We start from the raw sequence: 57,671 nt of genomic DNA on the forward strand, positions 1-57,671 counted from the left end.
GAACGATTGAAAAGGGTAACGCAGTAATTGATCAGTCGGCGATTACTGGAGAATATATGCCTGTTAAAAAGGAAACTGGACAGGAGGTTTTTGCTGGAACGCTTTTAAAAAGTGGAAATATCACTGTGAGAGCTGAAAAAGTTGGAGATGATAGAACTGCTTCAAGAATTATAAAATTGGTGGAAGATGCTTCCTTTAACAAAGCAGACATCCAATCTTACGCCGATGCATTTTCAGCACAGTTGATTCCGTTAAATTTCCTTCTTGCTGGAATAGTTTACGCTTCGACTAGAAATTTACAAAAGGCGTTGAGTATGCTTGTAATTGATTATTCGTGTGGAATAAGATTGTCGACAGCAACAGCATTTTCTGCTTCAATTAATACAGCTGCTAAAAATGGAATTTTGATTAAGGGAAGTAATTACTTGGAAGAACTTTCAAAGGCTGATACAGTAATATTTGATAAAACTGGAACAATTACAGAAGGAAAACCTAAAGTTCATACAGTAAAAACTTTTGCTAAAAACATGAGAGATGATAGAATGATTGCATTAGCAGCAGCGGCTGAAGAAACTTCTACACATCCTTTGGCAAGTGCAATTTTAAATGAAGTCAGAAATAGAGGGTTAAAAATACCACGACATAAAGAAGATATAATTAAAGTGGCAAGAGGAATTGAAACTTATGTAAATAAGGACATTATTCGTGTGGGAAGCAGAAGATACATGGAAGAAAATAATATTTCGGTAGAGATGTCATTTGACGTGGTAAAAGGAATGCAAAATAACGGAGAAATTGTTATTTATGTGGCTAAAAATGAGAATTTAATCGGTGTAATCGGAGTTTCTGATCCGCCAAGGGAAAATATCAAAAAAGCTATGAACCGTTTGAGAAATCAAGGAATAGATGACATTGTACTACTTACAGGAGATTTGAGACAACAGGCTGAAACTATTGCAAATAGTATGTCGATGGACAGATATGAATCAGAATTGTTGCCAGAAGATAAGGCAAAGGATATTTTAAAATTCCGTTCAATTGGATCCAAAGTTATTATGATTGGAGATGGAATAAATGATGCTCCAGCTCTTTCTTATGCAAATGTGGGAATAGCACTTGGAAGCAGTAGAACAGATGTTGCAATGGAAGCTGCCGATGTTACAATAACTTCTGATGATCCGTTGTTAATACCAGCTGTAGTTGGTTTAGCTAAAAATACTGTAAAAATTATAAAGCAAAATTTTGCGATGGCAATTGGAATAAACAGTTTTGCACTTGTATTAGGTGCGACAGGATTGTTACCAGCAATATATAGTTCAGTTTTACATAATTCAATAACAATTTTAGTAGTTGGAAATTCATTAAGACTTCTAAAATATGATGTCAACAAATAGAATTTTTGTGTTTTATCTGATTTTGGAGGAAATTATATGAAAAAATTAACTTTGACGGTATTGCATAAATTACCAAATCGTGTCAGATTTAAAATTTCGCACGAAATTATTGACATAAAAAAATTTTTTGAAACAATAAAAGTTGGAGCAAAAAGTACAGCTTTACGATATAATCGAACTATAAATACATTACTTATAACTTTTGAGCCAGAGGAAATTACGATTGATGAAATGATTTATCGAACTGCTACAGCATTATCAGTTGAGCGTGACATGACTTCAGTAAAATTGGTGGAAGATTTTGAAGAAAAATCAATAGATTCGTTATCTGTGTATTCTGGAGCTGCGATATTGCTTTCTTTCTTGTACGGACTTGGAAAAAGTAAAATTGAAAAATTACAGCTGGATATAAATAATTTTACTGCAGGACTTACAACAGCGGCAATTATGGAACATGCCTACATGGAAACGCGGCGAAAAGGTTTTTTTGACATTGAAATATTACCCGCTTTGTATTTATTAAGATCCTATATGTCAAATAGATCAGTTACGGCGATAGCACTTATGTGGTTTACAACTTTTGGACGACATCTCGTGTTGAATAATGTATCAAATAAAGAGGTTAGAATTTATCGGTTAAAAGCTGACAATGGGAAATTTCATTATGTTGTAGATGTAAAAAATGATAATTCAATTGAAAATTTGAGCGATTTAATAGATCATATATTTTTTAATAAACAAGCGAATATGGAATTAGATGATAAATATATACCATTAAAATAATTATACATAACAAAGGATTACTTTTTGCTAGAAAGTGTCCATCTAGTTGAAATTATTGGACAAATAATAAAAAAAATAAATAAATTAAAAATTTGGAGGTAAAAAAATGATAAAATTTGGAAGTGTAAAAAAAGAACATTTAGTAGGAGCAGCAATTGGAGTGGGAACAGTTGCAGTTGGTTATTATCTATACAAAAAAAATCAAGGTAAAGTTGATAGATTTTTACGAAAACAAGGGATAAATATAAAAACATCTTCTCAAACAGCTTATGATAATATGAATTTGGAAGAATTGGTAGCAACGAAAGAACACCTTGAAGATTTGATTGCTGAGAAAGAAATGTCTACAAATAATGATATTTCTGAAACAGTTGTGGAAGTTGAAGCAAAATAGTCAGTTTTTTATAATGAAAATAATAGGAATTGGTTAAAATTAAAGTTTGGATAATAGAGTAGTCGCAACTTTTGAGTTCGATTTTATAGTGGTTTTACTATAATCAAATATTAAAAAGTTTATAAGTAATACAAAATTTTTATGTTTTTGAACATAAAATAGTGATATTAATATTAAAAATTTTTATTCTAGGAGGAAAATTATGAAATTAGTATTAATCAGACATGGTGAAAGCCAATGGAATTTGGAAAACAAATTTACTGGTTGGAAAGATGTGGATTTAAGTCCTAAAGGAGTTGAAGAAGCAAAAGCTGGAGGAAAAGCGTTAAAAGAACAAGGTTTAGTTTTTGATGTTGCTTATACTTCTTACTTAAAAAGAGCTATAAAGACTTTAAATTATGTTTTGGAAGAATTGGATGAATTGTATATTCCAGTTTACAAATCTTGGAGACTTAATGAAAGACATTATGGTGCATTACAAGGTTTAAATAAAGCAGAAACAGCTAAGAAATATGGAGATGACCAAGTGCTTATCTGGAGAAGAAGTTTTGATGTTGCACCACCTGCAATTGACAAATCAAGTGAATATTATCCAAAATCAGACAGAAGATACGCAGATTTAACTGACGAAGAAGCACCACTTGGAGAAAGCTTGAAGGATACAATCGCAAGAGTGTTGCCTTACTGGCATTCAGATATTTCAAAAAGCTTACAAGAAGGGAAAAATGTTATTGTAGCAGCTCACGGAAACAGTTTGAGAGCATTAATAAAATATTTGTTAAATATTTCAGATGAAGATATCTTGAAATTAAACTTAACAACTGGAAAACCTTTAATTTTTGAAATTGATGAAAACTTGAACGTGGTTTCATCACCAGATTCTTTTTAGTCAAAGTACAATAAATTTTAGCAAGGATAAATTTTAGTAGTCCTTGCGTTTTTTTGTATTTTTTGGAAATATAAATTTGCATATGATGCCATAGTAAAACTACTTGACAATATCTCAGATTTAAATAGTAAATTTTTGACTATTAAATAAATAGAATATTATTATGAATTTTAGTATAAATTGAACTCAAAAGTTACGACTATTCTATTATTTAGATTCTAATTTTAATTAATTTTTATCAGTTTGATTTTAAGGGTTCAGAAATATTTTTTATTTAATAATAGATTTTTATAAATTTTTATTTGGCATTATTTTAAAACTTTTTGTTATCAAACAAATAAAATATTTTTCTATTTTTTTAATAAATTTTAGAATAAAAATAAATTTTAAGGGAAGGTGAAAAATATGACTTTGGAAATAACTACACCTGCGGTTCTTTTTCCTACAGTATCCTTACTTTTACTTGCATACACAAACAGATTTCTAGCACTTACAGCAATTGTTAGACAAATGGATTCAAGTGGAGAAGTGGAGCATGAGTTTTATCAAGTTAAAAATTTGAGGAAAAGACTGAATTATATAAAAAGAATGCAATATTTTGGAGTTTCAAGTTTATTAATGTGTGCCATTTCTATGTTATTTTTATTTTTTCAAATGGATTTTATTGGGAAAATAAGTTTTGGAATAAGTCTTGTGTCACTAATAATTTCACTGCTGTTTTCACTTTTGGAAATTCAGATTTCGCTGGAGGCTTTGAGGATTCATTTAAATCATAATAGTGAGAATGAAGAAAAAAAATAAAGCTCTTAGATTTGTTCCATTTTATTATACAATTTATCATAAACAAAAAACTTTTTTTTACCATTTGAATAAATTAGAAAAAATTGATATAATTAGGATATAAAGTAGAATATTAATTTTATAGCTTGAGTAGAAGTTGAAGATAAAATTGAAGGAGGAAGGATGATTTCGGTAATTTTGGCAGCTGGAAAGGGGACTAGGATGAAGTCTGGGCATTCTAAGGTTTTACACAAAGTAAATGGTGTTCCTATGATTAGAAGAGTTGTAGATGTTCTTGAAAGTATTGGAAATAAAAAAAATGTTTTTGTTTTAGGGTATAAAAAGGAAGATATACTGGCTGAAATGGGGGATGTTGACTTTGTTACACAAGAGGAACAACTTGGGACAGGGCATGCAATTTTGATTGCGAAAGATAAAATTAAAAGTTATGGTGAAGATGTAATTATCACTTACGGAGATACTCCACTTCTAAAGGAAGAAACATTGAAAAAGTTAAAAGATATGTTTAATGGAAAAAATCTCGACTGTATTGTGCTTTCCTGCAAGGTTAAAAATCCGTTTGGATACGGGCGGATTGTTAAGGAAAATGGAAAAATTTCAAATATTGTCGAAGAAAAGGAAGCAGATGAAAATGAGAAAAAGATAGATGAAATTAATACTGGAGTCTATATTTTTAAAAATGAAAGTTTGCTTTACGCGATAGAAAAAATTGACAATAACAATTCAAAAGGTGAATATTACTTGACTGATGCCATAAAAATTTTGACAAGTGAAGGCTACAACGTTGACAGTTTTCAAATTGAAGATGAAGATGAAATTTTAGGAGTAAATTCTAAGGTTCAGTTGGCACAGGCAGAGAAAATTTTGAGAAATAGAAAAAATACTGAACTTATGGATAATGGAGTAATTTTGATTGATCCAGATGTGACTTACATTGAAGATAATGTTCAAATTGGACAAGATACTGTAATTTATCCAAATGTTATAATTCAAGGAAATACAAAAATTGGGAAAAATTGTAAAATTTTGGAAAATACTAGGATTGAAAATTCTGTAATTGCTGATAACGTTAGAATAGAGGCTTCTGTTGTGGAACAATCAACTCTTGAAGAAGGAGTAACTGTAGGACCGTTTGCACATTTACGTCCGAAAGCATATTTAAAACAAACTGTGCATGTTGGAAACTTTGTGGAAATAAAGAATGCTATTCTTGAAAAAGGTGTGAAAACAGGACATTTGACTTATATTGGAGATGCTGAAATTGGGCAAGATACAAATGTGGGTGCTGGAACTATTACTTGTAATTATGACGGAAAAAATAAACATAAGACAAAAATTGGGAAAAATGCATTTATTGGAAGTAATTCAATAATTGTGGCACCTGTAGAAATAGGAGATGAAGTTTTAACGGCTGCAGGTTCAGTTATTACAAAGGATATCCCTGATGAAACACTTGCTTTTGGAAGGGCAAAACAGGTAAATAAAGAGAAAAAAATAAATAATTAGAAATATGGAAATGTCAGAAAATAAAAAGTTAATAAAAATAAAAAATATTAATGAGAGAAAGGGAAATAAAATGATAACATTAACCAAAGAAGATAAAGACAAAATTAGAGTATTTGCGGGGACATCAAGTAAAAAATTAGCAGAAAAAATTGCAAAATACTTGGATATGGATTTATCAGCTGCTGAAATTGTAAGATTTGCTGACGGAGAAACTTTTGCAAAAGCAAAGAAAAGCGTACGTGGTTGTAAAGTATTTATCGTTCAGTCTACTTCAAAACCTGTGAATGAAAGCCTTATGGAACTTTTAGTTTTCATTGATGCGATTAGAAGATCTTCAGCTAAGGAAATTATAGCTGTAATTCCTTATTATGGATATGCGAGACAAGATAGAAAAGCAAGCCCACGTGAGCCGATTACATCTAAACTTGTTGCAAATTTATTGACAGTAGCTGGAGCTACAAGAGTAATTACTATGGATTTACATGCAAGACAAATTCAAGGATTTTTTGACATTCCAGTTGACCACATGGAAGCATTGCCAATTTTGGCCAAAAACTTTATAAAATATGGATTCAGCCCAGAAGATACAGTTGTAGTATCACCTGACGTTGGTGGAGTAAAAAGGGCGAGAGGACTTGCAAACTGGCTACATACACCACTTGCAATAATTGATAAAAGACGTGCAAAGGCAAATGTTTCAGAAGTTATGAATATTATTGGTGATGTAAAAGGTAAGAAGGCTATTTTGATTGACGATATGATTGATACAGCTGGAACAATTTGTAATGCTGCACAAGCTTTAATTGATAAGGGTGCATTGGAAGTTTATGGATGTGCAACACATGCTGTTTTCTCTAATCCAGCAGTTGAAAGATTGAAAAATTCAGCATTTACAGAAGTTGTAGTAACTGATACAATCGAATTGCCTGAGGATAAAAAATTTGATAAATTAAAAATATTGACAACAAGTAAAATGTTTGCAGAAATAATAACTAGAATAGCTACAAATAACCCAATAAGTGGTTTATTTGAAATGCCAGTTGATGATGGAAATGATGACTAAAATTAAGAAAAATAAAAAAAAAGAAATTGAAAAGGCTGTGGAAATTTTAAAAAATGGAGGAGTTGCCGTATTCCCCACAGATACCGTTTATGGGATCGGTTCTCTTCCTGAAAAAGAATCTGTGGAAAAAATTTATAAAATAAAAAAACGTGATTTTTCTAAGAAAATAATTGCATTAATTAATGATAGGAAAATTTTAAAGAATTTAGTAAATGAAACTGAAGAAGACATGAAAAAATTTTCTAAAATTTTTGATGAATGTTGGCCGGGGGAACTAACAGTCATTTTTCGTGTAAATTGTGATTTTACTAAAAAATTTGATGAAAAAATGAAGACTATTGGGATTCGTATTCCGAAAAATAAAATTGCTTTGGAAATAATAGAAAAATCTGGTGGAGTAGTGCTGACCACAAGTGCTAATATTTCAGGTGAAAGTGCAGTTAAAAGAATTGAAGATTTAAGTAAAGAATTGATAAAAAATGTAGATATTGTTATTTCAAATGAAAAATCAGAATTAACAGGAAAACCGTCGACAATTGTAAAATTTGAAAATGGAGGACTCACGTTGTTAAGAGAAGGCAATATTTTATTTGAAGAAATAGTAAAAAAATTAAAATAATAAAATAATAAAATAATAAAAAAATAGAAAGGAGAATTTATGGCGAAAATGGTAAATCCTAATACAGTTAGTAATATGGATTTGATAAATGCAAAATCACAAGCTAAAATGCAACAGCTTGTGCAAAAAATTGGAAAAGGGAAAAGAAAAGTTAATGTTACATTCTCTAAAATGTCGAGAAGTTATTTGGCAAAAATGATTGAGGAAATGAGGAAAATGATGAGCCAATATGAAAAACAGCTGCCAAATGTATTTAGTTTCTTTAAATATTTAGAAAATGAAGTTAAAATCACAAAAGTAAATAAAAAGGAAAAAACTAAAAATGTAAAATTATCTTATGAAGAAGTTGACTTTTTTAAATTGCAGTTAAAGGAAACCTTAAAAGGGATTGACACTCAACGTGCGGCTTTAAAATGGTATAATTTAATCAAAAAAGGATTGTTTAAAACGTTGAAAAAACAGACAGAATTAGTGTTGGAAGAGTTTAATAGTGGAACTGTGAAGAAGAAATAATTTAAAATAAAAAAAATATAAAAGTGGGAAGGGAAAATTGAGGACAATGAATGAAAAAATAATTGAAAAGACAAATTTAAAGGATATTTCTGATAATAAAAAAAATAATTTGTTATCAAAAGATACTGTTTCATATTTAAATGAAATTATAAAGGCTGGATTTAAAGAACGAGCTAGTGATATTCACGTGAAATTTGACTTGCTAGAGGGAATAGAAATAAAGTATCGGGTTGATGGTTATCTTAAAGAAAGTCAGAAATTATATGAAATAGTGAGTAAAAAAATTCTTGAAAAAAATATTACAGAAATTATTGCCAGAATGAAAATTTTGGCTGGAATGAATGTTGCAGAGAAAAGAAAGCCACAAGATGGCAGCTTTTCTTTTTTATTAAATACGAAAAATACTAATAAACGTTATGATATTAGGGCCGCTTATATGCCAACAGTTAATGGAGAAAGCATGGTTTTACGTATTTTAGAAAATTATCTGAAAGATACGAAGCTTGAAACATTGGGATTTTCAACTCAAAGTATTAGAATGTTAAATGAAATTTTAGATAGAAAATACGGAATGATTCTTGTAAGCGGACCTACAGGCTCTGGAAAATCTACAACATTGAAATCTTTAATAAATATGTTAAATGATGGAAGAAAAAAAATCATAACTGTGGAAGATCCTGTTGAAAATAAAATTGATGGGACTGTTCAAATACAGGTAAATCAAGAAATTGGAGTAACATTTTCTGAAGTTTTGAAAGCCACTTTAAGAAATGATCCTGATATTATTGTAATTTCTGAAATTAGAGATGAAGTTACGGCAGAAATAGCTGTAAGAGCTGCATTAACAGGACATCTTGTGATTTCTACAATTCATACAAATGATGCAGTTTCTACGTTAATTAGACTAGTGGATATGGGAATTCCAAAATATCTAATATTAGATTCATTAATTGGAGTAATCAGTCAGCGATTAGTTAAAAAGAAATGCCAGAAGTGTATGGGAGAAAGTTGTGATGAGTGTTCTAGTGGCTATAGCGGAAGAATTACAATAAATGAAGTACTTGTGTTAAATCAAGATGTACGGAATATTTTAAAGGAAGATAATCATCTTGGCTCTGAAACTAAAAATAAGTTGAAAATGCTAAATCAGAAATGTTTTATTAATTTTGTGGAAGATGCGAATGAAAAAATTGAAAATGGACTTATTTCTGAAAGAGAGAAGGTAACTATTATTTTTTAAAAATTAATCTTAAAAATAAATAAGCTAGTTTTATAAATTATATTTATTTTACTCAAACTCCAAATTTATTATATCTCAAAGGAGTTTGAGTATAGTTTTCAAATTTAAATTTTAGTTAAATTTGAATAAATGTAAAAAAAATCAAAAAAAAGTGTTGACATTTTTTTTGAATTATGGTATTATACTTCTTGTCCGAGAGTGATTAGAAAAATAAGAAAGTCGCTTGTTAAAGGGACGGTGTATAGCGCAGTTCGGTAGCGCACCTGCCTTGGGAGCAGGGGGTCGCAGGTTCAAATCCTGCTACACCGACCATCTTAGAAATTTTGCGGGAGTAGCTCAGTTGGTAGAGCGTCAGCCTTCCAAGCTGAATGTCGCGAGTTCGACCCTCGTCTCCCGCTCCATTTTATTTAAAAAGAAAATTTTTCATATATATGGTGATCGTAGTTCAGTTGGTAGAGCGCCAGTTTGTGGCACTGGTTGTCGCGGGTTCAAGTCCCGTCGATCACCCCATAATATGAGCCATTAGCTCAGTCGGTAGAGCACTTGACTTTTAATCAAGGTGTCACTGGTTCGATCCCAGTATGGCTCACCATTTGTTAAAATAAAATATTATTTGCGAGAGTGGCGAAATTGGTATACGCACTAGACTTAGGATCTAGCGTCTTCGACATGTGGGTTCGAGTCCCACCTTTCGCACCATAAAAGCTCCCACGAAATAGTGGATTAGTTCAATAGTAATATCAGCACTTCTAAAGGTTGATATTTTTTTTTACAAATATTTGCCCTTTAACATTCTCAACTCATCTTTATAAATTATTCAACTAGTTATTTTTTATAAATTATGATAAAATAAATTCAATGAATTAAATAAAAATTTAAATCGTAAATGGAGGAAAGACATTGGATATTTTAAAAAATGTGGCAAGTGAGCTAAATTTTAATGAGTCACAAGTGGAAAATACAATAAAACTTTTTGATGAAGGGTCGACTGTGCCGTTTATTGCTCGTTATAGAAAAGAAGTTACGGGAAATTTGGACGAGGAGCAAATTAGAGATGTAATTGAGAAAGTTACTTATTACAGAAATCTAGAAAAGAGGAAAGAGGAAGTCTTAAGGCTTATAGAAGAGCAGGGGAAATTGACTGACAAGCTTAAAAGCAGCATAACTTGTGCAACAAAACTTCAGGAAGTGGAAGACCTTTATTTGCCTTACAAGAAAAAGAAAAAAACAAAGGCGGATATTGCAAAAGAGCAAGGATTAGAGCCTTTGACAGAATTTGCGTTGCTTTCGACAACTACTTTTGAAGAGTTACAAAAAGAAGCAGAAAAATATTTGAGTGAAGAAGTTGTATCGGTTGAAGATGCGATTAATGGAGTGCATTTGATTATTGCTCAAAATATTTCGGAAGATGTGAAAATAAGGGAATTTTTGAGAAATAAAATTTCAGAATTTGGAATTTTGACTTCAAAAGTTGTGGAAAAAAATAAAGAAAACGATGAAAAAGGGGTTTATCAGGATTACTATGAATATTCGGAGCTTATTAAAAAAGCGGCTTCTAATAGAATTTTGGCGATAAATCGTGGTGAAAAAGAAAAAATATTAAAAGTTGATATTGAAATTGACGAAAAAACTGAAAAATTTATAATGGACTTTATTTTGAATACTTTTGAAAATAAAAATTTAGTTGAATTTTTGAGTGAAGTTATAAAAGATTCGCTGGATAGACTGGCTTATCCGTCGATAAAAAACGAAGTGAGAAATATTTATACTGAAAAAGCTGAGGAAGAAGCGATTAATATTTTTTCTGAAAATTTAGAAAAACTTCTTTTACAGCCGCCTTTGAGTAAAAAAACATTGATGGGCCTTGATCCTGGTTACAGAACTGGTTGTAAATTGGTAATTATTAACAAAGATGGCTTTTATGAAACAAACGATGTACTTTTTCTGGTTGAAGAGATGCACAATTCAAAGCAGCTTGCAACCGCAAAGAAAAAAATCTTGGACTACATCAAAAAATACGATGTTGATATCATTGCAATTGGGAATGGAACCGCTTCTCGTGAAACTGAAAGTTTTGTGGCAGATGTTATAAAGGAAGCATCAAAACCTGTGTCATATTTGATTGTAAGCGAGGCGGGAGCTTCAGTTTATTCAGCTTCAAAAATTGCGATTGAGGAGTTTCCTGATTTGGATGTAACGGCTAGAGGAGCAATTTCGATTGCTAGAAGAATTCAGGATCCGATGGCTGAGCTTGTGAAGATAGATCCAAAATCAATTGGAGTCGGAATGTATCAGCACGATGTGAATCAGAAAAAATTGAATGAAACTTTGGAACAGACAATTGAGCATGTTGTAAATAATGTTGGAGTCAATATTAATACAGCTTCGTGGGCATTACTTAGTTTTGTATCTGGAATTAAGAAAAATGTAGCTAAAAATCTTGTGGATTATAGGCACGAAAATGGAGATTTTAAGGACAGAAAAGAGCTTAAGAAAGTAAAAGGCTTGGGAGCGAAGGCTTTTGAGCAGATGGCTGGATTTGTTGTTGTGCCTGATAGTGAAAATCCTCTGGATAATACGATTATTCACCCTGAGTCGTATCACGTTGCCGAAACTATTTTAAAAGAGGCTGGATGTAAAGCTAGTGATTTGAAGGATAATTTGAAAGAAGTTAGACAAAAATTGAAAAATGTTGATTTGAAAAAAATTATATCTGAAAATGAATTTGGGAATGAAACGGCAAAAGATGTATATGAGGCTCTTTTAAAGGATAGAAGAGATCCGCGTGATGAATTTGAAAAACCTCTTTTGAGATCAGATATTTTGAAGATGGATGATTTGCAAGAGGGAATGGTTTTGGAAGGAACTGTGAGAAATGTGGCAAAATTTGGGGCTTTTGTGGATATAGGACTAAAAGGGGATGCACTGCTTCATATTTCTGAAATAGCTGAGAAGTTTGTTTCAGATGCTACAAAGGAACTTTCTGTGGGACAGATTATTAAAGTTAAGATATTGTCACTGGATAAAGAGCGTGGAAGAGTGGGGCTTACGAGAAAAGGGTTATAAGAAAATTTAAGAAATATTAAAAAAAGTGCAAATATCGTAAAAACAAATTTTTTTAAAAAAATATTTGTACTTTTTTGAAAAATTTGATAATATATAAGTGAGAAATTTGGGTTATTAAAAAGTTATAAATATTATTTTAAATTAGAAATGTTTAGAAACTTGTGATTTCATTTATATCAAATAGTTAAGTCATTTTATCAAAAGATTATTATACTAAAAAAGTAATAGTTATCAAACAAATCTAATAAAGTATAACCTAAAAAATTAAAGAATTTTTAAAGAACTAAATTGATTTAAAAAATAAAATGTTTTATATGTTTTAATTTTTAAAAAAAATTTTTCTTTTTAAAACTTTTTTAAAAAAAATATAAAGAGAAGGAAGGTTCAGGAATGGAATTTTTAGTTGGATTAGTGCCAATAGTTGTATTTTTGATATTGCTGACATTTTTAAAAAAATCAGCAATGTTTAGTGCGTATGCCAGTTTAGTAGTGGCAATTATTTTAAATTTTGTTATGCCAGGGTGGAGAATGCCGATTCAAGGGGTTTTCGCTTCAATTATTGAAGGATTTGCGACAGCATGGATGCCTATAGGATTTGTAGTATTTGCAGCGCTATTTGCTTACGATTTATCAGTAAAAACTGGTAAAATTGAAACAATCAAATCAATGTTAGGAAGCATTTCAACAGATAAAAGAGCTCAAGCATTGATATTAGCTTGGGGATTTGGTGGATTTATAGAAGGTATTGCAGGATATGGGACAGCAGTTGCGATTCCAGCGGCAATTATGGTTTCATTAGGATTTACTCCGCTAAGTGCAGCTTTAATTTGTCTTATTGCAAACTCAACACCAACAGCGTTTGGAACAGTTGGACTGCCAGTTACAACAATGATTTCAAACTTTAAATTGAATGCTGGAGAAACAGCATTTTATACATCATTATTGTTGTTAGTTTTGACATGTATTATACCATTTATCTTGGTAATAATGGCTAATAAAGAAATTGATGGTGGAAAAAATGCAGCATTTGGAAGAGGAATTTTACCTGTAGTTATTGCTTCAATTATTGGTTATTTAACACAACCATTTATCGCAAAAGCAATGGGTGCTGAATTGCCAACAATTTTATCAAGTTTATTTGCAATGATCTTAATGATAGTTGCTACTAAAATCTTTATTAAAGAAGATGAAAGTGCAAAATCTAATAAAGGTCAAGCTATTACTGGAAAAGATGCATTTATGGCTTGGGTTCCATATATTTTAATGATAATCTTAATTATTGGAACAAGTCCAGTTGTAGAAGCTGTTCATAAAGCTTTAGAACCAACGACTACACATTTCAATTTTGCTTTGGGGCATGAAGCTACATGGTTTAAGGATAAAGGAGATCCGAGTGTAATATTCAAATGGATTTTAGCGCCAGCTGCACCATTATTTGTTGCAACTGTTATAGCAGGATTTATTCAAGGTGTAAAACCAAAAGTTATGGCTGAAACATTAAAAGAGACAATTTTAAGTAAATTACCTTCAGTTGTGGTAATTATGGGAATTGTGGCATTATCAGTAGTAATGAAACATAGTGGGATGATTGAAAGTATAGCAAAAGGATTTGCTGCAACAGGTAAATTCTTCCCAGTAATTTCGCCATTCTTAGGAACTATCGGTACATTCGTAACAGGAAGTGACTTGGCATCTAACTTGTTATTCGGTGGAGTTCAAGTAAATATAGCAGGATCAAACGAAGCATTGAAAGCATTGTATATCGCCGCTGGTACAGGTGGAGCGACAGGAGGAAAAATGATTTCTCCGCAAAATATTGCAATTGCCGCTTCAACAGTTGGATTAATGGGTAAAGAAGGAGATATGCTTAAATTCACTGTTAAATATTCAATAGCTTATGCAGCTGTTTTAGGTATTTTAACATTCATTGGAGCAGGAATGCTTCATTAAAAATTTAAAACTAAAAATTATGAAGTTTAAAAAAAGTAAATGCAATAGTTAATGAAAAGGAGAATACTGAAGTTAGAAAAATTTTGGTATCTCCTTATTTATTTAAAAAACTAGATTTTGCTGCCAAATAAAATATTATTTTATTTTTTAAACGGGATTTAGCGAGAGTTATTTAAAAATGTATAAAATTGTGATATAATAAAAGACATAAAAAAAGTAAAAAAAAATAATTTAAAATAAAAATAGGAGGAAGTAATGTCAGAAAACAACAATCCAGAAAAAGTGGATTATGCAAAAACGCTTAATTTGCCAAAGACGAGCTTTAAAATGAAAGCTAATTTGGCACAAAAAGAACCTTTAACATTAAGGGACTGGAAAAAAGCTGAAATTTATGAAAAATCACTGAATGAAGGGGCACCATTTTTTGTGTTACATGATGGACCTCCATATGCAAATGGAGATATTCACATTGGGCATGCATTAAATAAAATATTGAAGGATATTATCTTAAAATATAAAAGATTAAGAGGTTATAATGCACCATATATTCCAGGATGGGATACACATGGTCTTCCTATCGAGTGGAAAATAATGGAAGAACTTGGAGAAAAAGCAAAAAATATGACTCCATTGCAAATTAGACAAGAATGTAAAAAGTATGCACTAAAATGGGTGGAAAAACAAAAAGAAGGATTTAAAAGACTTGGAATTTTAGGAAACTGGGATAATCCTTATATCACTTTAAGACCTGAATATGAAGCAGAACAACTAAAAGTATTTAAAGAAATTTATGAAAATGGATATATTTATAAAGGGCTAAAACCAGTATACTGGTCACCAACTACTGAAACTGCACTTGCAGAAGCAGAAATTGAGTATAAAGATGTAACTTCTCATTCAATTTATGTGAAATTTGAAGGGGAAAAAGATTTGGCTGATAAATTAGGTGTGGATGAAGCAAGTATTTTAATTTGGACAACAACACCTTGGACATTACCAGCAAATTTGGGAGTATTTTTACACCCTGAATTTGATTACGGATTGTACAAAACTGAAAAAGGAAATTTGATTGTTGCAAAAGAATTAGCTGAAGATGTATTCAAAACATTGGACTTGTCGTATGAATTATTAAAAGAATTTAAAGGGACAGAATTGGAGTACACTCATTACAAGCATCCGTTCTTAGATAGAAAAGGATTAGTAATGAATGCTGATTATGTAACAGTAGATGCAGGTACAGGAGCAGTTCATACAGCGCCTGGGCACGGGGCAGATGACTATAATTATTCACTAAAATATAACATTGGAATTTTGTCGCCGGTAGATGATAAAGGGCAGATGACTAAAGAAGCTGGAAAATATGAAGGAATGTTTTATGCAAAAGCAAGTAAAGCGATTGTTGAAGACTTGACTGAAAGCGGACATATGTTGTACCACACAACTTTCGTTCACTCGTATCCACATGATTGGAGAAGTAAGAAGCCAGTTATTTTCAGAGCGACTGAACAATGGTTCATTAGCATTGACGAAAGTGATATTAGGGAAAATGCAATAAAGGCATTGGAAAATGTTGAATTTGTGCCATCTTGGGGTAAAAATAGAATTGGTTCAATGTTAGAAACTCGTCCAGACTGGACTATTTCAAGACAAAGAGTATGGGGAGTGCCAATACCATTATTTTATAACAGAGCGACTGATGAAGTTATTTATGAGCCAGAAATTATGGATAGAATAATTGAATTGGTTAAAAAAGAAGGAACTGATATTTGGTGGAAATACGAAGCCAAAGAAATTATCGGGGATGAACTTTTGGAAAAATATAACTTGAAAGATGTGGATATTAGAAAAGAAAGAAGTATAATGGATGTCTGGTTTGATTCTGGAGTTTCGCATAGAAGTGTGCTAGTGCCAAGAAACTTGCCAAGACCAGCAGATTTATATCTTGAAGGAAGTGACCAGCACAGAGGTTGGTTCCAGTCTTCATTATTGACATCAATCGCAAGTACAAAAGATGCACCTTACAAGAGAATCCTAACTCATGGATTCACAATGGATGGACAAGGAAGAAAAATGTCTAAATCACTTGGAAACACAATACTTCCAAAAGATATTACAGAAAAATATGGAGCAGATATTTTAAGATTGTGGGTATCTTCAGTAGATTATAGAGAAGATGTAAGAATTTCGGAAAATATTTTACAGCAAATGTCTGACGCATATAGAAGAATCAGAAATACAGCTAGATTTTTAATGGGTAACTTAAATGATTTTGATTATGCAAATGATAAAGTTGACTACAAGGATATGTTTGAAATTGACAAGTGGGCAATGCACAAACTGGAAGAATTGAAGGCTAAAACAACAGAATTTTACGATAAATACGAATTTTACAGTCTATTCCAGGAAATTACATATTTCTGCTCAATGGAAATGTCTTCATTCTATCTAGACATAGTAAAAGACAGACTTTACTGCGAAGGGACAACTTCAATTGAAAGAAGAAGCACACAGACTGTATTGACAGAAGTTCTGAAAGTGCTAGTAAGAATAATTGCCCCAGTATTGTCGTTTACGGCTGATGAAATCTGGGAAAGAATTCCAGAAACGCTAAAAGAAGAAGAAAGTGTGCATTTATCAAAATGGATTGAAGCAAGACCTGAATACTTAAATAAAGAATTAGCACAAAAATGGGATAAAATCGCACGTCTAAGAAGAGAAGTAAACAAAAAGTTGGAAGCAGAAAGACAAAATGGATTAATAGGGCATTCTCTTGATGCGAGAGTTCTTTTAAATATTGCTAATGATGAATATTCATTTATAAAAGATTACACAGAAAATGAAGTTTCTGACTTGTTTATCGTATCACAAGTTAAATTTGTAAGTGATAATTTAGCAGAAAGCGAAATCGAAGGAATTAACATCGCTGTGGAAAAAGCGTCTGGAGAAAAATGTGAAAGATGCTGGAAATACGATGAGGAAGTTGGACACAATCACAATCATCCAGATGTATGTCCAAGATGTGCAAGCGTTCTGGAAAAAATGTAACATAAAATTTATTTTGTAAAATAGGACTAAATATAGCTAAATAAAAATAACTTATTTAGTTCGTTTTTTACAAATATGTGTTAATAAAAAATGTGAGGAGAAAAAAATGCCTTATATAATTATTATTTTGGTTTTAGCTGCATTAGATCAGATTACAAAGCAGTCGATGTTCAATGTATCAGGTGGAGTGCAAGGTTTTTCTATACCAATAATAGATAAATTCTTTCACTTGACTTATGTTGAAAATCATGGCGGAGTTTTTGGTCTATTGCAAGGAAAAATCAATTTATTTACAATAGCAAGTGCAGTTCTAATTATATATGTAATCGCTGTAGAGTACAAAAACTTTAAGAATTACAGCAAATGGACAAAAATAGGAGTAGCAGTAATTGCCGCTGGAGCTACGGGAAATATGATTGACAGAATTCTTCGTGGATATGTAATTGACATGATAGATTTTCGAGGAATCTGGGCTTTCGTATTCAATGTAGCAGATATGTATGTACATATTGGTATTTATATTATTATAATTGATTATTTAGTGAAAAAATATTTGAAAAAAAATAGGTGATAATATATGTTTGGAGCGGTATATTTGGCAATGATGCTATTTTGGGTTTTAGTTGTGATTATTGCTGTTATGGCTATTATTATTTCGGTTTCTAAAAATAAGTTAAGAACAATATTTGGAATAGATATTGCGATATTGATTTTTACAGTTTTGTTTTTCTTTGTGTGGTTTCCAGTTAAGGAAAATACAGTTTTGAATTTAAAAAACGGATATTCAGTGAGTACAGAGTATAACGAAGCGATTCCAGAAGTGAACTATTATTTGTCAAATATAGGATATTTGGGGAAATTAGGAAAAATAAAAGGTAGCTGGGTAGGATATGTGTACAATGCCAACGAAGCGATTGCTGAAGTTTTTTATGTAAATGCAGATTTTGACTTAATGGAAGATGAAAAAAACAAACAGGAAGAAATGAAGGAAATTGATAAAAAATCAGGATATTTTATTATTAATTCAAAAGAACAGACACTGTATTTAACAGAAGAACAAGTAAAAGAAAAACTGAAAATAAAAAAAGTTAATCTGAAAAATCCCAAAAAAATTGTAAGAAAATATGGAGAAAAGAAAGAATTATCAACTTTCTATAAAATAGCAGAGGATTATTTTTTGCCAAAGAAAATAGGTGCTACAGCATTTAATGTTATCAAATACGTTATTATTTCACTGCTGATTTTAGTAGCAGTGTATTTAAAAAAACGTTTGAATAAGAAAAAATAGTAAAATATAGAGAAAGGATAGAGAAAAATGACTTTTCAGGAAATTATATTAACTCTTCAAAAGTTCTGGGGAGATAAAGGGTGTATAATATCAAATCCGTACGATATTGAAACAGGTGCGGGAACGTTTAATCCAGACACTTTTTTAATGTCGTTAGGTCCTGAGCCTTGGAATGTTGCCTATGTTGAGCCATCACGTCGTCCAAAAGATGGAAGATACGGTGAAAATCCCAACAGAGTGTATCAGCATCATCAGTTTCAGGTAATTATGAAACCATCGCCAGAAAATATTCAGGAACTTTACTTAGAAAGTTTAGTTGCATTAGGAATTAATCCTAAGGAACATGACATAAGATTTGTGGAAGACAACTGGGAAAGTCCTACACTTGGAGCGTGGGGATTAGGATGGGAAGTTTGGCTGGATGGAATGGAAATAACACAGTTTACATACTTCCAGCAAGTTGGAGGACTGGAAGTTGACATAGTTCCATCTGAAATAACTTACGGACTTGAAAGAATTGCACTTTATTTACAAAATAAGGACGATGTAAAAGATTTGGAATGGACAAAAGGCGTAAAATACGGAGAAAGAAGATTCCAGTTTGAATACGAATTATCAAAATACAGCTTTGAAGTAGCAGACGTTCCAATGCACTTCCAACTTTTTGATATGTACGAAAAGGAATCTAAAAATTGTCTAAACAACGATTTAGTATTCCCAGCTTATGAATATGTTCTAAAATGCTCACATACATTTAATAACCTTGATGCAAGAGGGGCAATTAGTACAACAGAAAGAATGTCTTATATTTTAAGAATTAGAGATTTGGCTAAGAAATGTGCAGAGAAATTTGTGGAGGCAAGGGAAAGATTGGGATTCCCATTGTTGAATAAAAAATAAATGGGGAATATTTTTTCAGTAAAACAAATATTTAATTACTAAAGAAAAATTTCTTAAAAAATGTAATATTATAGATATTATTTAGAGAAAAAATAGTTAAAAGAAAAATGTAAATTTGTAAAGGAGAGAATTAATTATGAATTTTCTTTTTGAAATAGGATTGGAAGAATTGCCTGCACGATATGTGGATCAGGCGGAAAAAGATCTGAAAAAAATAATAGAAAATGAATTGAAATCTGAAAGAATCAAGTTTTCAGAAATTGAATCGTTTAGTACACCTAGAAGAGTTACTGCGATTATAAAGGATTTGGCTGAAAAACAGGATGATTTGGATAAAAAAAGCGTAGGACCTTCGGTTGAGATTGCGTATAAGGATGGGCAGCTTACGAAAGCTGGAGAAGGGTTTGTGAAGTCGCAAGGTGCTACGATTGATGATATAAAAATTATTGAAAATGAAAAAGGAAAATATATTTCGATTGAAAAATTTATTGCAGGAAAAAATACTAAGGAGATTTTACCTGAAATATTGAAAAATGCGATAAAGAAAATAGAGTTTGAAAAGTCAATGAAATGGGCGGACAGAACATTCAGATTTGTAAGACCGATTAAATGGTTTGTAACTTTGCTTGATAATGGAGAAATTTTACCTTTTGAGTTTGAAGGTATAAAAGGTGGAAATAAGACTCGTGGAATGAGATATTTTGCTTCTCAGGACATTGAAATTAATAATCCGCTTGATTATGAAAAAATATTACTTGAAAATTTTGTTATTGTAGATGGTGAAAAAAGACGAGAAGAAATTTTGAAAAGCATAAAAGAAAATGGGGAAAAAGATGGAGATACTGCGATAATCAATAAATATTTATTGGATGAAGTAGTTAATGTAGTAGAATATCCTTATGCAATAAAGGGTGAATTTAACAAGGATTATTTGCAGCTTCCTGAAGATATTATAACAATTACATTGGAAACTCATCAAAGATATTTTCCAGTAAAAGATAAAGACGGAAAATTATCAAATAAATTTATTGTTATAAGAAATGCACCTGAATATTCGGAAACTGTAAAAAAAGGGAATGAAAAAGTTGTAGAGCCAAGACTTGCTGATGCAAAATTCTTTTTTGACGAGGATTTAAAAAATAAATTTGCAGATAATGTGGAAAAATTGAAAGAAGTTACTTTCCAGAAGGATATGGGAACGATTTTTGAAAAGGTTAAAAGAAGTGAAAAAATTGCTGAATATTTGATTTCAGAATTGAACTTGAATGACAAGAAGGAAAATATTATAAGAACAGTTGATTTGGCAAAAGCGGATCTTGTTTCAAATGTAATTGGAGAAAAAGAATTTACGAAATTACAAGGATTTATGGGTTCTGTTTATGCCCAAAAACAAGGTGAAGATAAAAATATAGCTCTTGGAATTTTTGAGCATTACTTGCCACGTTATCAAGGGGATAAATTACCTACAACTATGGAAGGTGCAATTACTGGAATCGCTGACAAGATGGATACAATTATTGGATGTTTCGCAGTTGGATTAAAACCAACAAGTTCTAAGGATCCTTATGCATTAAGACGTGCGACACAAGGAATTATCCAAGTTGTATTAAATTCAAAATTATCCTTTGACTACAAAAAATTGATTGAAAAGTCTTATGAAATTTTCTCAGCAGATAAGAAAGTTTTAGAAAAGAATGTTATAAAAGATGTAACAGAATTCTTTAAACAAAGAATGATTAATGTACTTTCTGAAAAATATAAAAAAGTTCTTATAAATTATGAAATAAATCTTGAAAGTAACATTGTGAAATTAGATAAAAAATTGGCTGAACTTTTAAAATTATCACAAACTGAAAATTTTGAAATTTTGATAAATCTTTTAAAACGTGTAAAAAATATTGTTAAAGATGAAAAAAGTGAAAATCTAAATGTTGACAATACATTATTTGGATCGGATGAAGAAAAAGCATTGTATAATTTTGTAAATCAATTGAAAAGTATTGAAAGTAAGGATTTTTTAAATTATATTGAAATGTTATTAAATAATGCCAACACAATTAACCAATTTTTTGATAATGTAATTATTAATGTTGATGATGAGAAGTTAAAAAATAATCGTGTTGCATTATTGAAAAAATTAGAATATTCTATTGATAAGATGATAAATATATAATTTAAATTTTTAGTAATTTACACAGAAATAACACTTTAAATTCAAACTAAAAAGTTATAACTATTCTAGTTAAACTTAAAGTTTATTTTGATTTTTTGAGATTTTTTAATTAATATATTAGAGTATATAAAAATAAAAAAAGTAAAAAAGATAAAAATTTCAAGATGACTAATAAGTCAATAAAATCAGGTTATTTTGCAGAAAAATGTACTAAATACAATGATTAAAGTGGAGTATTACTTAATTTTTTGTTGACTTTTTATAAAAAAAATGATACCATAACTTGTAAATAGGAAGTTTTAACTATAATAATAAATTAATTAGTTAAAACATTGATTTTTCTCTTAAAATGTTGTATAATCTAAAAGAGGATTAGGAGAAAAAAGTACTAATTTAGAAAAATTAGAGAAAAAAATAAAATTTAGGAGGAATTAAAATGAAAAAATTAGTTATTTTAGGAACAGCTTTATTGGCTTTAAATGCTGTAGCATCTGAAGTACAAGTTAAAGGTGGATATGATTTCTACAGAAAATTTAAAGCAGGATCAAGTGAATTTAGTGAAGATTATAATCTTAAACATGGACCAACACTTGGATTAGAATATATTGTTGATAACCAAGGTGAATTTGAATGGGGATTAGGAGCAGAATATAAATTATCATCTCACTCTGGGAAATTAATCAGAAAAGATGATAAAGCTAAATTAATGAGAAGTGTTCCAGTTTATGCATTAGGAAAATTTAACTTAATTACAACTAACAATGGAAATGATGCATTATACGTATTAGGAAGAGCAGGATATAATTTTGCTCATGAAGCTAAAAATGTAAATGGTAAAGTTAAAGGTGGATTATATACTGCAGCAGGAATTGGTACTGAATTTGGACCAGTTTCATTGGAAGCTATTTATGAAAGATCAGGTGCTAAAATTAAAACAACTGATGCTTTAGGTAATACTGAAAGAACAAGAAATAATATTGATTCGGTAGGAGTTAGATTAGGATATAGATTTGGACAATTGAAAAATGACAGATCACCTAAAATTATAACTCAAACAGTTACAGTACCTGTACCAACTCCAGTGCCTGCACCAGCTCCAGAACCAGCACCAATTGTTAAACCAAATACAGCAGTATTACCATTTAGTTGTTCAACTGAAGAAAAGAAATGTGTAATCAGAGGATTTAAAGTAGATGGTAGAGTACCTAACGAAGGTGAAGCTGCTGACTTGAGAACTATTGCAGGTGTAATTAACCAATTTGCTGATGGTGGATCAATTGATTTCATTGGACATACAGATTCAACTGGATCAGCTGCTTATAACCAAAAATTATCAGTAGCAAGAGCACAAAATGTAGCTAGATTGTTAAGAGATTATGGATTGAAAAATTCTATTTCTTACGGAACAATTACTGGTCAAGGAGAAAGCAACCCAGCTGATACTAATGATACAGTTCAAGGAAGATACAATAACAGAAGAGTTGAATTATTCTTCCAAAACGTTGACTTTAGTAACGTAAAATTCATTAATCAATAATCTTTAAGATAAAAGGTTTAGAAGTAAAAGCTTTTGGAGAGATATTTAATTATATCTCTCTTTTTTTAATTAATTTTTACTTAAAAAAAAGAAGAGTTTCATATTGATAATTGGATAAAATATAATATAATTCTGTTTTCTAATACTAAACCCATTTAAATAAAATATAATTTTTGTTTTTTAAATGGAGAATAGTATTAACTAATGATTATTGTTAATAAATATTTTTCTATCATAAAAAAATTTTCATCATTTGAAATAGCAGATTTGCTGTAACTATAAAAAAATTAATGAATAGACTTAATATTTAATATTTTTTTTACAGAAAAATATTAGTTAAATATTGATTTTTAATCTAATAAATGATATTATTTAAATAGGTTTTAAGAGTTTCAAATATATTTTGAGGTGGTGTTATGGATTTATCAAAAATTAAACTGGTTGTAATAATTCAATGTGAAATTGCAAAAAGACGTTGCAGCGGATATCATTGTAGCCAGTCGTTTTACGAGAGAAGTGGTGGATTTTTAAAATATCCAATGGAGCAGGATATGAGAGTCTTGATGTTCCAATGTGGAGGATGTAATGGGAAAGGAGTTAATTCACTTTTGTCAAATGTGAATAAATGTTTGAAAAAAGAAGGGAAGATTACGCCTGAAGAAGTGGCTATACACTTTGCTTCTTGTATTACGCTTGACAATCATCATTCTTCCAGATGTATGTTTTTAAATTATATGAAACAGCAAGTTTCTAAAACTCCATTTAGGGATTCAATTATTTTGGAAGACACCTGGCATTCTAAAACTGCTACTAGAAGACGTGCAGAAGGGATTTACAAAACAAATAAAAACTAGAAAAATCAGGAAAGGAAAGCTATGAAGGAAATTATTGTAGAGATAAAAAATGAACAGGGAATTCATGCACGACCATCAGGACAGATTGTCAATATTGCAAAAAAGTATAATGCTACTTTGGAAATAGAAAAGGTTTTGGAAAATGAGCGAGCAGAGAATAACAAAGGAAAAAATGAAAAAGTAGATGGTAAAAATGTATTTGGAGTTATGATGCTTGGAGCTGAAAAAGGAGAGAAATTAAAACTTAGGGCAATTTCAGAAAATGGGGAAAATCCAGAAGAAGAGGCTAAATTGCTGGAGGAGTTAAGACAATTAATAGAAATTAATAAATTTTTTGAATAAATATAAAGAAGGGAGAAGGGCTGGCTTTTGTAGGCAGTTCTGAAGTACAAAATGAACGAAAAAGAATTTGAGACATTATTAGAGGATTATTTACCTGAAGAAAAAAAATCTGGAGATGTAGTCGAAGGAATTATTACAAGAAAAGAAATGGATTATGGATTTCTTGATTTAAATGCAAAAAAAGAAGGAAGAATTTATGCTAGTGAAGTTAAAGACTTTGAAATTGGAGATAAAATTGAAGTGAAGGTTTTAAGGGAAGATGATGATAATATTATTGTTTCAAAATTTATGCTAGATAAGGCTAAAGAATTGGCATCATTTAATGTTGATGATATTGTAACAGGAGAAATTGTAAAAAAAATTAAAGGTGGATATACTGTAAAAATTGGAAAAAATGATGCATTTTTACCATTTTCTCTTGCTAGATTTGAAAAGGATAAGGACTATACTGGACAAAAATTCAAATTTATTATAAAGGAAAAAAATAAAAGTAATATAACTATTTCAAGAATTGATTTAATAAAAATTGAAGAGGAAAAATATTTTGAGAGTGTTAATGTTGGAGATGTAGTTACAGGAAAAGTTAAAGAAATATTTGATTTTGGAATTATTTTAGATTTAGGAGCTGCAAGTGGATTTATTCATATTTCTGAAATTTCTTGGGATCAAGTGGATAATTTACATGAAAGATATAAAATCGGAGATGAAGTAACTGCTAAAATTATTGAAAAGGATGTTGAAAAAAATAGATTAAAATTAAGTATAAAACAATTATCAGAAGATCCTTGGGTTGCATTTGAAAAAAGCCATAATGTTGGAGATGTGGTCGAGGCTGTTGTTAAAGGTATGCTTGATTTTGGGATAGTTGTAACTGTTGATGGAAATTCTGGGTTTGTACATGTTTCAGAGCTTGCTTGGCACAATGGATCTAAAGAATTGAAAAATTATAAAGTGGGAGATAAATTTCCTGCAAAAATTATTCAAATTGAAAATGAAAAGAAAAATGTTAAATTAAGTGTAAAACAACTTTCAGAAAATCCTTGGAATACAGTAAAGGAAAAATATCATATAGGAGATATTATTGAAAAACCAATAACAGAAGTATTTGATTTTGGATTATTAATCTCGCTTGAAAAGGATATTGACGGACTTTTACATGTTTCTGACTTGTCATATAAGAGAGAATCTAACCTAACTTCAAAATATAAAGCTGGAGATTTGATTAAATTTAAAATAGTTGACTTTAATGATGAAAAAAATAGAGTTACTTTGAGTGCAAAAGCACTGCTTGATGATAAATGGGATGTTCTTGAAGAAACTTATGACTTTGATAAATCATATAAGGGAAAAGTTATGAATGTTCAGGATTATGGAATTTTTGTTGAACTTGAAAAGGGAATAGAAGTATTTATTCACAAAAATGAATTTTCTTGGGATAAAAGAGAACATAAGGAATACAAAGTTGGCGATGAAGTTGCATTTAAAGTAATCGTAATTGACAAAATTGAAAAAAAATTATCTGGAAGTATTAAGCAATTGGAAAAATCGCCTTGGAAGGAAGTTACTGAAAAATATAAAAAGGGAAATATTATAAACACTGAAATTGTAGAAATTCAGGAAAATTTTGTGCTTGTTAAATTGACAGACAGATTTAATGGAATTATACCAAAAAGAGAATTGACAGAGGAATTTTTGAAGGATATTTCTGAAAAATTCTCAGTTGGAGATAAAGTTGAAGCTGTTATTACAGATATTAATGAAAAGAGAAAATCTATCGCATTGTCTATAAAAAAAGTTCAAGAAATGGAAGAAAAGAAAGAAATGGATGAACTTATGAAAGTTTATGGAGTTTAATTTTAGTAAATTATTGTATAATTTAAATATTATTTTACAAGAGGTTTGTAGTTCCCTTGCCATTTTTTAAACATATATAAAATATATAATTGAGTTAAAAAAATAAATTTTACATAATTTAAAAAAAGTGCTAAAATATAATAGTAAATATTAGAACATTGAAATTATATGGAGGTAAATTTAATGGCAGGTAAAACTGAATTTATGAAATACGCATATTTCAATAAAGAAATAGTGGAATTTGAAAAGGCGACAGTAAGTATTGCGACTCACAGTTTACAATATGGAACAACTTGTTTCGGTGGAGTTAGAGGATACTACAGAAATGGGAAAGTTGCAATTTTTAGATTGGAAGACCATTATAAAAGACTTATGACAGCTTCAAAAATGTTAGGTTTTGAATTTTTCATGGGATGGGATGAATTTAAAAATATCGTAACTGAATTAGTTAAAAAGAACGATATTAAAGAAGATTTTTACATGAGACCATTCATTTTCTGTAAAGAACCAAGATTATCACCAAAAAAAGCAGGACTTGATTTTGATTTAGCAATTTATATGTTACCTCTTGCAGATTATGTAAGCACAAAAGGCGGATTAAAATTAATGAGTTCAACTTATAGAAAATACAATGATTCGTCTATTCCAACTAAAGCAAAAGCAGGTGGTTCTTACATTAATTCATTCCTAGCAACAAGTGATGCACAAAGAAATGGTTATGATGATGCGTTAATGTTTGATGACACAGGAAATGTAGTAGAAGTTTCTGTTGCAAATATTGTATTAATTTACAGAGACCAAGTAATTATCCCTGATACAGGAAATGCAGCTCTTGAAGGAATCACAGTAAGATCAGCATTAGAATTATTGGAATACAATGGATATAAAGTTAATCGTGGAAAAATTGACCGTTCAATGGTATTCACAGCAGATGAGTTGTTGGTAACAGGAACAGCAATGAAAATCACTTATGCTGAATCATTAGACCAAAGACCAATCGGACAATTGGATTTCCATGCTGAACCAAAACCTGGTAAATTCTATGAATTGTTAAAAGGGGAATATGAAAAAGTTATTAATGGAGATCACGAATTATCTAAAGAATGGTTATTTGTTGTAGAATAAATTAATAAATTTTTTTAAATTTTTAGCTAAAATAAAAACAAATATTTTAAAACAAGGGATTTATCCATTTTTCAAAATAAAAAATAGAATAGAAGGGAATAAAAATACACTGAAAGTGTTAAAAAAAGCATTAAAGGTGTATTTTTTTATTTGTTAAATTACTATAAACCATCTTAATTATCTTGTAAAAATAAATTAGGCAAAAATAAGATTTGAGAAAAATAACCATAATTTTTGAAGATTGTTTTTAAAGAAATCTTTATTATAAACTTATTTTTTTTATTTCAAAAAAAACTTGTAATTGAGAGAAATTAGGAGTACAATACAATTGAAATAGGGAGAAAATAATAGTTTAAATAAATCTGAGTGATAATTGGAGATGGATAAAGAGAATATAATAATTATTGGGAAATTAAATAGTAATGTAAAATTTGGGAAGAGAGATGGTTGATTATAATCATCTCTCTTTTGAAATCATGAAGATTTTTTAAATTTAAAAAATTTTTAATTTTTTAGTTATTGACAAATCTAAAAAAAGGTAGTATACTTATTTTATAAGTGGATTGTTACTGTTAGGCAGGCAGAACCTTGGTTAATAAATATGATTATTTTTTCGTATTTAATAATCAAGGTTTTTTCTATCTAAAAATGATGACTGTTAATGGGAGTTTGAAAAAATGAAGATAAAAAAAATTTTGAATAATAATGCTATCATTTCAGAAAATGACCAGAAGGAAGAAATTATCATAACAGGCAAAGGTGTAGCATTTGGGAAAAAGGCTGGAGATTTGATAGATAATGATAAAATTGAAAAGACATTTATTTTAAAGCATAATGAAACATCAGAAAAATTTAAGCTCCTTTTAGAAGACATACCTGTGAATTATGTTTCAATTTCCTATGACATTATTGAATATGCAAAAAATATACTGAATGTTCAATTTAATGATTTTATTTATGTAACATTGACAGATCATTTGAATTTTGCAATTCAAAGGCACAAGGAAAATATAAGTTATGTGAATGCTCTTCAGTGGGAAATAAAAAAATTTTATCCAAAAGAATATGGAGTTGGATTAAAAGCTCTGGAATTTATAGATGATGAGCTAGGAATAAAGTTTTCTGAAGATGAGGCGGCAAATATTGCTCTGCATCTTGTTAATGCCAAGATTAACAATAAAAATGAAATTAGGGAAACGATGCAGCTTGTAAAAATGACACAGGATATTCTGAACATTATAAAATATACATTTGGAATTGAACTGGATGAAAGCAGCCTTAGTTATGAAAGATTTATGACACATTTGAAATTTTTCTTTCAAAGAATTATGAAAAATACCCAGATAAATGATGATAATGACTTTATTTATCAGGAAGTAAGGAAAAAATACATCAAAGCTTATCAATGTGCTGAAAAAATTGAGAATTATTTTTTTAAAATATATAAAAGAAAATTATCAGAAGAAGAGAAAACATATTTAGCGATACATATTCAAAGAATAACACAAAAATAATAAATATAAAGGATTGTGACTATTAAATTAGGCAAGACCGAGAATAAAAAAGTTTATTTTTATAATAGAATGACTTTAAAATTGAAATTATAAATTATAAAAAAGTTCAATTTTAAGGGGTTTTAGTATAAAAAATTAAATCAACTTTTTATTGTCGAGTTTTGCCTTTTTATTTTGAAAAAATTAATAAATAAAAAAATATTTGTTTAGGAGGTTGTCGTGTGAAGAAATACGAAAAATTATCGAAAGATATTGTGGAAGCAGTGGGAGGAAAAGAAAATGTTATTAGCTTGCATCATTGTGTAACAAGGTTGAGATTTAAACTGAAAAGCAATGATAAGGCTGCTATGGAAAGATTGAAAAAGATGGATGGGGTAGCTACTGCTTTAATAAGTGGAGAGCAATTTCAAGTTGTAATTGGGAATCATGTTGCTGATGTATTTGATGAAGTTTTGCCACTTCTGGGGTTAAGTGGGAATGAAAAAAAGGAAGAGCCTAAAAGAGAAATAAAAAGTATCAAGGATGTTTTAAATATTCTAATTGATGTGCTTAGTAAATTATTTCAACCAATATTAGGAACAATGGCTGCGGCTGGGATGTTAAAGGGTATTGCAGCAATTTTAATATCATTAGGTGTATCAAATACGGATGGTACATATTTAACAATACAGGCTGCAGGAGATGGATTATTTCAGTTACTTCCTGTATTTCTAGCTTGGACTTCAGCTGACTGGTATAAAAAGGTAATTGCAAGTAATGGAGAAAATTTGGATTAATATTTTTTGAGTAATTTTATATTATTTTCCATTTGAATGGAAGCTTTTTTACAAGAAATCAAGATTCCTTATTGATAAATAAAAAATTTTTTAAATAGGTTTTAGTATTAATAAAAATAAAAATGGTGCTATTTATTTTTTGAAAAATTAACAAATATTTAGCACCAAATATTTTTTATTTAACTCAAATTATTTTTTTTAATTTTTTAAAAACTTCTCCAATATTTTCATGTATAACTAAATTTGCAAAATGATCCTGTTCGGTTTTAGATTTATTTATTAAAACAAGATTTTTTCCTTGAAAGTATTGAACTAAAGAAGCAGCTGGATATACAACAAGCGAAGTTCCGCCTATAATTAGTGTATCGGCTCTTGATATTTCATTTATTGCATTTCTAAAAGTATCTGGATCTGGCACTTCTTCATATAAAGTAACATCTGGTTTTATAGTTCCTTTACATTTTGGACAATGTGGAATACTTTCAGTTTTGCAGATTTCTAAAAATTCTTCTAAATTATATTTATTGCCACAAATGACACAAGTATTTTTATCAATTGTTCCATGCAGTTTTAAGACATTTTTACTGCCAGCCATTTCGTGAAGGCAATCAATATTTTGAGTTACTATAGCCGTTAATTTTCCATTTTCTTCTAATTTTGCCAAGTATTTATGGGTAAAGTTGGGTTTTGCTTCTGGATAAACAAGATGTTTTTTGTAAAAGTCGTAAAATTCTTCTGGGTATTTTTCGTACATTGTGTGGGAAACAAGCTCTTCTGGAGAAAAATTTCTGTCTAATTTTAAATTATAAACTCCATTTGCACTTCTAAAATCGGGAATTCCTGATTCTGTAGAAACTCCCGCACCTCCAAAAAAAACGATTCTTTTACTTTCATCAATTATTTTTTGAAGTAAGTTTATTTTATCCATTTTTTTATCACCTTGCTTTTTATTTTTTGCTTTATTTTTATTATTTTAATTTAAAAAATTATAAATATTTCAATTTTCCTTTAAAATCCTCAATAGTTTTATATCCCTTTTTATCCATAATAGCCTTTAATTCATTAGTTATTCTTTCAAAGGCAGAAGGGCCTTCCTTGTGTAAAGTAGTTCCGAGCTGAACCATGCTTGCTCCACATAAAATATGTTCAAAAGCATCCTGACCTGTAAGAACTCCTCCTGTTCCAATAATTTGAATAGATGGATTTAATCTTTTATAAAATGCGTGAACATTGGCAAGAGCTGTGGGCTTTATGTATTCTCCTCCGATTCCTCCAAATCCATTTTTAGGCTTTATTACAACACTTTCATCTTCAATTACAAGTCCATTTCCAATGCTGTTTACACAATTTATAAATGTCAATGGAAATTTGTTAAATACTGTGGCCGCCTGGTCAAAATGAACTATGTCAAAATATGGAGGCAATTTTACTCCAAGTGATTTTTTAAAGTATGAGAAAATATCTGTCAGTAAATTTTCTGTAGTTTCCATATCGTAGGCAATTTGTGGCTTTCCTGGAACATTTGGACAAGATAAGTTAAGTTCTGTAATTCCGTTAAAATCACTTTCCTGAACTTTTTTCAATAATGTGTGGGTATCTTCAGTCGACATTCCCACAAGTGAGAAAAAGAAAGTTCTATCTGGATGTGTTTTTTGTAATTCTAATAGATAATCTAAATAATAATCGAATCCTAAATTTGGAAGTCCCATTGAATTTATGCTTCCTAGAGCCGTGTCATGATATCTAGGTTCAGGGTTTCCTGGTCTTGATTGCAATGTAGCAGTTTTAGTAACAAATGTTCCAGCTGCGGAATTTATCACTTGTTCAAGTTCATTTTTATCGTAACAGTAAACACCAGCTGCATTCATAAAGCAGTTTCTAAATTCAGAGTTACCTATTTTTGTTTTTGTAGTTGCCATTTTTCCTCCTAAATTATTTTTATTGTGAAATTATTTTTTGCTTATAAAATTTTATTAATAGATTTGTTCAATAAATTAGTCTTTACTGACAAGGGGTCTTGACCCCTTGTTTCATAATATTTATTTTATAAAGTTTTAGATATATGTAGTTTTGAATACTAATATAGCATTTTAATTTTTTAAAAAATATTTAAAATATATTATTGTTATTACTTGATTTTTATTTTTGCATTTCATATTTAAATTTTTATTGAAATTATACATGTAAAGCTGATTTATAGTATTGGATAGCTATTTTTAGTTGTTCAGCTTCTTCGTAAAGTTTTGCAACTTCAATAATATTATCTGAAATTTTTAAGTAACTGTTTTCTTTTAGATTTTGTTCAGCCTTCTCAAATTTACCTAATTTTATACAGCATTTTCCAAAATTAAATTTAAGTTTTTCCTCATCAATTTTTTTCATATCAATTTTTGTATTTGTACGTTTTCTTCCTTCAAAGAAGTGAGAATAATTTGTATAAGCAAGATTATAGTTTTTTTCATCAGCAAATATATTTCCCAGCAATACAAATGATTCTAGATGATTTTCATCTGCAAGTAAAGTTAAATAGTGCTTTGTAAGTGTTTGATTTTGTTTGTCTGCATAAAGTTTGTAAAGTACTTCCTGGGCTTTTTTACTGTCGTAGGTATCGGCTGCTGTTTTTAGGTGTTTTTCAGCAGTTTCGATATCCTGTTTTTCTCCGTATAGTTTTCCAAGTAGATAATAGGCTTCTCCGTTATCTTTGGCTTTATGTAAGTATTCTTCTGCTAATTCAATTTGTCCGTTATCATAATAAATTTTAGAAAGTAGCACTTGGGCTTCTTGATCTCTTTCATCTGCTGCAGGCTTTAAATAATCCAATGCAAGATCTTTTTTATTATATTGGTAATACAAGTTTCCAAGATTATAACGAGATTTCTGATTACCATTATTTATAGCTTGTTTATAGTAATATTCTGCCAATTCAAAATTCGCTTTTCTCTTATAAACCGTTCCAAGTTTATCTTGTAGCTGAAAATCTCCACCATCGGCAATCTTTTTTAAATATTTTTCTGCCAAATTTAATTTGTCATATTTTAAATAAATGTCAGCAAGAATAAAAACTGCATTTCTATTTCCACTTTTAGCAGCTTCTTTTAAATATTTTTCCGCCAATGTGTCGGAACCGTTATCATAATAATTTTTTCCCATTTGATACAGTCGTTCAGAGTCATTGTTGTCATTAAAATTATCAAATTCCAAGTTTTCCATAAAAATAAGCCTCCTATATTTTTGTTATTTTATTTTTATTTTTTCAAATATTTCAATTTTAAAAAATTAAATCATCATTACATTATACTATATTTTTTTATATTTGTCATAATATTTTAAAAAAACAGCAAAATTTTTATATTAATTAATTTTAAAAATAATTTTAACAGAATTTATCAATAAATTATGTATTTATTTTTTTGTATATTAATAATTTTTTTTATTAACTTGATTTTTTCAAATTTCAAGTTAAAATTTAGTATAGGAGAAGTTTAAAAAGTACAAAAAAGTAGAAATATATAGGGAGGAAACTGTTATGAGAATATATGACAGCAGCAATATTAGAAATATTGGAATTCTAGGACATAGTGGGTCTGGAAAGAGTAATATGGTAGAAGGATTGGAATTTACTGCAGGGATTACTAACCGAATTGTGGGAAATGAAAATGATACTAAAATTACAAGCTCTTTAAGTCTCCATGCGGTGGAATATCAAGGGGCCAAGTATAATTTTGTGGATATTCCTGGGTATGGCGATTTTTTTGGAGAAGTTGAATCGGGGCTCGCGGCAGTTGATGGAGCAATTATTATTGTTGATGGAACTACAGATTTGACAGTCGGGACTGAAACGGCTTTGGAATTGACTGATAGTAGAAATATTCCGAGAATTATTTTTGTGAATAAAATTGATAATGAAAAGGCTGATTATGAAAAAATTCTTTCACAATTGAGGGAAAAATATGGGAAACGGATTGCACCGTTTCATGTTCCTTGGGGAAGTGGAGAAAACTTTAGGGGACATGTTAATGTAGTTGATATGTTTGCAAGAGAATTTGATAAAGGGAAAAATGAATGTCAGACTGTAGAAATGCCGACTGATATGGATGATGAAATAAATTCTGTACGTGAAATGCTTTTAGAAGCAGTTGCAGAAACTGATGAAGAATTAATGGATAAATACTTTAGTGGAGTTGAGTTTACGACTGCTGAAATTCATCGTGGACTTAGACAAGGAGTACTTGATTGTTCGGTAATTCCAGTAATCTGTGGTTCAACTTTAAAAAATATTGGGCTTCATACGACTTTTGATGTAGTAAAAGATTTCTTGCCATCGCCTGATGATAATGAAAAAGTACAGCCAGAAAAAGACGAATTTGTATGCCAAATTTTTAAAACAACAATTGATTCTTTTTTAGGAAAAGTTTCTTATGCCAAAATTTACTCTGGTGAAATTAAACAAGATAGTGAAGTTTTTAACTTGAATAGAAAAACGAAGGAAAAAATTGGGAAAATTAATACGTTTGTGAATAATAAAATGGATGAGATTCAAAAGGGAATTGCAGGAGATATTGTGGTATTTTCAAAATTTAATAGTACAAAAACTTCTGATACGCTTTCAACTAATGAAAAAAAAGTGCCGTTAAGAGATATAACTTTTCCTAAACCACAATTATTTGTGGCAATAGAGCCATTGAATAAAAATGATGATGAAAAAATGTCATCTGGATTGAATCGTTTGATGGAAGAAGATCCGTCATTTATTTGGCATAGAAATCTTGAAACAAGTCAAACGGTTCTTGGAGTACAAGGAGAACTTCATTGTGCGACAGTTATAGAAAAATTGAAGGCAAAATTTGGAATAACGATAAAAACTGTGGAATTGAAAGTGCCTTACAGGGAAACAATTAAAGGAACTTCTGATGTTCAAGGAAAATACAAGAAACAATCTGGAGGACACGGACAATATGGGGATGTTTTGATTAAATTTTCATATGCAGATGAAGATTTTGTATTTGAAGAAACAATTACAGGTGGAAGTGTTCCAAAATCATATATTCCAGCTGTTGAAAAAGGATTGAGAGAATCATTAAAAGAAGGAGTTCTTGCAGGATATCCAGTGACTAATGTAAAGGCTGTTTTATACGATGGTTCTTATCACGATGTGGATTCTTCTGAATTAGCATTCAAAATTGCAGCAAATTTAGCTTTCAAAAAAGGAATGCTTGAGGCAAAACCAATATTGCTTGAACCAATCATGGAACTTATAATTATTGTTCCAGAAGAATATATTGGGGATATAATGGGAGATATTAATAAAAAGCGTGGACGTGTTTTAGGAATGGAAGCTCACAAAGGTACAAAACAAAAAATTATTGCTGAAGCTCCAATGTCTGAAACTTTCAAATATGCGAATGAATTGAAGGCAATTACGCAAGGTCGTGGATATTTTGAAATGAAACTTGTGAGATATGAAGAATTGATGGGAGATTTAGCACAAAAAGTAATTGAAAAGAGACAAAAGAAAAAATAGTTTTAAAAAATTTTTGAATGAAGTTTAACATAAATAGGAATTCCTGATAAGTAATAATTATTGGGAATTTTTTTATAAAAAATACAAGGAGCTTAAAATTAATTAGCTCCTTGAAATAAAGAAAAAATTTATTTTAAAAGTTTATCAAAAATAATAAGGGCTTATATTCTTTGTTCAGTTCTTGAAATAATATCATTTTGTGTAGTTCTGTCAAGTGTAACAAATTGAGCACAGTATCCAGCAACTCTTACGATAATATCCCTGTGTTTTTCAGGTTCAATTTGAGCCTGTTTCAATGTTTTTCCTGAAATAATGTTAAATTGAATATGCCATCCTTTTGAACTTATAAATGATTTTATTATATTTACAAATTTTTCAAACTGTTCTGGAGTATTTACCAATTCTGGTGAATATTTCTGATTTAATAACTGTCCACCTGTGATCATCAAAGTTGGCAATTTATTTACAGAATTTAATACTGCTGTAGGACCGTTTGTGTCAGTTCCTTGAGTTGGAGAACCTCCTTCAGCTGCAGGAGTATAAGCGTATCTTCCGTCTGGAGTTGCACCGCTCACTGTTCCCATTGGCACATTTGAAGAGATTCCAGATGTTGAAACTCCATAACCACCGTTGATTGGTCCTCTTCCGTATCTTGTATTATGGTATTTCTGAATTTCATCAATGTATGTCCAATAGATGTTTGTAGCAAATTCATCCACTTCATCAATATCATTTCCGTATTTAGGAACTTCTAACAATATTTTTCTGATTCTTTCTCCATTTTCACCTTCATAATTTGTCTGAAGTGCATTGTAAACTTCTTCTTTTGTCAAGATTTTTTTATCAAAAACAGTTGTTTTTAGAGCATATAGTGAATTTGCAGCATTTGCAATTCCAACTTGAAGTCCTGAAATAATGTCGTAAACAGCTCCACCCTCTTTTGCTGAAAGTCCTCTTCCAATACAGTCATCAACTAAACTTGATAATAAAATATCAGGAAAATCTTCCAAATGTGTATCAGCCAGCACATCAAGAGCAACTGATAATTTTGTATAATGTTTCATATATTTTTTCCAAGCTTCCCATAAATCTTCGTAAGTTTCATAGTCAGTCAATTTCCCAGCTTTTAATAATTGAAGTCCAGTTCTAGCATCATAACCATCATTTAATACAAGTTCAGTAGCCTTTACAAAGTTTAAAAATGTCATTCCAGTACATCTATATCCCCATTTTCCAGGAACAGCCACTTCAACACATCCAACCATTGAGTAATTATAGGCATCTTCGATTTTTACGCCTTTATTTAATAATGCAGGAACTATTATTTCATCTGTGTGCATTGCAGGCATTCCATAACCTGTTGCAGCCACTTCAGCACATTTTCTAATAAATTTTTCTGGAGAATTTATATGAAATCTTGCAGATAAATTTGGCTGTGTAAGCTTGTTTTCTGCAACACTTTCTAAAATTAAGTAGCTCAATTCATTTGTAGAATCTTTTCCACTTGGAGTTGATCCTCCAATTGTAACATTCTGATAAGTCGGATAACCTGCACCATAACCGGAATGTGAAGTTGAACGGACTTTTATTACAGAGTAAAGTTTTACCCATAGACATTGAAGCATTTCTTTTGCAAATTCTCTGTCTAAATCTCCTTCCAGCACATCTTTTTTATAAAGTGGATACAAATATTGATCTACCCTTCCAAGAGAAGCTGAATGTCCGTTGCTTTCAATCTGAATTACTAAATGAATAAACCAGATTGCCTGTACTCCTTCCCAAAATGTTTGAGCAGGATTTTCAGGTACATTTAGGCAATTTTTGTGAATTTGAAGTAATTCTTCTTTTCTCTGAGAATCTGTTTCCTTTTCAGCAAGTTCTTTTGCCAAATTTGCAAATCTATGAGCAAAATCAATAGTTGCCTGAGCCACAATTTGTACAGCCTTTAGAAAGTCAATTTTATTGTATCCTCCATAAACTGTAATATCCACTTTTTCCATAGAAGCTTTAGCTTCTTCGATTACACCCTTCAGACCTTTTGTCAGAACTTTTTTGAAGTCAGGAACAATGTGTCCGTCACCAGAAGTCATGTTTCCTTCCCCATGAATAATTTTCACAATTCCAGCTTCTTTTATTTCCTGTGGCATCTGAGCGTGAGCTTTATCTTTTAGTGTTTTTCCTCGCCACCATTCACATATTTCCAAAAGTTCAGGAATTTCTTCTTCAGGAATTCTAAATTTATCTCCATCACGGTGATCAAAGTTTCCTTTTGTATTAATTTCATCTATAATCCAGTCTACTGCATATTCTGGGAAAAGAGGCGCTGTTCTTTCATCTACGGACTGATTTCCTGCAATAAGTTCCCCATCTTTTATGTAAATTGTCATATTTTCCAGAATTTCTTTAACTGCATAAGCACGAACCATATATTTTGATTCCCCTTCATGTTCCTTATATGCCTTTGTTAAAAGCCTACCTCTTTCGACACTGACACCAGGGAATTTTGATAAAGCCGATTCTCTTAATTTTTTCACTCTTTCACTTTTTAAAACAAATTCTCTCATTGCTTTTCCCTCCAATATATTTTATTATTTATCTTTAATTTTTGTGTTATCCATTCAGTTTTGCCTTTAAACCATAACTTTTCATTATTTGTAAAGCATTATCAAGTTCTTCCTGTGTATGTTTTTCAAGTGTTTTCATCGGATACGGCATTCTTAGTTTTCTATATTTTTCAAGTCCCATTGTATGATAAGGAAGAATATTTATTTCCAGCAAATTTAATTTTTTCAAGAACTTTGCTGTTTCATGAATATTTTTTTCATCATCATTTATCCCTTTTATAAATGGGAATCTCATAATGATTTTTTTATGCCATTTGGAAAGTTTTGTAAGATTTTCTAAAATTATTTCATTTGAAACAGCGGTATATTTTTTATGTTTTCCACTATCCATATGCTTTATGTCAAATAAAATTGTATCTGTCAATTTTGCCAATTTTTCAAGCTCTCTGTAACTTCCATATCCAGTAGTTTCTATCGCTGTATTAACATACTCTTCTTTTAATTTTTCAAAGAGTTTTATCGCAAATGCCGAATTTACAAGCACTTCTCCGCCACTTAATGTAACTCCTCCTCCAGAATTTCTATAAAAATTTTCATCCTTCATCACAATTGTAAAAACTTCTTCCAGAGTCATGTCTTTTGCAACTTTTTTTAATGTACTTGTAGTGAGGCAGTCAGAACATGAAGTTCTGTTTCCTTTATAAAGAGAGCCGTCATAATCCCAAAATTCATTTTCCAGCTTCTGTGTTTCAGGATTGGAACACCACAGACATCTAAGCAGACATCCTTTAAAATACACGACTGTTCTGATCCCAGGCCCATCAAATGTAGCTCCTCTTTCAATGTCTGTAACTAATGCTCTCATACGTTTCACCCTTCTTTTTTTCTTTAAAAATATCTTTTTATTTCATTTTATTTCTTTATATTTCGATTTTATCCTGTTTTTGAAAATTTGTCAATAGTTTTATTTAATTTTCTAAAAAAATTTATAAAAAACCTGCAATAAATAATAATTGCAGGGAAAAAATTATTTTTTCATTTTGGGGTGTTATCTTCTACTTAGGATGTAGTAAATAACCACAAGTTGAACTAATATAAAAACTATATCCCGTTCCATTTGGACATCACCCCCAATCATAATATGAATTAGGCAACGAACCCAAAAATATTATAGCAAAACTTAATACAAAAAGCTAGTTCAAATTGAACTAGCCCTTGTCGTTGTTTTTTTCATATTATGATTGTTTCTTTGCATGTTAATTATAACATAAAGAAAGTAATTATTCAATCAAAATTTTTAGAAAAGTTGAAAAAAAGCATTGACTTTTCTTAAATTATGTATTAAAATAACATCGAAATAAAACGAAACTAATTAAAATATTAAATTATTATTTCAATAAAAAAAGAGAGAGGATGATGAGAGTGCAATATTTTATTGATACAGCGAATTTGGAGAGTATAAAAAAAATTAGTGATATTTTTCCGATAGCAGGGGTTACTACAAATCCTACTATTATTGCGAAGGAAAAAAGAGATTTTAAAGAGATTATAAATGATATTTTTGATATTATTGGAAGAGACAAGATTGTGCATGCACAGGCTGTGGGAAGTACAGCTGAAATAATGGTAAAGGAAGTGCAGCTTTTACGTGATACGTTCGGAGAAAATTTTTATACAAAAATTCCTGTAACACCTGAAGGGATAAAAGCCATGAAGATTTTATCAAAAGATGGTCATAAAATAACTGCAACAGGGATTTTGTCACCACAACAGATAATTATGGCGGCAGAAGCAGGGGCAGAATACATGGCTCCATATATTAACCGTTCTGACAATATTGGGGAAAATGGAATTGAAATTGTAAAAGATGCTTATAAAATTCTTGAGATGAATAAAAAAACGGATGAAGAAAAATTGGCGCAGTATAAAAGAATTTTTGAGCCTAAAATATTAGGTGCTTCGTTTAAAAACGTAAGACAAGTTCACGAAACAATTCTAGCTGGTGCAAAATCAGTAACTGTAGCTCCAGATGTTTTTGAAAAGTTAATTTACCATCCTTATACAGACTGGAGCATGGATACTTTTAATTCAGATTGGGAAAAAGTTTATGGAGATAAGACATTGCTTGATTTATTATAGTTCTGGCTTCTTGAACTTTTCAAGACTTAGTTCTGGCATAATTAATAGACTTGCTCAGAAACTATATTTATTTGAAATTTAACAAAAAGACAGCAAGAAGTCTCCGACTTCTATAAGTGGGAGATGAATTGCTTTTTTTGTAAAAAAATTGAAAAAAGGATACACCTATGATACAATTTTTGTGTAAAATATTGAAGAGAAGTCATTAAAAATAATATTCAAAATTAAAAGGAGGTGTAATTTTGTGAAATATAATTTAGCATTCAAATACAGGATTTATCCAAATAAGGAACAAGAATTGTTGATAAACAAGACTTTTGGATGTGTTCGTTTTATTTACAATACAATTTTGTATACTGCGAATAAAATTTATGAAGAAACTGGAAAAAATAAAATAATTACACCTGCCAGTTTGAAAAGTGAAAATCAATTTTTAAAAGAAGTGGACAGTCTAGCACTTTCAAATACTCAATTGAATGTAAAACGATCGTTTACAAATTTTTTTCAGAAGAGAGCGAAGTTCCCAAGGTTCAAATCTAAAAAGAATAATGTTAAAAGTTATACGACAAATTGTGTGAATAATTCAATACGAATTGAGGAAACAAAATATTTGGTTTTGCCAAAATTGAAAAGAGTAAAATTAAAATATCATAGAGAAATACCGAAGGATTACAAGATAAAGTCAGTAACATTGACAAACAGTAATGGAAATTACTATGTTTCTGTTTTGACAGAATTTGAAAAAGAAATTCAAAAAATACCAAGTAATGATAAAGTGATTGGACTTGATTTTTCAATGTCTAAATTATTTGTCAGTTCTGAAAACCAAAGGGCTGATTATCCGAAATATTTTAGGATATTGGAAGAAAATTTAAAGAAATTACAGAAATCATTATCAAGAAAAGTGAAATTTTCTAAAAATTGGTATAAGCAAAAAGTGAAAATATCAAAATTGCATGAATATATCAAAAATTGTCGAAGAGATTTTCTACATAAATTATCGAAAAAATTATCTGAAGCGTATAATGCTGTGGTTGTTGAGGATTTGAATATGAAAGGGATGAGCCAGGCATTAAATTTTGGGAAAAGTGTAGGAGATAATGGATGGGGAATATTTTTGAGGATGCTTGAGTATAAACTGATGTTTTTAGGGAAACAATTTTTGAAGATAGATAAATGGTTTCCGTCATCGAAAACTTGTAGTAGATGTGGAAATGTTAAAGAGGAACTGAAATTATCAGAAAGAAGTTATAAATGTGAGTGCTGTGGAATTGAAATTGATAGAGATTACAATGCGGCACTGAATATAAGAGATGTTGGAAAAGAAATGTTGAAATATTAAGAAATAAAAAAACAGGGCAGGGACTGCCCGAAGAGCTTGGTAAATATATTTGACTAGCAAAAGCAGATACTTCCCAAGAAGCTCCCGCTTCTAAAAGCGGGAGTAGTTCACTAAAACAAACATTCTGAAGCAAGGGGCTTGACTCCTTGTTAAATAAAAAAATTAAGTTAGCGAATAGATCTAATAAAGTTTTGAAAATTTTGCTGTAATTTGGATAATTATAAAGAGTATTGGAGATTTGGTATGTTTTTGGATGAAAGACTGGAAAAAATATTAGAAATTTTAGAAAATGAAAAGAAAGTAAAAGTTACTGATTTGGCAGAAAAATTTAATGTTTCAGAAGTTATTATAAGAAAAAATTTGAAAAGGCTAGAGCAGGAAGGGAAATTGAAAAGAACTCATGGAGGTGCGATTTTACTAAAGGAACTGGTACATTCAAGTACTCTTGAGGAAAGAATTATAAATAGAACAAAGCAAAAGGAAATCGTTGCAAGAAAAATTATAGAAAATATTGAAAATGGAGAAACAATCTTTTTTGACATTACAAGTATAAATTATATTGCGTCAGAATATCTTGCAAATTCTGAAAAGGAAATAACTCTTATTACAAATATGCCTAGTATTACCACACATTTTAATAAAAATTCTAAAGTGGACATTATAATGATAGGCGGGGAGTATAATAAAAAAGTAGGTGGCAATGTTGGAAGTGAAGCGATTAATTATATAAAAAGATATAATGTTGACAAGGCTTTTATCGGAAGTGCCGGGATAGATCTGGAAGCTGAAAAAGTTATGAATTTTGAATTAAATGATGGAAATACAAAAAAAGAAATAATGAAAATTTCTAAAAAAATATTTTTAGTGACTGAATATAAGAAATTAGGAATATTAGGAAGTTATAAATTCAGTAATTTGTCTGATTTTGATATTTTTATTTGTGAAAAAAATAAAAAGGATTATTTGGAAAACTATAAAAAAATTTTTGATGAATGTGAAGTTGAAATTATATAGACTTAGGGTTTGAGTAAAATAGTCATACTTTTTGAGTTCGGCTTTAAATCAGTTTTACTATAAAATAAATTATGAAATTATAAAATAAAAAGTGTACCAATAGACTTTAATGTTTAAAGGTACATTTTTTTAAAAAGAGAATTTAGTTTAAATTGAATAAATTTAGCTAATATCTCAAATAATTTATAATAACCATAAAAATAACAATTATAAAAATTAGAAAAATAATTTTTTTTGTAATATTTATAAGAATTTTAAATAATAATATGAATATAATTAATGCGATTAAAAATTTTAGATCCATTTATAACGCCCCCTTTTTATAAAAGAATAATTTATTTTTTTATTATTTCAATTACTTCTGACATTGATTTTAAATTATTTGCCAATCTTTCAAAATCTTCACGGCTTCTTATTGTTATTCTTAAATGTATAAGTATTCGTCTGTTTCCATTTTCTTTAAAAGAGTTTGTATTTACATTTAAAAGGCTCATTTTATATTCATTTAAAATTCGGATTATATCTAGAAGCAATCCATTTCGATCTGAAGCTTTTATTGTAAAGTTAAATTCGTATGTTGTATTGGCAGATATTGCAGATTTATCCCAGTAAACGTCAACTTCCCTTTCAGGTTCCCTTTCCATAAGGGAAATAAAGTTTTCACAGTCAGAGCGATGTATTGCAATTCCACGTCCTCGTGTTACATAACCTCTTATTTCATCGCCTGGAAGCGGACTGCAGCATTTTGCAAAACGGTACATTGTGTTTTCAGTTCCAGATATTTTAATACCGCCGTTATTTTTTTCCTTTTGTTTATTCGCCTTTTCTGTTTCTTCCTCAAGAACCTTTTCCAGGGCCTTTTCTTCCTTTTTCTCAAATTTATTTAAAAATCCGTCAAGTGACAAATCTCCAATGGCGAATCTGTAAAATAACGTCTTGTTATCAGGAATATTGAATTTTTTCATATAAAGGAAAACCCGCTCATCCTCAAGCATATCCTTTAATTTCAATCCAAGCCGTTCAAATTCCTTTTCTAAAATTTGTTCCCCTTCTTTAGACTTTTCTTCAAATTCCTTATCTTTGAACCATTTTCTAATTTTTACACGTGAACTATGGTTATTTACCATTTCTATCCAGTCTTTTCCAGGTCCTTTATTAATGCTTTTAGAAGTCATAATTTCAACTTTATCTCCATTTTTGAGCACCTGATTAAGCTGTGTAATTCTTCCATTTACCTTTACTCCAATTGTTCTATACCCAATTTGTGTATGAACTTGGAATGCAAAGTCAAGGGCAGTCGAATTTCTAGGCATTTCCACAACATCATCTTTAGGTGTAAATACAAATATTGTCTGTTTGAGCACATCTCCAGTAATCTCTTGGGCAAATCCTTTTTGCTCTTTTTCATCCATTTTTCTTTGAACAGAATCTGTTAATTTTTTTGCATCTGCATAAAATTTTTCATTTTTAGATTTTGATTTTTTTTCTTTATATTTCCAATGGGCTGCGACCCCTTCTTCTGCAATTTCGTGCATCTTTCTTGTTCTAATTTGGATTTCTACATTTTGGTCATTTGGACCTTTTACTGTTGTGTGAATAGATTGATATCCATTTGGTTTTGGCTGTGAAACATAATCCTTGAAACGTTTAAATACTGGAATAAATAAATCATGAATTATTCCAAGTACATTATAACACTCATTTTTCTTCTCAACGATAATTCTTATTGCGATTAAATCATGCAAATCTACAAATCTTTTTTCTTTTTCGTGCATTTTTCGGTAAATGCTGTATAAATGCTTTGGTCGCCCTGTAACTTCTCCCTTTATGTGATTTTTCTCAAGTTCTTCTTTTATTTTTTCAATGAATTTTGCCGTGTATTCCTCACGTTCTTTTCTTTTGGAATTAACAAGCTCTTTAATTTCATAATAGTCATCTGGATACAGAAATCTAAAACTTATGTCCTCCAGTTCCCATTTTATTCTAGCCATCCCGATTCTATGGGCAATTGGTGCGTAAATCTCAAGAGTTTCTTTAGATTTTTCCAGCTGTTTTTCAGGTGTCATATATTTTAGTGTTCTCATATTGTGAAGTCTGTCTGCCAATTTTATAACTACAACCCGAATATCTTCTGACATTGCAACAACCATTTTTCTTATATTTTCCAATTTTTTACTATTTGTTCTAGGCAAATTTCTAAGTTTTGTGACACCATCCACAAGTTTTCTAACATTTACTCCAAAATTATACTCTATATCCGCCAAAGATATAAGCGTATCTTCAACTACATCATGAAGTAACCCAGCCACAATCGTGTCTGTATCCATTCGCATATCAGCCAGTATTTCCGCCACTTCCACAGGATGTAAAATATAATCTTCTCCACTCTTTCTCTTTTGTCCCATATGTGATTCATAAGCAAGTGTAAAAGCCTCTGAAATTTTAATCATATCTACATCTAGTCCATTTTTTTTAATTGTATCTGTCAATTGCTGAAGTAGTTCATTATAAGTTTTATTTATTATTACAGGAACATTTGTATTTCCCATTTCCTCATCTGTCATTTTCCAGTCGTTTTTTAATTTACTTTTTTCATCCATTTCGTATTCATCTCCTTGTATCAAAAAACTTTTCAATAATTTATTTTTTTTATATCAAGTTTCATAAAAAATAGAATAATATTTTATTTATTTAGTAACAAGAGTTTTAACTGCTCGCTGAAAAGAATCTATAAAAAATATACTGTTTAAATTGTGAAATATATTGTATAATTTTTATTGAAACGGTAAGTTTGTTATAAATTTGAATATCTATTATTTATTACGTTCTTCTTGAAATTATTTTACTATATATTTAAAAAAAAATCCATTATAAAGTTTTATATTGTCAATTATTTTTTGTTTTGAAAGTCTAAATTATTGAAAAAATGTAAAAAATTAATATTTGTAAAGATATTTAATTTGATAAACAAATAAATTTATGATAAAATTAGTTTAAGAACTAAACATAAAAATTAAATATGTTCTATTTAATATATTTTATTCAAATTTTTCAGTTTATAAAATTTTTGAGAATTTGAATATATTCATAAAATTTTTGGAGGTAAAATTAACATGAGTTTATTAGAATTAAAAAATGTGAAATCGGAAGTAGAAGGGAAAGAAATCCTAAAAGGATTAAATTTAACTATAAATAAAGGGGAAGTTCACGTAATTATGGGACCTAATGGAGCTGGGAAGTCTACACTTGCAAGTATTCTTGTGGGGCATCCGAAACATGAACTGGTCTCTGGGGATGTTATTTTGGATGGAGAAAATATCAATGATGCTACTGTGGATGAAAGGGCTAAAAAGGGAATTTTTTTATCATTCCAATATCCTGAAGAAATACCGGGGCTTACTGTTGAGGATTTTTTGAGAACAGCAAAAGAAGCTGTTACTGGAGAAAAACAATATTTAATGCAATTCCATAATGAATTAGTAGAAAAAATGGAAAAACTTCACATTAATCCTGAATATGCAGATAGACACTTGAATGTTGGGTTTTCTGGTGGAGAAAAGAAAAAGAATGAAATCTTGCAAATGGCAATTTTAGAGCCAAAATTGGCTATTTTGGATGAAACTGATTCTGGACTTGACATTGATGCTACAAAGATTGTATTTGAAGGAGTTCAAAAATTGAAGACTAAGGATACAGCTTTGCTTATAATTACTCACTATGATAAAGTTCTTGACTATTTGAAGCCTGATTTTGTTCATATTTTAATGAATGGAAAGATTGTAAAGACAGGCGGACAAGAATTAGTGGAAAGAATTGAAAAAGAAGGTTATGCTAAAATAAAAGAAGAATTAGGATTATAAAATTTGATTACAGAATGGAAAGTGTGGGAATAATGGAAAATAGAAAAAAAACATATATTGCGGATATTGAGCGTGGTGTTTATGATATAAAGGATGAAGAGCATTATAGATATAAAGTTGAAAAAGGGCTTACTCCAGAAATTATTAAAAAAATTTCAGAAAGAAAAAATGAGCCTGAATGGATGAGGGAATTTAGATTAAAGGCATTGGAAGTTTATAATTCAAAGCCAATGACTGATTGGGGTCCAGATTTATCAGACCTTGACATGAATGACATTGTACATTATTTAGAGCCTGATTCGGCACCAATGAATGAAAATTGGGATGATGTGCCAAGCTATATAAGGGATACATTTGACAGGCTTGGTATTCCAGAAGCTGAAAAGCAGTCACTTGCGGGAGTAGGAGCACAGTATGACTCTGAAGTGGTTTATCACAGCGTTCATAAGGAACTGGAAGAACAAGGAGTGATTTATACAGATATTGAAACAGCAATTGTAAAATATGGAGATATGCTAAAGGAATATTTTATGACATTAATTACAGTCAATGACCATAAATTCGCAGCATTGCACGGAGCAGTATGGTCTGGAGGATCATTTATTTATGTTCCAAAAGGAGTAAAGGTAAAAATGCCATTGCAGTCATATTTTAGGCTAAATGCACCAGAAGCTGGACAATTTGAACATACCCTTATAATTGTTGATGAAGGGGCAGATTTACATTTTATCGAAGGATGTTCAGCACCTAAATATCAAAAAAATGCATTACATGCAGGAGCAGTGGAACTTTTTGTCAGAAAAGGGGCAAGATTAAGATATTCTACGATTGAAAATTGGTCAAGAAATATGTATAACTTAAATACAAAAAGAGCATTGGTGGAAGAAGACGGAGTAATAGAATGGGTGTCAGGATCATTTGGATCAAGAGTTTCTATGCTTTATCCAATGAGTATTTTAAAGGGAGATCGTTCAAGATGTGAATTTACAGGAGTTACATTTGCTGCAGCTGGGCAATATTTAGACACAGGATGTAAAATTATCCACCAAGGGAAGAATACAAGCTCTACGGTTCATTCAAAATCTATTTCAAAAAATGGAGGAACTGCTTTTTACAGAGGACTTTTAAAAGTCTTGCCAGAAGCGACAGGAACAAGATCAACTGTAGAATGTGAATCATTAATGCTAGATAATGAGTCGGCTTCAGATACAATACCAATAATTGATATAAATAACGATAGTGTGGATATTGGTCATGAGGCAAAAATTGGAAGAATAAGTGACGAAGCAATATTCTACTTGATGTCAAGAGGTATTAGCGAAGATGAGGCGAAGGCGATGATTGTAAGAGGATTTGTTGAGCCGATTTCAAAGGAATTGCCGCTTGAATATGCAGTTGAATTGAATAAGCTGATTGAATTGGAACTAGAAGGGACAATTGGATAATTAAAAGACTTTAGATCTGTTTGATAACTATATGGATTTAAAATTGTATAAAATGGATATTATCTAGCAAGGGGTCTTGACCCCTTTTCAAAAAAATTACAAATACATTTATTGCTTAAAAAATGAGAGGAGAGAAAATGTTAGAAAAATCAAGCATACAGAATCTTGATAACAGCGATTACAGATTAAAAATCTTTGAAGAATATAAAACGCTTGAAAAGGTTAATTGGAAAAGAGTAGGCTACCAGTATGAAGAACCTGAAGCATTTAAAGAATTTAATAATTTGGAAATAAAAAATGAAAATCAGGATGGAGTTGTTATAAAAAATATAAATGAGTCGTTAGAAGAACTGAAAAAATTGAAAAATGACAATGATTATGGATTAGGAGATTTTTTCAAAAAACAAAATTTTGCTTTTTATAACGAAGGGAAATATTTGAAAATTGGAGAAAGAAAAAAAATTGATAAGCCAATTTATTTAAATTATCATACAAATAAGGAAAATAACTTTTTAGTTGACTATAATGTAATTGAAGTGGCAGATTTTGCAAAAGTTACAGTAATTATTAATTATGATTCACTAGATGAAACACCAGTTTATCATAATGGAATTATCAAAGTGGTTACTGGAAGAAATTCAGAAGTAAAAATTATAAAAATACAGACATTAAATACAAAAAGCTCTAACTTTGAATCATCGAAAATTGAAACATTGGGACAAGGAAAAACTGAATACTATAGTGTGGAATTAGGTGGGAAAATTAATGCGATAAGTCATAAATCATATCTTGAAGAAGATTCATCAGAAGTTTATGTATGGCCTGCATATCTTGCTGATGAAGACAGAAAGCTGGACTTGGAATATTCGGTAGTATTTCGTGGACGTAGAACGATTGGGGAGCTTCAGGCAAGGGGAGCTGTAAAGGATACTGCTAAAAAGGTATTTCGTGGAAATCTTTACTTTAAGCAAGGTTCTAGCAAGTCTGAAGGGCGTGAAGGAGAATTTGCGATTTTGTTAAATGATGAAATTAAAGCTGATTCGATTCCAACGTTATTTTGCAGTGAAGATGACGTTATTGGAGAACATGCCGCTTCTGTTGGGAAAGTTGACGAGGCTAAATTATTTTATTTAATGAGCCGTGGACTCTCTGAAAGCAGGGCAAAAAAATTAATAGTCGAATCTTCATTCCGTCCAATAATGGATAACATTGATGATGAAAAATTGAGAGATAAATTATTTGATGAATTGGAAAGAAGAATTTAAAAAGGAAGTTAAGAAATAATAATATAAGTTTGAAAAAATACCCGCAAAGTGATATAATTTTGTATTACTTGTGGGTAAAATTGTAATTACAAGGAGGGAAAAATGGATTATAGAAAAGAATTTCCAATATTTAAAAATAGAGATAGCCATTATCTAGATACAGCAGCAACTTCACAAAAGCCAAAAAGAGTCCTAGATAAAATAATGGAATATTATGAAAAATATAATGGAAATCCAGGACGTGGTTCACATACATTGTCTATGGAAGCCTCAAATTTGATGGCAAATGCACGTAAAACTGTACAAAAGTTTATTAATGCAAAATATCCTGAAGAAGTGATTTTTACAAAAAATACGACAGAATCAATTAATTTAATAGCTTATTCCTATGGAATGGAATTTATAAATGAAAATGATGAAATAATACTGGGAGTTTCCAACCATCATGCAAATATCGTGCCATGGCAATTTGTGGCTAAAAAGAAAAATGCTAAGATAAAATTTGTTTATCTTACTGAAAATGGGCAGTTTGATATTGAAGATTTTAAAAGTAAATTGTCTGATAAGACAAAACTTGTGGCGATTTCTGCTGTGGTAAATGTTACAGGAGTTATTCAGCCAATAAAAGAGATTATCGAAATTACACGTAATAAAAATAAAAATGCACTTGTTCTTGTGGATGCTGCACAGTCAATGCTGCACTTTAGACACGATGTTCAAGATTTAGATGCAGATTTTCTCGTATTTTCAGGGCATAAACTGTTTACACCGATGGGAATTGGAGTTATGTATGGGAAAAAGGAGCTTCTTGAGAAAATGCCGCCTTTTTTGTATGGTGGAGATATGATTGAGTTTGTAACAGAGCAAAAATCAACATTTGCACAGCTTCCTAATAAGTTTGAAGGTGGGACTCAAAATGTGGAAGGAGCTGTAACTTTGGAGGAAGCGATTAATTTTATTGAGGAAATAAGTTATGAGAAAATCAATGAAATTGAAAATTCACTTACAAAAAATGCTTTGGAGAAATTGAAAAAATTGGATTTTGTCGAAACATATTTTACAAAGGATGTTGAACATACTGGAATTATTGCCTTTAACGTGAAAAATGTACATTCCCACGATGTGGCATTTATATTGGATTCTTATGATGTGGCAGTTCGTTCAGGGCATCATTGCGCTCAGCCTTTGATGAACTACTTGGGAATACCATCGTGCTGCCGTGCCAGTTTTAGCATTTACAATAACGAAGAGGATATTGATAAATTGATAGAAGGACTTTTAAAAGTAAAAGAAGTTTTTGAATTGTAGAGAAAAATAAAAAATAAAAATTGGAAAAGGAGGTTGTTATGAATTTAGAGAAAATTTATCAGCAGACAATATTAGAATACAGCAGACGTAGAGAATTAAACCGTGAAATTGAAAATCCAACATTTGCTGAAAGAGGGCATAATCCAAACTGTGGAGATGACTTAACTTTGGAAATAAAAACTGATGAAAATGATATAATAGCAGATGCTGCATTTATCGGGAGTGGATGTGCTATTTCAACAGCTTCTATGGCTATGCTGATTGACTTGATAAAAGGGAAATCAATGGAAGAGGCAAAGGAAAAAGTTGATTTGTTTTTTAAAATGATGAAGCAGGAGGAAAAGCTGACAAGGGAAGAAAGTAAAAAATTAGGAGATGCGGTACTTATGGAGTATGTAGCTCAAATGCCTGCGAGAGTTAAATGTGCTACGTTAAGTTGGCATTCCCTAAAAGTAATTGTGGAAAAAGACAGAAAGTATTAAAATTTACTATAAATTCTTAGCAAGGGGGAAGACCCCTTGTTATCAGATAATTAAAATTTAACTATATTAAACATCTAATTTTTTACCCAAATCAAATTTAAAGTCTCCAAATTTATTTATTTCTTTTGAAGGATTTATAGTAATCTCTTCTAAAATATTATATCCAACGTTAAGATAAGAAAGAAATATATCAGTTTCACAATGAGAACTTAGAAGACTCCAGAGATCAAGACTTGAAATTTTGAGATTTCCATTAATATTGTATTTTTTAGGTGAAATAAATGGTTGCAATTCAAAATTATCCTTAGTTATATTTTCTGCAATTTTTTCAGATATAGGATTTTCTAAATTATCAAAATTTGAAATTACATCTGTGTTTTTCATTATTGATTGCTCAGATAAACTGTTTTTTACATCTGAAAGAGTTTCAAGTCTAGGAGCGTTTATCGACATTATTAGATTTTTAAAATTTTGTGGCAAATTTCCAGGGATATTTGGAACATTAGTTGCTATCATTAGAAAGCCTGCATTTCGCTCTTTTGACAGTTTTAATAAAGTTTCATATTGTTCAGGTGTTGCAGAATGGATGACATGAACAATACGGTTTGCATTTTCAGGATTACTTTCAAAATTATAGGTTCTTGGTGTCCAATGGTTAATATAGTTGTCAGCAGATTGTTCGCTTGTTAGCCATAAATCAGAATATTTAGACATTTCATCGGTTATTGTGCCACCTGGGTTTGCAACTACAATTGAGTCAGGATATTTATCTTTTATATAATTATATATTTGTGCCATATAATCGACTTCTAGTGGATTTACCCCTGATGAAATTTCATCAATAAAAATTCCAGAAATATTGTCAGAACCGTAAAATTGTATATATTTATCAATTTCAGAAGTTATCATTTTAATACTTTTTGTATATTCATTTGTTGTAATATATCCTAAATTTTTGATTCCCATTTCTTTATTTTTTCTAATTTGTACAATGTATTCGTATTCTACTTTGTCAGAAGGTCCATTTTCAGGATTAATAATAACATAAGGAATTGTTATTCCAGTTTCAGAAGAATTTTTTAAGTTATTTTTTTTTTCAGATTCCGAAAAGGAATCATTAATTCGACTTTTATGAAAACCATTTGTATATTCAAAATCCACTTTAAATTCATCTTCATTTTTTAAATTATTTTTTATAATATCGTAAATTTCTTCATTTTTTGAAAATTCAGTATTCCTTTTATTCCTAGATAAGTTACCATTTGAAATATTTACAGATGGAGCATTATTTGATCCTATTTTTTCTCCAAATCCTAAACCTGTTACTCCTACTAAAAAAGATGGGATTAAATAATTATTATTTTTCAACTTTTTCTTCATATAAAACCTCCTTTTTAAAATTTTATCTCCTTTAAAAAATTCTTTTGACCAATAAAAAATTTTAAAATAATAAATTCGGACTGATTAAATTTAGGTTGTAGTCCGAATTAGATATAACCAAGTCCCATTAATATTGTGTTAGATAAAAATGAATAAATTTTTTAGGGGAATATTGCAGGATATTTTTTTATTTAAATATTTTATTTATTTTAGCAATATATATTATCATTTTTTTTTTATAATTTCAAGGAAATTTTTTTAAATTTTTCTAAAAATTAGATAACTTCATTTTCATTAATAATAAAATCTAAAGTTATATCATGTTTTTCAGTTGGCACTTCTTCAACCATTTGGAAATCATAGCAAACACCGATAAATAAAGCCTTCTTATTTTGTTTTCTAACGTTATTCAAAAAAGTGTCATAATACCCGCCACCAAATCCAATTCGATTTTTCTTATAATCAAAGGCGAGTGCTGGAACAATAACAATATCCAATATTTTTTCATCATAAAAATCATTGGAAGAAGACTCATAATATCCAAATTTATGCAAGATAAGTTCATTTTCATTATATTTATTAATTTTCATTTCCCTGTTTTTACTATTTACAATTTTTGAAATAAAAAAATTTTTTTTAGGGTAAAGTTCTATCAATTTTGTAATTCTCACTTCATTTTTCATATCCATAAAAATCATTATATTTTGAGCATTCTTTAAATATGGAGCTAAATTTTTTATAATTAATTCACTTTTTTTATCTACTTCTTTACTAGAAAGATTATTTCTTTTTTCTAAAATTTGTCTTCTAATTTCATCTTTTTTTATTTGTAAATCTGTTTTTTGTTTTCTCATATTAAAATTATTCTCCTTTGTTTTGATTTATTTTTTATTGTGAAGGGTCAAGATCCCTTGCTTTAGGATATTTATTTTATCAAATTCTGAGTTTGTATAGTTATCGAACAAGTGATTATTATTTATTTTATTTTCATTGAAATTCCAGAAACTACAAAATACACTTCATCTGCCTTTTCTGCCACAATCTGATTCATTTTCCCAGCAATTTCACGAAAATACCTTCCAAGTGGATAACTTGGGACAAGCCCCATTCCCAGCTCATTTGACACAATTACAGTATTTTCAAATTGATTTGTAATATTTAAAAGCTCATCTACAGAGTTTTCCACATTTTTATTTAATTTTTTTAAAGTTTGAATATACAATTTTCTCTCAAAATTGTTCCAGTCAATATTTTGATTTTCAAAAATTATGTTAGTAATCATATTTGTAAGGCAGTCTACAAGCAGATTATTTTTTATTTTATCATTATTTTCAAAAAAATTGTTTAATTCGTTTTCAAAATTTTTATAAGTTTCAACTGTAAACCAGTCATTTTTTCGTCTTTTTTTGTGCAATCGTATTTTTTCTTTCATTTCTTCATCAAATATAAGCGATGTTGCCAAATATATATTTTTTTGCTTCCCATTATTTAATTTTAAAAGCATTTCTTCTGCAAATTTGCTTTTCCCGCTTTTAGCTCCGCCAGTAACAAAAATTAGTCCCATTTTTCTCCTATTTTATATCTTTTTTTTAATTCAATAAAGCTAAAAATTTTTATTTTTCTGCCAGTCATAATAGCTTTGATTTAGGCTATATGCTTGAAAGCCGTTATCATTTAATAATTTAGAAGCCAAATTTGCATAAGCACAGTTTCTTCCACGGCAGTAAACAATGATTTTCTTGTTTTTTGGTAGATTTGTAATATTTTTTTCAAGTTCCTTCATTGGAATATTAATTGCATTTTCTATATGACTTGAATTAAATTCATCTTGAGGACGTAAATCTATTATCAGTGTCTCACTTTTTTTTGCCATTTCATAAGCCTGTTCTAATGTAATCGGGCGGATTTTCATACAGCTGTCATTAAATTCATTGTGTATTCGCTGAATATCTGCTAATTGTTTTTCTCCCACGCCAATTAAAAGATACACCAGGTCAATTATCTGAGTATTTGCAATTTCGTAGACAACATAATTTCCCTTTTTTTCATTAATAACTAGATTACCGTCTTTTAAAATCTGTAAATGTCTAGAAGTATTTGCAATGCTCATTCCAGTTTCGTTTGAAATACTTTCTACAGTTTTTGACCCTTGTACAAGGAGATCTAGTATTTCAATTCTTTTTTCACTAGACAGGCATTTTCCAATTTTTGATAATCCTGAATACAGGCTATTTTTGTAATTTTCACATATTTTATCCATTTATTTATCTTCCTTTTCAATTATATACTTGAACTCGTAAAAATTAAACTGTTAAAAATCATATAAACTTAGGGCTTGGGTAAAATAGTCATAATTTTTGAGTTCAGTTTTAAATTGGTTTTACTGTAATAGTAAAATTTTTTTAAAGTCAAACTTAAATTTTACTTAAACTTCTAGCTCTGTATAATTTATACTATTTTCAATTTAAATTTTATATCGAATAAATGTGATATAATTTCTGTTTTTTAAATGAAATTTAGTTCAAATTAATTTAAATATTGATAAAGTTCAAGCATAATTTTAAAATTTTAAATAAAAGTATTGACAATTTTTTTTAAATATGATACTATTCAATTACTTGATTGAATAGTTGATTTTATAAAAATAGTATAACACAAATTTTTTAAAAAATAAACTATAAATTTACTAACTTAAATAAAGAAGAAAAATAAAAAAAGAGAGAGGATGATGTAAAATGGCATTAAATTTAAATAAAGATAATTTTGAACAAAGTATTGCAAATGGAGTGGCTTTAGTTGACTTTTGGGCTAGCTGGTGCGGACCTTGTAAAATGCAGCTTCCTATTATTGAAGAATTTTCAGGAGAAATGGAAGGAAAAGCTACAGTTGGAAAAGTAAATGTAGATGAAGAATTGGAATTGGCACAATCTTTTGGAATCCAAAGCATTCCTACATTAATTTTATTCAAAGATGGGAAACCTGTTAAAAAATTAGTTGGATTACATTCAAAAGAAGCGCTTTATGAAGAAGTAAATCAAGTATTATAATTGTAAATCAGGTAAAATAGGTTGTTAAAGAAATATTTATTTATAGGACAAGTCTAGTGGTTATTTTTTCTGCTAGACTTTAATTATAGTATTTAATTTCATAAAAAAAACAGAGTAATGTTTTATTCATTTAACAGTAAATTTTAAAAAAGCATTTATACAGATTGTTATTTGAATAAAAATGATATAAAAAATAAAAAAGGAATGGTGAAAATATGTACGATTCAGTAATTATCGGATCAGGACCGGCAGGACTTACAGCTGCAATTTATTTAAGCCGTGCTGGATTAAAAAATATAGTTATAAATGGAATGGAACCAGGCGGACAGCTTACAACAACAACAGAAGTTGAAAACTTTCCAGGATTTCCACAAGGAATTTCTGGACCGCAATTAATGGAAGATATAAAGTCTCAATCTCAAAATTTTGGAACTGAATTTTTGCAAGCTGTGGTAAAGGATATTAAAGATGTTGAAAATAATGGGAAAAAGACGTTTGAATTACATTTGGATAATGGGAATATTGTAGAAACAAAGACAATAATTTTATCAACAGGAGCAAGTGCAAAATATCTTGGAATTGAAAATGAAAGGGAAAATATTGGAAAAGGTGTTAGTGCCTGTGCGACTTGTGATGGATTTTTTTATCGTGGAAAAGAAGTAGTTGTAATTGGCGGGGGAGATACTGCAATGGAAGAGGCTTTATTTTTAACAAAATTTGTAAATAAAGTTACTATTATTAATAGAAGGGAATTTTTACGTGCTTCTGCAATTATGCAAAAAAGAGCGAAAGATAATGATAAAATCGAATGGAAATTGGATTACACGCCTAAAAAAGTATTGGCAGATGAAAAAGTTACAGGAATTGAACTTATAAATAACAAAACGGGTAAAACTGAAACTTTGGCAACAGATGGAATTTTTGTGGCAATTGGAAGAACTCCAAATACAAAATTCCTTGAAGGAAAAGTCGAAATTGATGATAGAGGCTATATTGTAACAAAAGGAAAATCTTCTAAAACAAGTACTTCTGGAATTTTTGCGGCTGGAGATGTTCAAGATAGTAAATACCAGCAGGCGATTGTTGCAGCGGGAAGTGGAGCAATTGCGGCACTTGATGTAGAAGAATATTTGAGGGAAAATAATTTGTAATTTTTTAGATTGAAATATATTTGAAGAAACTGTCTTAAATTTAGATAGTTTCTTTTTTTGTTTTTTTTAATATAAAGTGTGTGTTTAGAATTTAATAAAATAAATATTCTGAAACAAGAAGTTTTGAACCTTTGTGAAATAAAAAATTAAGTTGTCGAATAGGTCTATTATAAAAAGTGAAAATTAAGAATTGAAAAAAATATTTATCATTGAAGTTTTAGTGGCGATATGATAAAATTTTAGATGAAATTATAATGAAATAACTTTATTTAAAGTTATGGCTATTTTACTCAGATTCTGATTTTATTTAGTTTAAATAACTTGATATTTATAAAGATTTGAGTATAAAAGAAAAAAAATGAAAACAGAGGTAAATTGATGAAAAGAAATAATTTTATAAAGGAAGATAAAATTGGATTTTTAATATTTCATATGTTTGTTATTGCATTTGTGCTATTTTTAAAAAGTATGGTGACTTTTCCAAATGATGCATTGAAAATGAAATTTTTAGAATGTCTGCTTATGGGAGTGTATATTTATACATTTTTTACGGCAAAAATTTATTTGGAGTGGTTAAATTCGTATATGATTTTTTTGTATACGCTATTTTTGTTTAATTTTACAAGGATATTTCTAGATATTGTGAATTATAAGGAATTTGGATGGGCTACGAAATTTGCTAATTTTTATTTTTATTATGATGTGAGAAATGAGATAATAACAGTTTTTTTACTTGTCTTATTGTTTACACATTTGGGATTTTTTATTGGAATTTCAAATGAAAAAATTAGTGAAATAAGAAGCAGCATTACACTTGAAAGCAGAAGAATGTTTACAGATATTGGAATGGCTTTATTTATAATCTCATTGCCTGCTTTAGCCTACAAAATGTTCATACAGTTAAGAGTAATATTACATGCTGGATATGAGGCTTATTATACTGGGATTTTAAAGGGCGTCGATTATCCTGCATTTACAAAAGGTTCTGGAACAGTAATGACAATTGGATTTTTGATATTTTTAATTTCAATTCCATCCAAAAGAAAATTTTTGACAATTTCTTCACTTTATCTTATGGTAAAACTGCTGGATTCGTTCAAGGGGGCAAGAGCAATATTTTTGACACAGCTGCTTTTTATAATGTGGTATTATGCAAAAGTTTATGGAATCAGGATAAAAGCCAAGACAATGGTAAAATTGGTAGGATTTACAGTGATTTTCTCACAAATTCTAGTATCTATCCGAAGTAAAAAAATATTCAGTTTAGATTTAATAAACACAATTTACAATTTTCTGTTTTCTCAAGGTGTAAGCTACCTTGTCCTAGGCTATACAATTAACTTCAAGCATAACATTGTCGGACATGGAAGTTATCCGTACATTTTACAGGGACTGTTAGGCTTCCAACCACAGTCACTTGAAACTCTTGAAACAACAAATTCACTTGCAGACAGATTAACATATTACCTAAATTCAGGAGCTTATTTAAAAGGTGAAGGAATTGGTTCAAATTACATCGCTGAAATG

General features: G+C 29.8%; 46 protein-coding genes and 5 tRNA genes (2 of these 51 cut by a window edge). 41 read left to right on the top strand and 10 right to left on the bottom strand.

Annotated elements, in window-relative coordinates:
* From FVE73_RS01735 to FVE73_RS01875, 29 genes are all read left to right on the top strand, one after another.
* Positions 1-1,394, top strand: partial view of a heavy metal translocating P-type ATPase gene (locus FVE73_RS01735; protein WP_018499380.1) — the 3' portion only. The gene continues 790 nt to the left of window position 1, outside the view; only the last 1,394 of its 2,184 coding nucleotides appear in the window; its start codon lies beyond the left edge, outside the window; its stop codon occupies positions 1,392-1,394.
* A 36-nt stretch (positions 1,395-1,430) separates the two neighbouring features.
* On the top strand, positions 1,431-2,177 hold the full coding sequence (locus FVE73_RS01740) for a hypothetical protein (RefSeq protein ID WP_018499381.1): 747 nt from the start codon (positions 1,431-1,433) through the stop codon (positions 2,175-2,177).
* Positions 2,178-2,283: 106 nt separating this feature from the next.
* Complete coding sequence (locus FVE73_RS01745) at positions 2,284-2,571, top strand: hypothetical protein (RefSeq protein ID WP_018499382.1); 288 nt, start codon at positions 2,284-2,286, stop codon at positions 2,569-2,571.
* 202 nt (positions 2,572-2,773) lie between these two features.
* Complete coding sequence (gene gpmA, locus FVE73_RS01750; protein ID WP_018499383.1) at positions 2,774-3,460, top strand: 2,3-diphosphoglycerate-dependent phosphoglycerate mutase; 687 nt, start codon at positions 2,774-2,776, stop codon at positions 3,458-3,460.
* 405 nt (positions 3,461-3,865) lie between these two features.
* Entirely contained in the window at positions 3,866-4,261 is a 396-nt protein-coding gene (locus FVE73_RS01755; RefSeq protein WP_018499384.1) for a DUF2721 domain-containing protein, read from the top strand.
* A gap of 162 nt (positions 4,262-4,423) precedes the next feature.
* Positions 4,424-5,767 (top strand): bifunctional UDP-N-acetylglucosamine diphosphorylase/glucosamine-1-phosphate N-acetyltransferase GlmU, encoded by a 1,344-nt coding sequence (gene glmU / locus FVE73_RS01760; protein WP_018499386.1) that lies wholly within the window; start codon positions 4,424-4,426, stop codon positions 5,765-5,767.
* 70 nt (positions 5,768-5,837) lie between these two features.
* Entirely contained in the window at positions 5,838-6,830 is a 993-nt protein-coding gene (locus tag FVE73_RS01765) for a ribose-phosphate diphosphokinase (RefSeq protein ID WP_026239107.1), read from the top strand.
* Positions 6,811-7,449 (top strand): L-threonylcarbamoyladenylate synthase, encoded by a 639-nt coding sequence (locus FVE73_RS01770; protein WP_018499388.1) that lies wholly within the window; start codon positions 6,811-6,813, stop codon positions 7,447-7,449. The genes FVE73_RS01765 and FVE73_RS01770 overlap by 20 nt, the downstream gene beginning before the upstream one ends.
* Positions 7,450-7,488: 39 nt before the next feature.
* Entirely contained in the window at positions 7,489-7,962 is a 474-nt protein-coding gene (locus FVE73_RS01775; RefSeq protein ID WP_018499389.1) for a hypothetical protein, read from the top strand.
* A 46-nt stretch (positions 7,963-8,008) separates the two neighbouring features.
* Complete coding sequence (locus FVE73_RS01780) at positions 8,009-9,202, top strand: GspE/PulE family protein (RefSeq protein WP_018499390.1); 1,194 nt, start codon at positions 8,009-8,011, stop codon at positions 9,200-9,202.
* 235 nt (positions 9,203-9,437) lie between these two features.
* Positions 9,438-9,514, top strand: a tRNA-Pro gene (locus FVE73_RS01785).
* Between the two features lie 13 nt (positions 9,515-9,527).
* Positions 9,528-9,603: transfer RNA gene (locus FVE73_RS01790), tRNA-Gly, on the top strand.
* A 33-nt stretch (positions 9,604-9,636) separates the two neighbouring features.
* Positions 9,637-9,712, top strand: a tRNA-His gene (locus FVE73_RS01795).
* Between the two features lie 6 nt (positions 9,713-9,718).
* Positions 9,719-9,794 (top strand) — tRNA-Lys (locus tag FVE73_RS01800).
* A 23-nt stretch (positions 9,795-9,817) separates the two neighbouring features.
* A tRNA-Leu gene (locus FVE73_RS01805) sits at positions 9,818-9,901 on the top strand.
* A gap of 201 nt (positions 9,902-10,102) precedes the next feature.
* A complete protein-coding gene (locus tag FVE73_RS01810) occupies positions 10,103-12,268 on the top strand; it encodes a Tex family protein (RefSeq protein ID WP_018499391.1) in 2,166 nt (721 codons plus the stop codon).
* Between the two features lie 390 nt (positions 12,269-12,658).
* Complete coding sequence (locus FVE73_RS01815) at positions 12,659-14,218, top strand: L-lactate permease (protein WP_018499392.1); 1,560 nt, start codon at positions 12,659-12,661, stop codon at positions 14,216-14,218.
* 255 nt (positions 14,219-14,473) lie between these two features.
* Positions 14,474-17,263, top strand: a complete 2,790-nt coding sequence (gene ileS, locus FVE73_RS01820) for an isoleucine--tRNA ligase (protein WP_018499393.1) — start codon at positions 14,474-14,476, stop codon at positions 17,261-17,263.
* A 73-nt stretch (positions 17,264-17,336) separates the two neighbouring features.
* Positions 17,337-17,834, top strand: coding sequence for a signal peptidase II (gene lspA / locus FVE73_RS01825; protein WP_269473111.1), 498 nt, complete (start codon positions 17,337-17,339; stop codon positions 17,832-17,834).
* Positions 17,835-17,840: 6 nt separating this feature from the next.
* The gene (locus tag FVE73_RS01830) at positions 17,841-18,551 is read left to right on the top strand and encodes a hypothetical protein (protein WP_018499395.1); all 711 of its coding nucleotides are present in this window, start codon (positions 17,841-17,843) and stop codon (positions 18,549-18,551) included.
* Between the two features lie 27 nt (positions 18,552-18,578).
* On the top strand, positions 18,579-19,451 hold the full coding sequence (glyQ, locus tag FVE73_RS01835; protein WP_018499396.1) for a glycine--tRNA ligase subunit alpha: 873 nt from the start codon (positions 18,579-18,581) through the stop codon (positions 19,449-19,451).
* 136 nt (positions 19,452-19,587) lie between these two features.
* Positions 19,588-21,624 (top strand): glycine--tRNA ligase subunit beta, encoded by a 2,037-nt coding sequence (gene glyS / locus FVE73_RS01840; RefSeq protein ID WP_018499397.1) that lies wholly within the window; start codon positions 19,588-19,590, stop codon positions 21,622-21,624.
* A 436-nt stretch (positions 21,625-22,060) separates the two neighbouring features.
* Positions 22,061-23,161, top strand: coding sequence for an OmpA family protein (locus FVE73_RS01845; protein WP_018499398.1), 1,101 nt, complete (start codon positions 22,061-22,063; stop codon positions 23,159-23,161).
* A gap of 416 nt (positions 23,162-23,577) precedes the next feature.
* Positions 23,578-24,015 (top strand): CGGC domain-containing protein, encoded by a 438-nt coding sequence (locus tag FVE73_RS01850; RefSeq protein WP_018499399.1) that lies wholly within the window; start codon positions 23,578-23,580, stop codon positions 24,013-24,015.
* 21 nt (positions 24,016-24,036) lie between these two features.
* On the top strand, positions 24,037-24,357 hold the full coding sequence (locus FVE73_RS01855; RefSeq protein ID WP_018499400.1) for an HPr family phosphocarrier protein: 321 nt from the start codon (positions 24,037-24,039) through the stop codon (positions 24,355-24,357).
* A gap of 51 nt (positions 24,358-24,408) precedes the next feature.
* Entirely contained in the window at positions 24,409-26,211 is a 1,803-nt protein-coding gene (locus FVE73_RS01860) for a S1 RNA-binding domain-containing protein (RefSeq protein ID WP_018499401.1), read from the top strand.
* 183 nt (positions 26,212-26,394) lie between these two features.
* The gene (locus tag FVE73_RS01865; RefSeq protein ID WP_018499402.1) at positions 26,395-27,336 is read left to right on the top strand and encodes an aminotransferase class IV; all 942 of its coding nucleotides are present in this window, start codon (positions 26,395-26,397) and stop codon (positions 27,334-27,336) included.
* A gap of 677 nt (positions 27,337-28,013) precedes the next feature.
* Entirely contained in the window at positions 28,014-28,850 is an 837-nt protein-coding gene (gene licT / locus FVE73_RS01870) for a BglG family transcription antiterminator LicT (RefSeq protein WP_018499403.1), read from the top strand.
* Between the two features lie 221 nt (positions 28,851-29,071).
* Entirely contained in the window at positions 29,072-29,626 is a 555-nt protein-coding gene (locus FVE73_RS01875; protein WP_018499404.1) for a PTS transporter subunit EIIB, read from the top strand.
* Between the two features lie 184 nt (positions 29,627-29,810).
* On the opposite strand, the gene FVE73_RS01880 is transcribed toward FVE73_RS01875, so the two are convergent.
* From FVE73_RS01880 to FVE73_RS01890, 3 genes are all read right to left on the bottom strand, one after another.
* A complete protein-coding gene (locus tag FVE73_RS01880; RefSeq protein ID WP_018499405.1) occupies positions 29,811-30,554 on the bottom strand; it encodes an NAD-dependent protein deacylase in 744 nt (247 codons plus the stop codon).
* Positions 30,555-30,612: 58 nt separating this feature from the next.
* Positions 30,613-31,545 carry a dihydroorotate oxidase gene (locus FVE73_RS01885; protein WP_018499406.1) on the bottom strand — a complete coding sequence of 311 codons (933 nt, stop codon included), beginning with the start codon at positions 31,543-31,545 and terminating at the stop codon, positions 30,613-30,615.
* A gap of 256 nt (positions 31,546-31,801) precedes the next feature.
* Positions 31,802-32,836, bottom strand: coding sequence for a tetratricopeptide repeat protein (locus tag FVE73_RS01890; protein WP_018499407.1), 1,035 nt, complete (start codon positions 32,834-32,836; stop codon positions 31,802-31,804).
* A 316-nt stretch (positions 32,837-33,152) separates the two neighbouring features.
* On the opposite strand from FVE73_RS01890, the gene FVE73_RS01895 reads away from it, so the two are divergent.
* On the top strand, positions 33,153-35,147 hold the full coding sequence (locus FVE73_RS01895; protein WP_018499408.1) for an elongation factor G: 1,995 nt from the start codon (positions 33,153-33,155) through the stop codon (positions 35,145-35,147).
* A gap of 161 nt (positions 35,148-35,308) precedes the next feature.
* Here the strand turns inward: FVE73_RS01895 and FVE73_RS01900 are convergent, their stop codons facing one another.
* Complete coding sequence (locus FVE73_RS01900; protein ID WP_018499409.1) at positions 35,309-37,711, bottom strand: glycyl radical protein; 2,403 nt, start codon at positions 37,709-37,711, stop codon at positions 35,309-35,311.
* Positions 37,712-37,757: 46 nt separating this feature from the next.
* Positions 37,758-38,576 (bottom strand): glycyl-radical enzyme activating protein, encoded by an 819-nt coding sequence (locus FVE73_RS01905; RefSeq protein WP_018499410.1) that lies wholly within the window; start codon positions 38,574-38,576, stop codon positions 37,758-37,760.
* 548 nt (positions 38,577-39,124) lie between these two features.
* Between FVE73_RS01905 and FVE73_RS01910 the strand changes: the two genes are divergently transcribed.
* From FVE73_RS01910 to FVE73_RS01920, 3 genes are all read left to right on the top strand, one after another.
* Positions 39,125-39,850, top strand: coding sequence for a transaldolase family protein (locus FVE73_RS01910; protein WP_039782529.1), 726 nt, complete (start codon positions 39,125-39,127; stop codon positions 39,848-39,850).
* A 244-nt stretch (positions 39,851-40,094) separates the two neighbouring features.
* Positions 40,095-41,192, top strand: a complete 1,098-nt coding sequence (locus tag FVE73_RS01915; RefSeq protein ID WP_146997818.1) for an RNA-guided endonuclease TnpB family protein — start codon at positions 40,095-40,097, stop codon at positions 41,190-41,192.
* 243 nt (positions 41,193-41,435) lie between these two features.
* Positions 41,436-42,206: a DeoR/GlpR family DNA-binding transcription regulator gene (locus FVE73_RS01920; RefSeq protein WP_018499547.1), complete on the top strand. Its 771-nt coding sequence runs from the start codon at positions 41,436-41,438 to the stop codon at positions 42,204-42,206.
* A gap of 335 nt (positions 42,207-42,541) precedes the next feature.
* Here FVE73_RS01920 and FVE73_RS01925 read toward each other — a convergent pair whose 3' ends face one another.
* Positions 42,542-44,806 (bottom strand): RelA/SpoT family protein, encoded by a 2,265-nt coding sequence (locus tag FVE73_RS01925; RefSeq protein WP_018499545.1) that lies wholly within the window; start codon positions 44,804-44,806, stop codon positions 42,542-42,544.
* A 513-nt stretch (positions 44,807-45,319) separates the two neighbouring features.
* On the opposite strand from FVE73_RS01925, the gene sufC reads away from it, so the two are divergent.
* From sufC to sufU, 5 genes are all read left to right on the top strand, one after another.
* Positions 45,320-46,066 (top strand): Fe-S cluster assembly ATPase SufC, encoded by a 747-nt coding sequence (sufC, locus tag FVE73_RS01930; protein ID WP_018499544.1) that lies wholly within the window; start codon positions 45,320-45,322, stop codon positions 46,064-46,066.
* A gap of 14 nt (positions 46,067-46,080) precedes the next feature.
* Positions 46,081-47,511 carry a Fe-S cluster assembly protein SufB gene (gene sufB / locus FVE73_RS01935; RefSeq protein WP_018499543.1) on the top strand — a complete coding sequence of 477 codons (1,431 nt, stop codon included), beginning with the start codon at positions 46,081-46,083 and terminating at the stop codon, positions 47,509-47,511.
* Between the two features lie 137 nt (positions 47,512-47,648).
* Complete coding sequence (sufD, locus tag FVE73_RS01940) at positions 47,649-48,776, top strand: Fe-S cluster assembly protein SufD (protein WP_018499542.1); 1,128 nt, start codon at positions 47,649-47,651, stop codon at positions 48,774-48,776.
* Between the two features lie 102 nt (positions 48,777-48,878).
* Positions 48,879-50,084, top strand: a complete 1,206-nt coding sequence (locus tag FVE73_RS01945; RefSeq protein ID WP_018499541.1) for a SufS family cysteine desulfurase — start codon at positions 48,879-48,881, stop codon at positions 50,082-50,084.
* Positions 50,085-50,122: 38 nt separating this feature from the next.
* Positions 50,123-50,566 (top strand): Fe-S cluster assembly sulfur transfer protein SufU, encoded by a 444-nt coding sequence (gene sufU / locus FVE73_RS01950; protein ID WP_018499540.1) that lies wholly within the window; start codon positions 50,123-50,125, stop codon positions 50,564-50,566.
* 66 nt (positions 50,567-50,632) lie between these two features.
* Here the strand turns inward: sufU and FVE73_RS01955 are convergent, their stop codons facing one another.
* From FVE73_RS01955 to FVE73_RS01970, 4 genes are all read right to left on the bottom strand, one after another.
* Positions 50,633-51,946, bottom strand: coding sequence for a spherulation-specific family 4 protein (locus FVE73_RS01955; RefSeq protein WP_018499539.1), 1,314 nt, complete (start codon positions 51,944-51,946; stop codon positions 50,633-50,635).
* Positions 51,947-52,221: 275 nt separating this feature from the next.
* Entirely contained in the window at positions 52,222-52,800 is a 579-nt protein-coding gene (locus FVE73_RS01960) for a 5-formyltetrahydrofolate cyclo-ligase (RefSeq protein WP_018499538.1), read from the bottom strand.
* A 122-nt stretch (positions 52,801-52,922) separates the two neighbouring features.
* Positions 52,923-53,510 carry a bifunctional adenosylcobinamide kinase/adenosylcobinamide-phosphate guanylyltransferase gene (cobU, locus tag FVE73_RS01965; protein WP_018499537.1) on the bottom strand — a complete coding sequence of 196 codons (588 nt, stop codon included), beginning with the start codon at positions 53,508-53,510 and terminating at the stop codon, positions 52,923-52,925.
* Between the two features lie 39 nt (positions 53,511-53,549).
* Positions 53,550-54,206: a metalloregulator ArsR/SmtB family transcription factor gene (locus tag FVE73_RS01970; protein WP_018499536.1), complete on the bottom strand. Its 657-nt coding sequence runs from the start codon at positions 54,204-54,206 to the stop codon at positions 53,550-53,552.
* 475 nt (positions 54,207-54,681) lie between these two features.
* Between FVE73_RS01970 and trxA the strand changes: the two genes are divergently transcribed.
* The 3 genes from trxA to wzy all read left to right on the top strand — a co-directional run.
* Positions 54,682-54,993, top strand: a complete 312-nt coding sequence (trxA, locus tag FVE73_RS01975; RefSeq protein WP_010137541.1) for a thioredoxin — start codon at positions 54,682-54,684, stop codon at positions 54,991-54,993.
* A gap of 215 nt (positions 54,994-55,208) precedes the next feature.
* Complete coding sequence (gene trxB, locus FVE73_RS01980; protein WP_018499535.1) at positions 55,209-56,144, top strand: thioredoxin-disulfide reductase; 936 nt, start codon at positions 55,209-55,211, stop codon at positions 56,142-56,144.
* A gap of 378 nt (positions 56,145-56,522) precedes the next feature.
* Positions 56,523-57,671, top strand: the 5' portion of a protein-coding gene (gene wzy, locus FVE73_RS01985; protein WP_018499534.1) for an O-antigen polysaccharide polymerase Wzy. 264 nt of this gene lie beyond the right edge of the window; the window shows 1,149 of its 1,413 coding nt (coding positions 1-1,149); the start codon lies at positions 56,523-56,525; its stop codon lies beyond the right edge, outside the window.

Origin of the sequence: Leptotrichia wadei, assembly GCF_007990545.2 — a bacterium.
In the GTDB taxonomy this organism is placed as follows: Bacteria; Fusobacteriota; Fusobacteriia; order Fusobacteriales; family Leptotrichiaceae; genus Leptotrichia; species Leptotrichia wadei.

Coding starts and splice junctions, on each gene's coding strand:
- sufU (WP_018499540.1), top strand. CDS start 50,123: ATGAATTTAGAGAAAATTTATCAGCAGACAATATTAGAATACAGCAGA.
- FVE73_RS01770 (WP_018499388.1), top strand. CDS start 6,811: ATGATGGAAATGATGACTAAAATTAAGAAAAATAAAAAAAAAGAAATT.
- FVE73_RS01885 (WP_018499406.1), bottom strand. CDS start 31,545: ATGGCAACTACAAAAACAAAAATAGGTAACTCTGAATTTAGAAACTGC.
- cobU (WP_018499537.1), bottom strand. CDS start 53,510: ATGGGACTAATTTTTGTTACTGGCGGAGCTAAAAGCGGGAAAAGCAAA.
- FVE73_RS01830 (WP_018499395.1), top strand. CDS start 17,841: ATGTTTGGAGCGGTATATTTGGCAATGATGCTATTTTGGGTTTTAGTT.
- FVE73_RS01780 (WP_018499390.1), top strand. CDS start 8,009: ATGAATGAAAAAATAATTGAAAAGACAAATTTAAAGGATATTTCTGAT.
- FVE73_RS01755 (WP_018499384.1), top strand. CDS start 3,866: ATGACTTTGGAAATAACTACACCTGCGGTTCTTTTTCCTACAGTATCC.
- FVE73_RS01920 (WP_018499547.1), top strand. CDS start 41,436: ATGTTTTTGGATGAAAGACTGGAAAAAATATTAGAAATTTTAGAAAAT.
- FVE73_RS01845 (WP_018499398.1), top strand. CDS start 22,061: ATGAAAAAATTAGTTATTTTAGGAACAGCTTTATTGGCTTTAAATGCT.
- FVE73_RS01895 (WP_018499408.1), top strand. CDS start 33,153: ATGAGAATATATGACAGCAGCAATATTAGAAATATTGGAATTCTAGGA.
- FVE73_RS01815 (WP_018499392.1), top strand. CDS start 12,659: ATGGAATTTTTAGTTGGATTAGTGCCAATAGTTGTATTTTTGATATTG.
- FVE73_RS01880 (WP_018499405.1), bottom strand. CDS start 30,554: ATGGATAAAATAAACTTACTTCAAAAAATAATTGATGAAAGTAAAAGA.
- glmU (WP_018499386.1), top strand. CDS start 4,424: ATGATTTCGGTAATTTTGGCAGCTGGAAAGGGGACTAGGATGAAGTCT.
- glyQ (WP_018499396.1), top strand. CDS start 18,579: ATGACTTTTCAGGAAATTATATTAACTCTTCAAAAGTTCTGGGGAGAT.
- FVE73_RS01855 (WP_018499400.1), top strand. CDS start 24,037: ATGAAGGAAATTATTGTAGAGATAAAAAATGAACAGGGAATTCATGCA.
- FVE73_RS01955 (WP_018499539.1), bottom strand. CDS start 51,946: ATGAAGAAAAAGTTGAAAAATAATAATTATTTAATCCCATCTTTTTTA.
- FVE73_RS01910 (WP_039782529.1), top strand. CDS start 39,125: ATGATGAGAGTGCAATATTTTATTGATACAGCGAATTTGGAGAGTATA.
- FVE73_RS01775 (WP_018499389.1), top strand. CDS start 7,489: ATGGCGAAAATGGTAAATCCTAATACAGTTAGTAATATGGATTTGATA.
- sufB (WP_018499543.1), top strand. CDS start 46,081: ATGGAAAGTGTGGGAATAATGGAAAATAGAAAAAAAACATATATTGCG.
- FVE73_RS01970 (WP_018499536.1), bottom strand. CDS start 54,206: ATGGATAAAATATGTGAAAATTACAAAAATAGCCTGTATTCAGGATTA.
- FVE73_RS01850 (WP_018499399.1), top strand. CDS start 23,578: ATGGATTTATCAAAAATTAAACTGGTTGTAATAATTCAATGTGAAATT.
- FVE73_RS01905 (WP_018499410.1), bottom strand. CDS start 38,576: ATGAGAGCATTAGTTACAGACATTGAAAGAGGAGCTACATTTGATGGG.
- FVE73_RS01945 (WP_018499541.1), top strand. CDS start 48,879: ATGGATTATAGAAAAGAATTTCCAATATTTAAAAATAGAGATAGCCAT.
- FVE73_RS01745 (WP_018499382.1), top strand. CDS start 2,284: ATGATAAAATTTGGAAGTGTAAAAAAAGAACATTTAGTAGGAGCAGCA.
- FVE73_RS01890 (WP_018499407.1), bottom strand. CDS start 32,836: ATGGAAAACTTGGAATTTGATAATTTTAATGACAACAATGACTCTGAA.
- trxA (WP_010137541.1), top strand. CDS start 54,682: ATGGCATTAAATTTAAATAAAGATAATTTTGAACAAAGTATTGCAAAT.
- ileS (WP_018499393.1), top strand. CDS start 14,474: ATGTCAGAAAACAACAATCCAGAAAAAGTGGATTATGCAAAAACGCTT.
- trxB (WP_018499535.1), top strand. CDS start 55,209: ATGTACGATTCAGTAATTATCGGATCAGGACCGGCAGGACTTACAGCT.
- glyS (WP_018499397.1), top strand. CDS start 19,588: ATGAATTTTCTTTTTGAAATAGGATTGGAAGAATTGCCTGCACGATAT.
- sufC (WP_018499544.1), top strand. CDS start 45,320: ATGAGTTTATTAGAATTAAAAAATGTGAAATCGGAAGTAGAAGGGAAA.
- FVE73_RS01900 (WP_018499409.1), bottom strand. CDS start 37,711: ATGAGAGAATTTGTTTTAAAAAGTGAAAGAGTGAAAAAATTAAGAGAA.
- licT (WP_018499403.1), top strand. CDS start 28,014: ATGAAGATAAAAAAAATTTTGAATAATAATGCTATCATTTCAGAAAAT.
- FVE73_RS01960 (WP_018499538.1), bottom strand. CDS start 52,800: ATGAGAAAACAAAAAACAGATTTACAAATAAAAAAAGATGAAATTAGA.
- sufD (WP_018499542.1), top strand. CDS start 47,649: ATGTTAGAAAAATCAAGCATACAGAATCTTGATAACAGCGATTACAGA.
- gpmA (WP_018499383.1), top strand. CDS start 2,774: ATGAAATTAGTATTAATCAGACATGGTGAAAGCCAATGGAATTTGGAA.
- FVE73_RS01740 (WP_018499381.1), top strand. CDS start 1,431: ATGAAAAAATTAACTTTGACGGTATTGCATAAATTACCAAATCGTGTC.
- FVE73_RS01860 (WP_018499401.1), top strand. CDS start 24,409: ATGAACGAAAAAGAATTTGAGACATTATTAGAGGATTATTTACCTGAA.
- FVE73_RS01865 (WP_018499402.1), top strand. CDS start 26,395: ATGGCAGGTAAAACTGAATTTATGAAATACGCATATTTCAATAAAGAA.
- FVE73_RS01765 (WP_026239107.1), top strand. CDS start 5,838: ATGATAACATTAACCAAAGAAGATAAAGACAAAATTAGAGTATTTGCG.
- FVE73_RS01925 (WP_018499545.1), bottom strand. CDS start 44,806: ATGGATGAAAAAAGTAAATTAAAAAACGACTGGAAAATGACAGATGAG.